Origin of the sequence: Janthinobacterium pasteuri (genome assembly GCF_051380775.1) — a bacterium.
Taxonomy (GTDB): domain Bacteria; phylum Pseudomonadota; class Gammaproteobacteria; order Burkholderiales; family Burkholderiaceae_D; genus Janthinobacterium.
Genome location: NZ_JBNYXS010000002.1, coordinates 112153 through 167099, shown reverse-complemented (window position 1 = coordinate 167099; position 54947 = coordinate 112153). Strand labels below are relative to the sequence as shown.

Sequence of the window (54947 nt, the reverse complement as noted above, 5' to 3'; positions counted from 1 at the left end):
AACCGCTTCAAAACCAGCCGGCGCGGCGATTTCTTTCGCTTTAGCAACAGCGACGACCACTTCCGACAAGGCCGCCAGCCAATCGCCTGGTGCAACGATCATCTTGTTGGCGATGGTGATCAGTTGATCATCGTCCGAGGCGTGCAGGATCGACAGCTTGGCGCCGCCCTTGACGGACGCGCGCAAACGCGTGGCCAGCAATGGATGATCCTTGCGCAGGAACGAGCCGATGACGAAGGCGCGCTTGATCTGGCCAAATTCGTTGATCGGCATGCCCAGCCATGGCTTGACGCCGGCATCGAGCGCGAAGTCGGTCTGGCGCAGGCGGAAGTCGACGTTCTCTGAACCGAGGCCGTGGGCGACTTTTTGCAGCAGGACCAGCTCTTCGACAGTCGAATGCGGCGTTGCCAGCGCGGCGATGGCGTCAGCGCCATGCTCGTGCTTGATATTTTTCAAACCGTGCGCCACGTATTCCAGCGCGGTCTGCCAATCGACTTCTTTCCACTCGTTGCCTTGTTTCAGCATCGGGGAAGTCAGGCGTTCAGCGCTGTCCAGCGCTTCGTACGAGAAACGGTCCTTGTCCGAGATCCAGCACTCGTTGACAGCTTCGTTTTCCAGTGGCAACACGCGCTTGACCTTGCCAGCTTTCACTTGCACGATCAGGTTCGTGCCCAGGCCGTCATGCGGGCTGACCGATTTGCGGCGCGACAGTTCCCACGTACGGGCGCTGTAGCGGAATGGCTTCGAGGTCAGTGCGCCAACGGGGCACAGGTCGATCATGTTGCCCGACAGTTCGGAGTCGACCGTCTGGCCGACAAACGACACGATTTCCGAGTGTTCGCCGCGACCGATCATGCCCAGCTCCATCACGCCGGCCACTTCCTGGCCAAAGCGTACGCAGCGGGTGCACTGGATGCAGCGCGACATTTCCTGCATGGAAACCAGCGGACCGGCTTCCTTCGGCTGCACCACGCGCTTGTCTTCCTTGTAGCGCGATTCGCTCTTGCCGTAGCCCACGGCCAAGTCTTGCAACTGGCATTCGCCGCCCTGATCGCAGATAGGGCAATCAAGCGGGTGGTTAATGAGCAAGAATTCCATGACCGACTTTTGCGCCTGCACAGCTTTATCGCTGGCGGAGCGCACGATCATGCCGGCACTGACCGGGGTCGCACAAGCGGGCAAAGGCTTGGGCGCCTTTTCCACTTCGACCAGGCACATGCGGCAGTTCGCTGCGATCGACAATTTCTTGTGATAGCAGAAGTGCGGAATGTAGGTTCCCAATTTGTTGGCGGCGTCCATCACCATGCTACCAGCAGGGACTTCGACTTTTTTGCCGTCTATTTCGATTTCAACCATGGTGATCGTTACCTGACGCAGCTTAGATATATGCGGGCACTAAGCAATGCTTGTGCTCGATATGATATTCAAATTCTTCACGGAAATTCTTAATGAAGGCCCGTACCGGCATGGCAGCCGCATCGCCCAGCGCGCAAATGGTGCGGCCCTGGATGTTGTCGGCGATCGAGTTGAGCATGTCCAGGTCGTCTGGACGACCCTGCCCTTGCTCGATGCGGTGCACCATGCGGTACATCCAGCCTGTGCCTTCACGGCAAGGCGTACACTGGCCGCACGATTCTTCAAAGTAGAAGTAGGACAGGCGTTCCAGCGCCTTTACCATGCAGCGTGTTTCGTCCATCACGATGACGGCGCCCGAACCCAGCATCGAACCGGCTTTCGCGATCGAGTCATAGTCCAGGTCGGTCTGCATCATGATGTCGCCGCGAATCACCGGCGCGGACGAGCCGCCAGGGATCACGGCCTTGATCTTTTTGCCACCACGCATGCCGCCTGCCAGTTCCAGCAGGGTCGCAAACGGGGTGCCGAGCGGCACTTCGTAGTTGCCCGGTTTTTCCACGTCGCCCGAGATCGAGAAGATCTTCGAACCGCCATTGTTCGGCTTGCCCATCGCCAGGTATTTCTCTGGACCGATGTTCAGCACGAAGGGCACGGCCGCGAAGGTTTCCGTGTTGTTGATCGTCGTCGGCTTGCCGTACAGGCCAAACGAGGCTGGGAAAGGCGGCTTGAAGCGCGGCTGGCCTTTCTTGCCTTCCAGCGACTCCAGCAGGGCCGTTTCTTCGCCGCAGATGTAAGCGCCATAACCATGGTGCGCATGCAACTGGAATGAGAACTCGCTGCCCATGATCTTGTCGCCCAGGAAACCGGCGGCGCGCGCCTCTTCCAGCGCTTCTTCGAAACGGGCGTACTCGGCCCAGATTTCGCCGTGGATATAGTTATAGCCAACGGTGATGCCCATCGCATAAGCGCCAATGGCCATGCCTTCGATCAGCGCATGGGGATTGTAACGAATGATGTCGCGGTCCTTGAAAGTGCCCGGCTCGCCTTCATCTGTATTGCAGACGAGGTATTTTTGACCCGGGAACTGGCGCGGCATGAAGCTCCACTTCAAGCCGGTAGGGAAACCCGCGCCGCCACGGCCGCGCAAGGACGAAGCCTTGAGGTCGGCGATGATCTGTTCCGGCGTGATTTTCTCTTCCAGGATACGCCGCAGTGCCGAATAGCCGCCGCGGTTCACATAGTCTTGCAAATGCCAGTTCTTGCCATCCAGATCCTTCAGGATCAATGGATCGATATGGCGGTTGTGGAGTGACGTCATTTCTTGAGTTCCTCCAGCATGGCGTCGATTTTCTCGTTCGACATCCAGCTGCACATGGTTTTATTACTGACCAGCAAGACCGGCGCATCGCCGCAAGCACCCATGCACTCGCCTTCAACCAGAGTGAACTGGCCGTCGGCGGTGGTTTCGCGGAAATCGATACCCAGTTTCTGCTTCAGGTACTCTGCAGCGCGTACGCCGCCCGACAGGGCGCATGGCAGGTTGGTGCACACGGTGATCTTGTGCTTGCCCACGGGTTTCACGTTGTACATATTGTAGAACGTGGCCACTTCCTGCACGGCAATCGCCGGCATGCCGATGTAATCGGCCAGTTCCTTCATGGTTTCCGGCGCCAGCCAGCCCAGTTCATCCTGGGCATGGGCCAGCGCGGCCATGACGGCCGACTGACGCTGGTCGGCCGGGTACTTGGCCAGCTCGCGGTCAATTTTCTTATAGCATTGCTCTGATAACAACATACTTTTTGCCTCTTAGCGGTCAATACTGCCGAACACGATATCTTGCGTCCCGATGATGGTCACGGCGTCGGCAAGCATGTGCCCACGCGCCATCTCGTCGAGCGACTGCAAGTGAGCGTAGTCTGGCGCGCGCAGTTTCATGCGGTACGGCTTGTTGGCGCCATCGGACACCAGGTACACGCCGAACTCGCCCTTCGGATGTTCCACGGCGCTGTAGGCCTCGCCTGGCGGCACGTGGAAACCTTCGGTAAACAGCTTGAAGTGGTGAATCAACGATTCCATGTTGGTCTTCATGTCGACGCGGCCCGGAGGCGCTACCTTGCGGTTGCTGGTCATGACAGGACCTTCATTGTTGCGCAGCCACTCCACGCATTGCTTGATGATGCGGTTCGACTGGCGCAACTCTTCCACGCGGACCAGGTAGCGGTCGTAGCAATCGCCGTTGGTGCCGATAGGAATGTCGAAATCCATCAGGTCGTACACTTCGTACGGCTGTTTCTTGCGCAAGTCCCACTGCACGCCCGAGCCGCGCAGCATGGCGCCCGTAAAGCCCATGGCCAGCGCATCTTCCGGCGAGACCACGCCGATGCCGACGGTACGCTGTTTCCAGATACGGTTGTCGGTCAGCAAGGTTTCGTACTCGTCCACGGAATTCGGGAAACGGCGCGCAAAGTCTTCGATGAAGTCCAGCAGGGAGCCCTGGCGGTTTTCATTGAGTTTGCCGATCGCCTTGGCGTTACGGATGATCGACGCCTTGTGCTGCGGCATGGCGTCCGGCAAGTCGCGGTACACGCCGCCCGGACGGTAGTAAGCCGCGTGCATGCGCGCGCCCGAGACTGCCTCGTAGGCGTCGAACAAGTCTTCGCGGTCGCGGAAGCAATACAGGAACGGGCCCATGGCGCCAACGTCCAGCGCATGGGTGCCCAGCCACATCAGGTGATTCAGGATGCGCGTCATCTCGTCGAACATGACGCGGATGTATTGCGCGCGCAGCGGCACTTCCAGGCCCAGCATCTTTTCGATGGCCATCACGTACGCATGTTCATTGCACATCATCGACACATAGTCGAGACGGTCCATGTACGGCACGGATTGCAGATAGGTCTTTTGCTCGGCCAGCTTTTCGGTGGCGCGGTGCAGCAGGCCGATATGCGGGTCGGCACGCTGGATGACTTCGCCATCCATCTCCAGCACCAGGCGCAGCACACCGTGCGCGGCCGGATGCTGTGGCCCAAAGTTCAGGGTGTAGTTCTTAATCTCAGCCATTATTTCATCCCGTAATGTTCTTCGCGGATCACGCGCGGCACGTTTTCCCGCGGCTCGATCGTCACGGGCTGGTAAATCACGCGCTTCTGTTCCGGATCGTAACGCATCTCGACATAGCCGGAGACGGGGAAATCCTTGCGGAACGGATGACCGATGAAACCGTAGTCGGTCAGCAGGCGGCGCAAGTCGTTGTGGCCTTCGAAGAGGATGCCCAGCAAGTCGAACGCTTCGCGCTCATACCAGTTGACGGCACGCCAGATGCTCACCACGGAGGGCAGCAGCGGCATGTCGTCGTCGGGTGCGAACACGCGTACGCGCACGCGCCAGTTGTGCTTGACCGACAGCAAGTGCGAGACGGCCGCAAAACGCAGGCCATCCCAGCTACCGTCGCCATAGGTCGAGTAGTCGACGCCGCACAGGTCGAGCAATTGCTCGAAATGCAGGCTCGGATCATCGCGCAAGGTCTGCATCACGGCCAGATAGTCCTCGGCCTTGACGACCAGGGTGACTTCGCCCAGCGCAACGGTCGTGCTAACGCGATCGCCCAGGGCAGTGCCGAGGGCGTTTTGCAATACTTCTAAATGTGTTGTCATAATCTGAAGCGGCCCGGTTAGCGTGCGATCGTGCTGGTACGCTTGATCTTGTTCTGCAACTGCATGATGCCGTACAGCAAGGCTTCAGCGGTCGGAGGACAGCCAGGCACATACACGTCGACGGGCACGATGCGGTCGCAACCGCGCACCACAGAATAGGAGTAATGGTAGTACCCGCCCCCATTGGCGCAGGAACCCATCGAGATGACCCAGCGTGGCTCTGCCATCTGGTCGTAGACCTTGCGCAGGGCCGGCGCCATCTTGTTGCACAGGGTACCGGCAACGATCATGACGTCGGACTGACGCGGCGACGGACGAAACACGACGCCGAAACGGTCCATATCGTAGCGGGCTGCGCCCACATGCATCATTTCGACCGCACAGCAGGCCAGACCGAACGTCATCGGGAACATAGACCCGGTGCGCGCCCAGTTGATCAGCTTGTCGGCCGAGGTGGTGATGAAACCTTCGCTTAATACGCCTTCAATAGCCATGGCTTATTCCCAGTCAAGGGCACCTTTCTTCCAAATGTACCAAAATCCGACCACGAATTCAGCGATGAACACCATCATCGTGACGAAACCGGCCCAGCCCAGGTCGCGCATTGCAACGCCCCATGGGAAAAAGAATGCCGTTTCCAGATCGAACAAAATAAACAGGATTGCGACCAGATAGTAGCGCACATCAAATTTCATGCGCGCGTCTTCGAATGCTTCAAAGCCACATTCGTACGGGGAGAGTTTTGCTGCGTCAGGCTTATTAGGACCTAACAGGCGCCCCAGGAGCTGGGGAGCGATACCGACACCAAGGCCGATAATAATAAACAGCAGGACGGGGAAGTAATTTTCGAGGTTCACGATTGATAAGCTTATATTGAACGATCGGTTAAATGAGGACGCTGCGATCATTTGCAGCGTATCTAACGCACGACCCCAATCAAAGCTAAGACCAGGATCGAACGACACATCCTCGTAAAAAAAGCCAGCAACTTTGTACGAGCCATGGCCCGTGCGCCGTTGCTGGCTTCTGATTTCTGGTGCCGACGACGAGACTCGAACTCGTACAGCTTTCGCCACTACCCCCTCAAGATAGCGTGTCTACCAATTTCACCACGTCGGCGGTAAGGCCCGTATTCTACTCTGCTTTGCCGCTAAAGTTAATGCACAAATGCATCAAAACACAGATAAAAACGATAAATTTTTACATCTTCCAGCGCGTCACGATTTTTTCCTGCCGCGCTGCTAAAACATTGAGCAACAATCTGCCCGTAATGAGAACTACTCTCGATGAGGTATCGAGGTGCCGCTCAGTGACGACACAATTACTTCGGAATCGCGCCTGCCGGGGTGCTGGCAACCGGTGCCGCCGCTGCAGGAGCGCTGGCGACCGGTGCTGCTGCAGGTACCGTCGTCGGAATCGCGCCCGCGCCGGTGACTGGCACTGGCTTGACGACTTTATCCATCACGCCGCCGCCGACGGTGGTGGCGCGCTGATTAGCCATCAGCGACAGAGCCAGGGTGGCACCGAAGAAAATCGCGGCGGCAACGCCCGTCGATTTCGACATGAAGTTCGACGAACCCGTCGCACCGAACAGGCTGCCCGAGGCGCCCGAACCGAAGGCGGCGCCCATGTCGGCGCCCTTGCCGTGCTGCAGCAACACCAGCGCGATAATCGACAATGCCGAAATAACCTGTACTACCACTACCAGATTGAACATCATGTTCATTGCAATTCCATTCTTAGTTTAAATTAATTCAATCAGCGGCGTGAATAATTGCCAGGAAATCCGCCGCCTTCAATGCTGCCCCACCGATCAGACCGCCATCGATATCCGGCATCGCCATCAATTCTTTTGCGTTCTCCGGCTTCATGCTGCCGCCGTACAGGATCTGCACGCCGGCCGCCGCTACCGCATTCTTTGCCGCCACCTGGCCGCGCAATACCTGATGCACGTCCTGCGCCATGTGCGGCGTGGCCGTCTTGCCCGTGCCGATAGCCCAGACTGGCTCGTAAGCCAGCACCAGTTTCGCCACGTCGTCGGTGGAAATCGCCGCCAGCACGGCACCCAGCTGCTGCGCTACCACGACGTCGGTCTGACCCGCTTCGCGCTGCGCCAGCGTTTCGCCGATGCAAACGATAGGCGTGATGCCTGCCGCCAGCGCGGCAACCGTCTTGGCCGCCACCTGCGCATCGCTCTCGCCGTGATAGGCGCGGCGCTCGGAATGCCCGATCACCACATAGCTGCAGCCAAAATCCTGCAGCATCGCGACCGAGATTTCTCCCGTGTAGGCGCCACCGGCGTGCGCGGACACATCCTGCGCGCCCCAACCAAGAGCCGAGCCTGCCAATTGCGCCTGGCACTGCGCCAGATACGGCGCGGGCACACAGACAGCGCTGGCGGCGCCAGAGGCAGTCAGGCCAGCCACTATTTCAGACAATAACACCGCGTTCGAGGTGCGACTGCCGTTCATTTTCCAATTTCCGACGACGAGTTTGCGACGCATAGTAGCCTAAATTCTAATAACCCGTCATTCTAACTCCGGCACCGATGCCGGTCAAACAGGCAGTGCCCCGTTTCAGGCAACTTGCAACATGATCTTGCCCACGTGCATGCTCGCTTCCATCAAGGCATGCGCCTCGTTAGCTTTTTCCAATGGGAAAGTTTGATAGATCACAGGTTTGATCTTGCCCGCCTCGATCAGGGGCCAGACGGTCGCGCGCAAATGGTTCGCGATGGCAGCCTTGAAGGCGACGGGACGGGGACGCAGGGTGGAGCCGCTGACGCTCAGGCGGCGGCGCAGCACCTGCCCCAGGTCCAGGGTGGCCTTGCTACCACCCTGCACGGCGATCAGGCCGATGCGGCCATCGTCGGCCAGGCAGTCGATCTCGCGCGGCAGGTAGTCGCCGCCCACCATGTCGAGGATGACGTCGACACCCTTGCCAGCGGTCAATTCCTTGACGACAGCCACGAAATCTTCCGTGCGGTAATTGATGCCCCGCTCGGCGCCCAACGCTTCGCAGGCGCGCGCCTTCTCGTCGCTGCCCGCCGTGGCGAACACGCGGTGGCCGAGCGCTGCCGCCAATTGAATGGCCGCCACGCCGATGCCGGACGTGCCGCCCTGCACCAGCAAGGTTTCACCATCGGCCAGCGCGCAGCGGTCGAAGACATTGCTCCAGACGGTAAAGAAGTTTTCCGGCAGGGACGCGCCTTCCAGCGCCGTCAAGCCTTTGGGCAAGGGCAGGCACTGGCCGCTTGGGGCTGCACAGTACTCGGCATAGCCGCCGCCCTGCACCAGGGCGCAGACCAGGTCGCCTTTTTTGAATGCAGTGTTGCCAAAGTCGCCATCGACGACTTCGCCCGCCACTTCCAGGCCTGGCAAGTCGGACGCGCCGGCGGGCGGCGCATACTTGCCCAGGCGCTGCAGCACGTCGGGACGGTTAATGCCGGCCGCGTGCACCTTGATCAGCAGTTCGCCCGCTTTATAGTGCGGCATCGGACGTTCGGCGATCTGCAAAACGTCGGCGGGACCTGGCTGGCTGATGACAACTGCACGCATGGCGGGACTCTCTCAGGGGAAAACGGCGATTGTACGCCAAGCCGCCGTGCCTTGCTGAGCACCTCCCGCTAAACGCCGCCCGTGTTCGACTGGCGCGGCAATGGCATGCCCGGCTTCCATTTCGCGGACAGGGCCTGCCCTTCCTCGACCTGCTCATGCGTCATCTTGCGCACCACGGCGGCGCGCTGGTCGGCCGCATTCGCGTTGCCGTTGGCTGCCGCCAGGTTCCACAGCATGTAGGCGATGACATTGTCCTGCGGCACGCCGCCCATATGGTAGCGATACATCAGGCCCAGCACCTGCTGCGCCTCCGCATGGTTCTGCTCGGCCGCCTTGCGGAACCAGCCCACGGCCTGCTTGTGGTCTTGCAGCACGGCGTTGCCCGTGTAATACATAGCGCCCACTACATACTGGGCATCGGCCTTGCCCTGCTCGGCCGCCTTGCGGTGCCAGAACATGGCTTGCTTGTAATCTTGCGGCAAGCCGCGCCCCATGTAATACATCAAGCCCAGCAAATGCTGGGCATCGGCGTTGCCGGTCTTAGCAAGTGGCAATATTTCCTTGTAAGCCAGCGCGTAATTCTTGTTGTTGTAGGCGCTGGCGCCTTCGACGAAGCCAGCCCGCGCGGGTAGCTGTATCGTCAACAGCATGAGTAATGTAATGATCAGTTTTTTCATCGGAATGGGATGTGGTCTGACTACTTATTCTTATTCTGCCAATAACACCTGCGACAGGATGCTTTTACTTCCAGCTTACTTTGCCCAGGCCCTCGACGCTGACATCGCGGTTGGCCGGCTTGCCGTACACCACCACCGAACCGAGTCCGCTCAGGTTCAGCTTGGCATTCGTTTGGGCATTCACCGTGGCGTTGCCGAGCCCACTCAATTCCAGGTTGACGGCGTCCGCTTCGAATTGCTGCGCATTCAGGCTGCCCAGGCCGCCCAGGCTGGCTTTCAGGATGCGCCCGCGTCCGCCCAGCACTACCGAGCCGGCACCCTGCAAGTCCAGCTCCGCTTTTTCGTTATTGCCGATCCAGAGCTGCATGCTGCCCACGCCACCCAGGCTGGCATTGAGCTTGCGGTAGTCGCCCACCAGCTTGATGCTGCCCGCACCTTCCAGCGACAGGGTCAGCTCCTCACCCTTGAAACCCGTGATATCGGTGCTGCCAAAGCCTTCCGAACTCAGTTCGCGCAAGTTCGGCAAGACCAGGTCGGCGCGTATCGACGAGGGGCCGATCTTGAAGCCGCGCACTTCTGTTTCGATATGCAGGGTGTCGCCGCTTTGCGCCGTGCTGACATCGGCGATGTAGCGCTTGTCGGCCGTGATGCTCAGCGAAGCAACGTTGCCCTGGCGAATGCGCACTTCCATCACACCATCGAGCTTGACGCGCACTACGCGGGCATCGATGTTGCGCATCTCCAGCAAGCGGGTCTCGGCGGCCGCGCCGCGCACCAGGCCCAGTGTCGCCAGGAACAGCAGCGCCAGTTGCAGTGTCTTTTTCATGTAATGCATCCTCGGAATCTTGTTTTTATCTGTCTGGCCGCCCGCCGGGGAGGGCGCCTGCATTGCTCGCGCAGCACCACTGTAGCAGCGCGGAAAATTGCTGACAATCAATTATGCAAAACGGGATTTTTCTGCTGCGCTGAGGCGCTTGGCCTTGATCACCACCACTTGCATGGCAGCCTTGTTCGCTGGCGCGGCCAGGGTGGCCGTGGAACTGGCCACTTGCAGGGCCGGGGCGGCCGGGGCAATGGCGTAGCAGCTGGCGCTGACCAGGATGGCGGCGGCAACGGCAATGATTTCCATGTTTTTAGCGACGTTCATGTTGTTCTCCTCGGGTGTCTGGCAGTGGGCTTGCGGTATGGTGTCACTATAGCCATACCGCCCCCGGCCGACACGCCGATTGCGACGAACTGCGCTTTTGACAGGCTGACCTGACAAAAACGCGGATAAACGTCGATTTACTGCTGCGCGCTTAAAACTCTTCCCACTCGTCGGCGCCGGACTTCGCCGCCTTGACGGGCTTGCTCGGCGACAGCGCGCGGGCCGGCGCGCGCGGCGCTGGCGCCGCTGGCCTGGCCTTGAGGCGCGTCACGGGCGCGGGCGCTGCAGCAGGGCCCGCATCACCGAGGCGGAACATGCCGACGGCCTGCGCCAGGTCCACCGCCTGCTCCTGCAGGCTTTCCGCGGCAGCGGCAGCCTGCTCGACGAGGGCCGCGTTTTGTTGTGTCATGGTATCCATGTGCGTGACAGCCGTATTGATTTCGCCGATGCCGGCACTCTGTTCGCGGCTGGCCACCGTGATCTCGCTCATGATGGTCGTCAATTGCTGCACCGAGGCCACTACCTGGTCCATGGTCTGGCCCGCTTCATTGACGAGGCGCCCGCCCGCATCGACTTTTTCCACCGAGTCGCCGATCAGCTCCTTGATTTCCTTGGCCGCGCCAGCCGACCTTTGCGCCAGGTTGCGCACTTCGGACGCCACCACGGCAAAGCCCCTGCCCTGCTCGCCCGCGCGCGCCGCCTCGACGGCGGCGTTCAGGGCCAGGATATTCGTCTGGAAAGCGATGCCATCGATCACGCCGATGATGTCGACGATCTTGCGCGAGCTTTCCTGGATGCCGGCCATGGTGCCCACCACCTGCTGCACCACGCGTCCACCCTTGGCCGCCACTTCCGAGGCGGACACGGCCAGCTCGTTGGCCGCATGCGCATTTTCCGCATTCTGCTTGACGGTCGAGGTCAGCTCATCCATCGAACTGGCCGTCTCTTCCAGCGCGCCCGCCTGCGCTTCCGTGCGCGAGGACAGGTCGGCGTTGCCGGCGGCAATATCGGCCGACTCGCTGCGCACCAGGGTGCTGATGCTGCGGATCTGCACCAGCACGGTGGCGATCTTTTCGACGAACAAGTTAAACGCCTTGGCGATCTGCGCCAGTTCGTCACTACCTTCCGCGTCGAGGCGGCTGGTCAGGTCGCCGTCGCCCGTGGCGATCGCTTCCATCGCATCGCGCACCAGACCCAGGCGACGCAGGGCGCGCGCCACCAGCACGCTCAATACCGTGGCGGCCAGGGCCAGCACCAGCAAGGCCGTCAGGGCCGAGGCGCGCAGCATGGAGCTCAGGGCTTGCGTCGCTTCCGCACGGTCGAGCACGGTAGCCAGCAGCCAGTCGCTGCCCGGCACCTTACTCACATGCAAGATACCATCGCGCTCGCCGAGGCGAATGGCGGCACCGTCGCCGCTCTTTTCAATATTGCCCAGCGCCTGCGCGCTCAAGCCCGGATCGAGCTCGGCCAGCGGCTTCAGGGTCAGCTTGCCGTCCGGGTGGGCGATGATCTTGCCATCGCCATCGACGAGGAAGGCGTAGCTGGACGCGGTTGGCTTGATCGAGGCGACATTTTGCACCACCGCATCCATCATCACGTCGGCCGCCATCACGCCCGTCACGCTACCTTTACCGCCCAGCGGCTCGGCAAACGTCACCACCAGCTTGCCCGTGCTGGCGCCGATATACGGCGCCGTGATGACGGGGCCGCCCGCTTCGGACGCCCGCTTGTACCAGGGCCGCGCCGTAGGATCGTAGTCGGCGGCGCGCTTGCGCTCCTGCGAAAAGACGGCATGCTTGTCGGCAAAGCCGATATACGCCATGTCAAACGTGCCAGCCTGTTCGGCCGCCTTCAGGGCCGGCAGCGGATCGGCCGCCGTGGCGCCCTGCTTGAGCGAGCCCACGACGGCTTGCTTGGAGCGCAACCATTCGGCAATCGCCTGCGCGTGGCTGTGCGACAACTGCAGCATCTGCGTATCGAGCGCGGCCAGGGTGCTTGAGCGCGTGGTATAGAAATTGGCGATGGCGACGGCCAGCATGGCCAGCACGACGATGGAAACGGCGATGGCGATCAGCCGCGCCTTGAGGGAGGACAACATGGTGCATCCAATAAAAAAAGGGGAAATCGGGAGGGATGCACCATGGTCCGGGAATAAGATTTTGTCGTCAAGCAATACCGACTCTCAATTACCCAGAAACAACAATTGATACCTTATATTAAATTCGCATTGTCGATAAATTAACTATATCTCGCCCCGCAGCTTGCGCAAGGCGGGCGATTTGCCGCCCGTCGCTTCAATGCGGAAGCGGGCAAGTGCCTGCTCCAGCTCGGGGTACTGGCGCAAGCCGCCTTCCGTAAAATAAGGCTCTGACCCCGATAAGTAGGGGAATTCCGAGAATTTTCCTGGGGCCCTGCTGTCTGACGGTACACATCATACGGCAGCGCCTCGCTCTTCAAGGTCAAATCGAAACAGTCGGCCATGGACGTGGACGCGGCGGCGATGGGAATCGGCAGCGGCGTGGGCGCCTTGTCCAGCTGTGACCGGACGCCGGGCGCGACGGCAAGCAGAAAGGCGGCGGCCAGCCCGCATAGTGTGCGCATGCTGCATCTCCTTGGAAGACTCGTTCAGGGGAAGGTCCCATCCCGAATCTACAACGCGTAAACCAGCCAATGCGAGCTGGATCAAGGCCGATGCGCAAAGCGGCATCTACCTTGATCCAGCACAAACGCGGCGCAAAAAAAACCGCCAGGGCTTGCGCGCTGGCGGTTGTTGAGCATGCGGCCGAGGCCGCAGTCAGTCGAACTTAGACAACGTTAAGCGGCTGGCGCTTCGTTGCCTTCAGCAGCTTTCATCGACAGTTTCAGACGACCACGGTCGTCCGTTTCCAGCACTTTGACGCGGACCAGCTGGCCTTCTTTCAGGTAGTCGGCCACGGCGTTGACGCGCTCGTTGGCGATCTGGCTGATGTGCAGCAAGCCGTCTTTGCCTGGCATGACTTGCACGATGGCGCCGAAGTCCAGCAGTTTCAGCACGGTGCCTTCGTAGGTCTTGCCCACTTCAACGGAAGCGGTCAATTCTTCGATGCGGCGCTTGGCTTCCTGGCCGGCTTGCGCGTCAACGGAAGCGATGGTGACCACGCCTTCGTCGCTGATGTCGATCTGGGTGCCCGTCTCTTCGGTCAGCGCGCGAATCACGGCGCCGCCCTTGCCGATCACGTCACGGATTTTTTCCGGGTTGATCTTGATGGTGATCAGACGCGGTGCGAAATCGGACAGTTCGGTTTTGACGTGCGGCATGGCTTTTTGCATTTCGCCCAGGATGTGCTCGCGGCCTTCCTTGGCTTGCGCCAGTGCCACTTGCATGATTTCCTTGGTGATGCCCATGATCTTGATGTCCATCTGCAGCGCCGTGATACCGTTGCGGGTACCGGCAACCTTGAAGTCCATGTCGCCCAGGTGATCTTCGTCGCCCAGGATGTCGGACAGCACGGCAAACTTGCCGCCTTCCTTGATCAGGCCCATGGCGATACCGGCCACGTGTTCTTTCATTGGCACGCCGGCGTCCATCAGTGCCAGGCAGCCGCCGCAGACGGAAGCCATCGACGAGGAACCGTTCGATTCCGTGATTTCCGATACCAGGCGCACCGAGTAGCTGAACTCTTCAGCTGCTGGCAGGGCGGCGATCAGCGCGCGCTTGGCCAGGCGGCCGTGGCCGATTTCGCGGCGTTTAGGCGTACCGACGCGGCCCGTTTCGCCGGTGGCGAACGGAGGCATGTTGTAATGCAGCATGAACGAATCGGTGAACTCGCCCATCAGCGCGTCGATCTTCTGGCTGTCGCGGGCGGTGCCCAAAGTTGCCACGACCAGCGCTTGCGTTTCGCCGCGCGTGAACAGGGCCGAACCGTGGGTGCGTGGCAGCACGCTGGTGCGGATCGAGATCGGACGCACGGTGCGCGTGTCGCGGCCGTCGATGCGTGGCTCGCCGTCCAGGATTTGCGTACGCACGATTTTCGCTTCGATGTCGAACAGGATGTTGTTCACTTCCGCGCTGTCGATCGCTGCGCCGCCGTTGGCAGCCGCTTCAGCCGACAGGTCTGCGATCACTTCCGACGTCGCCGCTTTCAGCTTGGCCGTACGCTCTTGCTTGTCCTTGGTTTGATACGCATCATTGATCTTGGCGTTGGCGAAATGCGCGACGCGGGCGATCAGTGCTTCGTTTTTCGGCGCAGGCGCCCATTCCACTTCCGGCTTGCCGCCGTCACGCACCAGGTCGTGAATCGCGTCGATGACGACTTTCATCTGGTCGTGGCCGAAGACCACAGCGCCCAGCATGATTTCTTCGGACAGCTGTTTCGCTTCCGATTCGACCATCAGCACGGCCGTTTCGGTACCAGCGACAACCAGGTCCATTTCCGACGTTTTCAGCTGCTGGACGGTCGGGTTCAGGATGTACTGGCCATTCGCGTAACCGACGCGCGCAGCGCCGATCGGGCCGCTGAAAGGCACGCCCGATACGCACAGGGCAGCCGATGCGCCGATCATGGCGGCGATGTCCGGATCGATTTCAGGGTTGACCGACAACACGTGAATGATGACTTGCACTTCATTCAGGTAGCCTTCCGGGAACAGCGGACGGATAGGACGGTCGATCAAACGCGATGTCAGTGTTTCTTTTTCGGAAGGACGGCCTTCGCGCTTGAAAAAACCGCCCGGGATTTTACCGGCAGCATAGGTTTTTTCTACATAATCAACCGTCAAAGGGAAGAAATCCTGGCCTGGCTTGGCATCTTTGCGTGCCACCACCGTTGCCAGAACGACGGTATCTTCGATCGACACCAGCACTGCGCCGGATGCCTGACGCGCGATTTCGCCGGTTTCCAGGGTCACTTGGTGTTGACCGTACTGGAAGGTTTTCGTAACTTTGTTAAACATGGGGTATCCCTTTTCTAATTGCCGACAGATTTTCAGGGGCTGTCGTTCACCTCACCACAGGCGGTGGAAAAACCGTTGCCGCCTTTACTACTTTACTTTTAAAACATGATATCGGTAAGAGAATACTTTACTTACAGACATAAATCCGGAATTCAAATGACAAAATGCCCGCGTCAGCGAACTGGCGCAGGCATTTCTGTATAAACCTTGTACGGCAAAAATTACTTGCGCAGACCAAGTTTAGCGATCAGGTCGCGATAACGGGTAGCGTCTTTAGCCTTCAGGTAGGACAACAGGCTCTTACGACGGTTGACCATCATGATCAGGCCGCGGCGGGAGTGGTGATCTTTCGAGTGGGCTTTGAAGTGGCCGTTCAGTTCGTTGATGCGAGCTGTCAGCAGTGCAACTTGCACTTCAGGGGAGCCGGTGTCGTTTTGACCACGTGCGTTGTCCGCGATGATAGCGGCTTTGTTGATGTTTTCTACTGTCATGATAAACCTTTCACATGCGGTGCACAGAGTCTGAACCCTATCCACCGTGAACTACGATTATTAAAATACTGGCCTATGCTTCCAACCAGACGCGCAAGTATATCGGAAAAAAGCCCGCCTGTATCCTGCCGTGCGGGCTTTTCTCGGCGCATGATAGGATTTTCCTGCATTTCAGGAGGACAAACATGAAAAAACTGCTCAAATTAGCAACAGCTATGCTGCTTGCCGTGCTGGCCGGCTGCGCCAGCTGGAACACCCCGCCGCCGCAAGCGGGCGAACCGCGCGCCGCCGTGGAAGCGCGCCTGGGCCGGCCGAGCAACATTTACCAACTGGCCACGGGTCCGGAACTGGAATACGCCACGGGGCCGTACGGCCAGTACACCTACATGGCACGCTTCGGCCCCGACGGCAAGTTGATTTCCTACGAACAAGTGCTCGACACGCCAGGCTTTGCCCGGGTCAAGGTGGGCTTGTCGACCCAGCAGGATGTACTGCACCTGCTGGGTCGCCCGACGGAAACATCGTATCTGTCGCTGCCGAAACTACACGTCTGGTCTTACCGCTACAAGGAATCGGGCGTGTGGGATTCCATGATGCACGTGCACTTCGACCACGACGGCATCGTGCGCATGATGATGAACGGCCCCGATCCGGCCAAGGAAGAGCGGCGCTCCTTCCACTGATTCATTACCTGCGCAACAACGCCTGATAAAACCGTAGCGAGCGGAAGAGAGAGGTGGCTAAGAAGCGCAACCGTACTCTAGTACGGTGAGCATCGCAGGCCACCTATATCGACGCGCAGTAGGTTTAATCAGGCGTCCTTCCTAAGGTTGCGGGTCGATACGCTCATCCTTGGCGTGCAGTTTATTTAATGCCGACAAATACGCCTTGGCCGAGGCGACGATGATGTCCGAATCAAAGCCCACGCCGTTGACGATGCGTCCGTCGCGCGACAAACGCATCGTCACTTCGCCCTGCGACTGCGTGCCCGTGCTGATGGCGTTGACGGAGAACAAGACCAGCTCCGCGCCGCTGGCGGCCGCGCTTTCGATGGCGTTGACGGTCGCGTCGACGGGGCCGTCGCCCTGCCCTTCGCAGCTGCGCTGCACGCCGCCGACGAGAAACTCCACGCGCGCATGGGGCACGGCACCCGTCGTCGACTGCTGCGCCAGGGAAATGAAACGGTAGTGCTCACTCTCCTGCGCCTGCTGCTCTTCGCTGACGAGGGCCATGATGTCTTCGTCGAAAATCTCGGACTTCCGGTCGGCCAACTCCTTGAAGCGCAGGAAGGCGGCGTTGACTTCCGCCTCCGATTCCAGCGCGATGCCCAGCTCGTGCAGCCGCTGCTTGAAGGCATTGCGGCCCGACAGCTTGCCGAGAACAATCTTGTTGGCCGCCCAGCCCACGTCTTCGGCGCGCATGATTTCATACGTCTCGCGCGCTTTTAATATGCCGTCCTGGTGGATACCGGACGCGTGCGCAAAGGCGTTCGCGCCCACGACGGCCTTGTTCGGCTGCACGGCAAAGCCCGTGATTTGCGACACCATTTTTGATGCCGCCACGATTTGCGTCGTGTCGATGCCCACCGTCAAGTTGTAATAGGCAGCACGCGTGCGCAGCGCCATCACCACTTCTTCCAGCGCCGTGTTGCCGGCCCGCTCGCCGAGGCCGTTGACCGTGCATTCGATCTGCCGCGCGCCGCCTATCATGACGCCGGCCAGCGAATTGGCAACCGCCAGGCCCAGGTCGTTATGACAATGCACGGACCAGATGGCTTTATCCGCATTCGGTATGCGTTCGCGCAAACGCTTGATGGTAGCGCCGAAGATTTCAGGCACGGCGTAGCCCACCGTATCGGGGAAATTGATGGTGGTGGCACCCTCGGCGATCACCGCTTCCAGCACGCGGCACAAAAAATCCTCGTCGGAGCGGCTGCCGTCTTCGGGGCTGAATTCGATGTCATCGGTGAACTGGCGCGCGTAGCGCACGGCGTTCTGCGCCTGCAGCAAGACTTCCTCGGGCGTCATGCGCAGCTTCATCTGCATGTGCAGGGGCGAAGTGGCAATGAAAGTGTGGATGCGCTTGCGCTCGGCTGGCGCCAGGGCTTCGGCGGCGCGCGCGATATCGCGGTCGTTGGCGCGCGACAGCGAGCAGATGGTGGACTCGCGCACGGCGCCCGCAATCGCCCGTATCGACTCGAAGTCGCCCTGCGAGGCGGCAGCGAAACCCGCCTCGATCACGTCGACCTTCATGCGTTCGAGCTGCTTGGCGATGCGCAGCTTTTCCTCGCGCGTCATGGAAGCGCCCGGCGATTGCTCGCCGTCGCGCAAGGTGGTGTCAAAAATGATGAGTCGGTTGCTGGTGTTCATGGCTGCTCCTGGCTGGCTGAAGACTGGCGACGCTACCGACTCAGCGCATCAATGCTCGGGGTCGGTCTGGATGATGCTGACGGGCTTGCCCTTCGCCATGCGCCAGAAAAACACGGCGTAGCCGGACAGGCCATAAGCGACGAAAATCGGGAACAGCACTTTCGGCGGGTCGATGGAAATAAGCGCAAAGAACAATGCCAGCAGGAATACCACGATGAAGGGCACGGACTTGCGGAAATTCACATCCTTGAAACTGTAGAACGGCACGTTCGTGACCATGGTCAGGCCGGAGAAAAGGGCGATCGTCCACGATACCCAGGCCAGCTGGTTACCGGCAAATTCCAGGTCATTCATCAGCAGGATGAAGCCGGCCACCATGGCCGCCGCCGCCGGGCTGGGCAAGCCCTGGAAGAAGCGCTTGTCGACTACGGCAATGTTTGTGTTGAAGCGGGCCAGTCGCAAGGCGGCGCCGGCGCAATACACGAAGGCGGCCAGCCAGCCCAGTTTGCCCATGCCGCGCAGCGACCATTCATAGATCACCAGCGCCGGCGCGGCGCCAAACGACACCATGTCGGACAGGCTGTCGTACTGGGCGCCGAATTCGCTTTGCGTATTCGTCAGGCGCGCAATGCGACCATCCAGGCCATCGAGGATCATGGCGATGAAGATGGCCCAGGCCGCGTGTTCGAATTTCTGGTTCATGGCCATGACGATGGCGTAGAAACCGCAGAACAGGGCTGCCGTCGTGAAGGCATTCGGCAATAGATAGATGCCGCGGCGGCGCAAGGTTTTCTTGCCAGTGCCATCGGTCACCGGCTGGCGCACGAATTTGCTGAAGCGGGACGCTTTGGATGCTGCGGGGGTGCCGTTCTTGCCTCTACGACGGGGGAAGTTTGCCATGTTGTTCCATATCTTGTGTACTACGGGGGATTCGGTGCCAGATGGCAGGCGCATTCGTCTCGCGGCATGCGCCTGCCGGTCTTGCCATTATAGAGGAGCTACCGCCAAAGAAAAGCGCGGCGGCATCAAGCTGACAATATTGACGCCGATTCCATCTTTATTTGAAGCGGATCTTCGCCACCAGGCCCATGTTCAGGGTCGTTTCGCCCGCCTCGAAGCTCGGTTCGGCCACCTGGTTGCCGCCATAGCCCATGGCGTCGGCGTTCATGGCGCGTGCCCCTGCCATGATGGGGCGCTGCGCGTAGTTGCCCGAACCTTCGAAATCGATGGTATCGATCACGGCATCATTGACATTGCGGCCCATGGCGCCGGCGATGGCGGTCACGCGCTCATTCAGGTTCTTGTAGGCGGCGGCGATGCGCTGATCGTCGAGCTTGCGGATGGTGGCGGGGGCCAGGCCAAAATTGAGGCGGTTCAGCGTCAGCAAGCCTTGTGCTGCGGAAACTGTTTTCGGCAAGGCGGCAAGGTTGGTCGTCGTCACCTGCAAGTACTGACCCACCCTCCAGCCCGTCGGTACGCGTGGCTTGGCGACGACGCCTGGCGGCAAGGGCGCCGTTTCCGGGTACACGGCATACGTGTAGTAGCCCTGGGTTTTCAACACGGCTTGCGGATCGGCTTTCTTGACGATGGCCGCACCCTGGTTCATCTTCTGGTTCACGCGCGAGGCGGCGGCGGCCTTGTCCTTGTCCTGCTCTTCGATGGCCAGGGTGACGGTCACCTGGTCGTTCGCATGCACCACTTCGCCATTCGCGGGCACCACCACGAGGGTGCCGGAGGTGGGCAAGGTTTGCGCCTGGGCGGACAGGGTAACGGTAGCGATGGCAGCTGCCAGCAGCGATTTCATGACGGTCATGGTGTTCTCCTGGAAATAATGGGGCAAAAACGAGCATGGGGCCAGCAGCCCCATGATCGTTTTAAAACATGCTAGTGCGAAAACATTTCCGCACTGGCGCGCTTATTTGAACTTGACCTTGCCGACGACACGCATGTCGAGGGTGGTTTCGCCTGGCTCGAAGCTCGGCTCGGCAACGGTGCTATCTTCGGCCATCTTGGCGCTGCGCATCATCATCGGTGCGGCGGCAGGACGGCTTTCGTTGGCATAGTTGCCCGAACCTTCAAAGTCCACCGTATCAAGCACGGCGTCGGAGACGTTGCGGCCCATGGCCTTGGCGATGGCGGCCACGCGCTCATTGAGGTTCTTGTACGTGGCGGCGATGCGCTGGTCGTCCAGCAAGCGGATGGTTTCCGGCTTCAGGCCGAAATTCAAGCCATTCAGGGTCAGCACGCCTTGCGCAGCCGACACGGTTTTTGGCAAGGACGCCAGATTGGCCGTCGTCACTTCCAGGTACTGGCCCACTCTCCAGGCCGTTGGCAAACGCGGCTTGGCGACGGCGCCGGCTGGCAGCGGACGCTCTTCCGGATACACGGGATAGGTGTAATAGCCATACGATTTGAGTGCCGCAGACGGGTCAGCCTGCTTGACGATGGCGATGCCCTTATTCATCTTCTGGTTGACTCGCGACGCGGCGGCGGCCTTGTCCTTGTCCTGTTCTTCGATGGCCAGGGTAGCGACCACCTGGTCATTGACATGCTTGACTTCGCCAAACGCGGGGACGACCACCAGGGTGCCGGAAGTCGGCAAAGATTGGGCTTGTGCGCTCAGGGCAACGGTGGCTGCGGCGGCAACAAGGACGGATTTCATCACGGTCATGGGGTACTCCTCGATAGTTAATGTGGCTGACAGCCCGCGAAAGGGAGGCTTTTGCCTCCCTTTCACCTGAGAAACTTGTCAAACTGTGTAGATTCTAACGCCTCGTTCATTCCCGTGGCGCAAATTAACAAATCGTCACAAAATGTGCTGGCCAGTCACATCTGCTCACATTTCAACACACTGTCATTCAAAATAACAATGTTATTAGTGACCCACCACCGCGCCACCGCTGCGCCGGCCCGGCTTGAAACTGTAACGGTGCGCGCGCCAGGCGATAGCCAGCGCCACCAGCAGCAAGGCCAGCATGGCCCACGGGAAGGACGCCGCGCCATAGCCGTCGAGCAGCATGCCGCCAACCAGGCCGCCGCCCGCGATGGCCACGTTCCAGATGGTCGCCACCATCGCTTGCGCCACATCCATGCCGTCACCGGCCGCGTCCGCTGACGCCGTCTGCAGCAAGGTGCCGGCGCCGCCGAAGGTGATGCCCCAGATGGCCATGCTGATATAGATCACGGCCGGTGAGTCCATCGCCAGTCCCAGCGCGACCACCACCAGGGCAAAGGCGGCGATGCAGCCCAGCACGAGCGGGCGCAGCCAGCGGTCGATCAGCTGGCTGACCAGCCAGATGCCGGCCAGCGAACCCACGCCATACACGAGCAGCACCAGGTCGACGCGGGGGCGCAAGCCGGACGGCGCCAGGAACGGCGCGATATAGGTATACAGAATGTTATGGGCCAGCATCCAGGCGACGATAACAAACAGAATCGGCCGCACGCCCGGCGTCACGAACACCTGGCGTATCGACAGGCGTTCGCCATTCTTTTGCCCCGGATAATCGGGCACGACCAGCAACACCCAGGCGACCAGCACCACGGCCAGGCCGGACATGATGCCGAAGATGCTGCGCCAGCCCAGCACGCCGCCCATCAGGGTGCCCAACGGCACACCCAGCGACAGGGCCAGTGGCGTGCCGATCATGGCGATGGCCATCGCCCTGCCCTGCTGCTCGGGACGCACCATGCGGCGCGCGTAGCCTGCCATCAAGCCCCAGGCAAGCCCGGCGGCCATGCCTGTCACGAAGCGCGAGACCAGGGCGACGGCATAGTTGGGCGCCAGGGCCGTCGCCGTATTGAAAATCAAGAAGCCGATGATGGCCAGCAGCAATACATTGCGCCGGCGCCAGGTGCTGGTGAGCGCCGTCAGGGGAATCGCCGTCAGGATCGAGCCGATGGCGTACACGGTCACCAACTGGCCCGTCATGACTTCGGAAATGCCGAGGTCGCGGGCAATCTGCGGCAGCAAGCCGGCCGGCAAGGTTTCCGACAGGAGGGCAAGAAACGCCGTCATGGCCAGGGCCAGCAAGGCCAGGACGGGAATGGAAGAGTTAACAGCAGCCTGCGAGGGCGCCGTGGCGGTGATACGGTCAGTCATGGGGGTCCTTCTATTTGCGCAAGCGGCTATGAAACTAGCGCCTGGCGTGCTACGAAAGCGGTGATGCGCGTTGCGGTCGGCAGATACCGAAACAGATGCAGTCCATAGGAAACTGCAAAGGAAGGGCGGGATTATATAGGAGGCGGGCGAAAAACGTGCGCGCAAGAAAAAAGCCAGGTTCCTCGTGGAGACCTGGCTTGCAGTCTAGCCCATTGATGGGTGAAGGCGACGCTCAGGCATCGTTCGCCGCATTCAAGCTGCGGAAATAGGTATTGATGCTGGGACGGAAAAGAAAGAATAAAAAAATGGCAAACACCGCCAAGCCAGGCAGCAGCGCCGCTTTGTCCGGCGCGAAGGCCAAACCGATGGCGCCAGCGGCCACACTCCAGCCCACATACAGCAGCCGGCCCCAGTTGAGTCTCTTGAGCATGGCGACCGCTGCCACCACGTTGATGATGCCGCCGCAAAACATGGTGTAACGCAGCGATGTCGGCAACGCATCCTGCGCCAGCAAATCAAGCGCGAGAACCACGGAACTCCACAACATGAGGAAGGTAATAATGCCGAGGGAGATGGGACGGCGACGCAAGACATTGACGGCATTCACGATACTGATCCTAAAAAATTCCAGGAGGCAATAATAGCAAAAAGAAATATTTTAAACTACGCATATTCCCGCCGTGATCGGCTCAGACGAAGAAAAGCCGGCTTGCGCCGGCTTTTCTTGAGAATTACTCAATACTGCTTAGTTTTTCGACTGGTCAACCATCTTGTTCTTGGCGATCCAAGGCATCATGGCGCGAAGTTTGGCGCCCACTTCTTCGATCTGGTGCTCGGACGTCAAACGGCGGCGCGAGATCAGGGTCGGTGCGCCTGCCTTGTTTTCCAGGATGAAGCTCTTCGCGTATTCGCCCGTTTGAATGTCTTTCAGGCATTGACGCATCGCATCCTTGGTGGCCGAGGTCACAACCTTAGGACCGGTCACGTATTCGCCGTATTCGGCGTTGTTCGAGATCGAGTAGTTCATGTTGGCGATGCCGCCTTCATAGATCAGGTCGACGATCAGTTTCAGTTCGTGCAAGCACTCGAAGTACGCCATTTCAGGCGCATAACCCGCTTCCGTCAGGGTTTCGAAGCCAGCCTTGATCAGTTCCACGGCGCCGCCGCACAGCACGGCTTGCTCACCGAACAGATCGGTTTCGGTTTCTTCACGGAAGTTCGTTTCGATGATGCCGGCACGGCCGCCGCCATTGGCCGACGCGTACGACAGGGCGATATCGCGGGCGATGCCCGATTTGTCCTGGTACACGGCGATCAGGTGGGGCACGCCGCCGCCCTGGGTGTAGGTGGCACGCACGGTGTGGCCCGGGGCTTTCGGCGCGACCATGATCACGTCCAGGTCGGCGCGTGGCACGACTTGGCCGTAATGCACGTTAAAGCCGTGGGCGAAGGCCAGCACGGCGCCCTGCTTGGCGAACGGGGCGATGTTTTCGTTGTAGACCTGGGCGATGTTTTCATCTGGCAACAGGATCATGATGACGTCGGCTGCTTTCACGGCGTCGTTGACTTCCGCCACTTTCAGGCCCGCTTGCTCGACCTTGGTCCACGAAGCGCCGCCCTTGCGCAGGCCGACGGTAACGTTGACGCCCGAATCGTTCAGGTTTTGTGCGTGTGCATGGCCTTGCGAACCGTAGCCGATGATGGCAACGTTTTTACCCTTGATCAAGGAGAGGTCAGCGTCTTTGTCGTAAAAAACTTTCATGGTATTTCCTATCATTTGATGATGCGTTGTTGTTTTAAATGCGGCGCCAGGGCCGCGTAGTGCTACTTATATTTTTATACTTTGAGGATGCGTTCGCCGCGGCCAATGCCAGAACCACCGGTGCGGACGGTTTCCAGGATGGCGGCGCGGTCGATCGAATCGATGAACGCGTCGAGCTTCACCTTGTTGCCGGTCAGTTCAATCGTGTACGTCTTTTCGGTGACATCGATGATGCGGCCACGGAAGATATCGGCGGTGCGCTTCATTTCCTCGCGCTCCTTGCCCACGGCACGGACCTTGATCAGCATCAACTCGCGTTCGATATGCTGGCCTTCGGTCAGGTCCACCACCTTGACCACTTCGATGAGGCGGTTCAAGTGCTTGGTGATCTGCTCGATGATGTCGTCCGAGCCGCTGGTGACGATGGTCATGCGCGACAGGGTCGAGTCTTCCGTCGGCGCCACGGTCAAGGTTTCGATGTTGTAGCCGCGTGCCGAGAACAGGCCCACCACGCGCGACAGAGCGCCCGCTTCGTTTTCCAGCAAGACAGAAATAATATGGCGCATGATTAGAGATCCTCCGAACCGAGCATCATTTCGGACAGGCCTTTGCCGGCTTTCACCATGGGCCACACGTTTTCGGACTGGTCGGTAATGAAGTTCATGAATACCAGCCTGTCTTTCATGCCAAACGCCTCTTTCAGGGCGCCGTCAACGTCGCCCGGTTTTTCAATTTTCATGCCCACGTGGCCGTATGCTTCGGCCAGCTTTTCGAAGTCGGGCAGCGAATCCATGTACGACTCGGAATAGCGCGAACCGTAATCGATTTCCTGCCACTGGCGCACCATGCCGAGGAAACGGTTGTTGAGCATGATGATCTTCGGCGTCAGGTGGTACTGCTTGCACGTGGCGAGCTCCTGGATGCACATCTGGATCGAGCCTTCGCCGGTAATACAAGCGACGGTGGCGTCCGGGTTGGCCATCTGCACGCCCATGGCGTACGGCAAGCCGACACCCATGGTGCCCAGGCCGCCGGAGTTGATCCAGCGGCGCGGCTTGTCGAAACCATAGTACTGCGCCGCCCACATCTGGTGCTGGCCGACGTCGGACGTGATGAAAGCGTCGCCCTTGGTGAGCTGGAAGACTTTCTCGACCACCGCTTGCGGCTTGATGACCAGGTCGGAGGTCGGGTATTTCAGGCATTCGCGGCCACGCCATTCGGCGATCTGCTTCCACCAGTTACTCAATGCATTGACGTTCGGCTTGGCTTCGGCCGCATCGAGCTGCGCGAGGAATTCGATCAGCACATCCTTGACGTTGCCGACGATGGGGATGTCGACCTTCACGCGCTTGGAAATCGACGATGGATCGATGTCCACGTGGATGATCTTGCGCGGATGCGAGGCGAAATGTTTCGGGTTGCCGATCACGCGGTCATCGAAACGGGCGCCGATGGCAATCAGGACGTCGCAATTCTGCATCGCCATGTTCGCTTCATAGGTGCCGTGCATGCCGGGCATGCCGACATACTGCTCGCTCGAGGCGCGGTAGCCGCCCAGACCCATCAAGGTATTGGTACACGGGAAACCCAGGCGGTCGACCAGCTTGTTCAGCTCGGGAGCCGCATTCGCCAGGATCACGCCGCCGCCCGTATAGATCATCGGGCGCTCGGCTTGCAGCAGCAGCTGCACGGCCTTGCGGATCTGGCCCGAATGGCCCTTGTCGACGGGACGGTAGGAACGCATCTCGACTTCCTTCGGATAGTCGAAATGGCATTTGTGCATACTGATATCCTTGGGGATATCGACCAGCACGGGTCCCGGACGGCCGGTACGGGCGATGAAGAAGGCTTTCTTGATCGTTGCCGCCAGGTCCTTGACATCCTTGACGAGGAAGTTGTGCTTGACCACGGGGCGGGTGATGCCGACCGTGTCGCATTCCTGGAACGCATCCTGGCCGATGGCGTGGCTCGGCACCTGGCCGGAGATCACCACCATGGGAATCGAGTCCATGTACGCGGTCGACAGGCCTGTGACGGCATTCGTGACGCCCGGACCGGACGTCACGATGGCGACACCGACTTTGTTCGAGCTGCGCGAATAGGCATCGGCGGCGTGGATCGCGGCCTGCTCATGGCGTACCAGGATATGCTGGAATTTGTTTTGCTGGAAGATGGCGTCGTAGATGTAGAGTACGGCTCCGCCCGGGTATCCAAAGACGTGCTCGACGCCCTCTTCAGCCAGACAGCGCACGACAATTTCTGCGCCGGTAATTGGTCCTGCTGCTGCTTCGGTATTCATGAAACATTCCTTTCAAGGTCCATTGGAGATTGATCGGATGTTCTTTCCTGACGAAGTTCGCTGTGCGCGACAGTGCTCCTGCTTCCCTTTTCATGCGGTCACGACATTTCTTTGGGCACCCATAGATACCTTACAAAACAACGCTTAACGCAACTCGTTTGGCCGGAGTTTCTGTGGCGCCTGTACGAACCGCTCGCGCTTGTGGCGCGGGTTAGAACAAACTGCCTACAAATGAAAGCGCGTCTTGCCGCGGATGGCCTTGTGTGCCGGTCGCGACCTGACCATAGGGCTTTGGGGTGTTCAAAGCGTTCCATACGTTATCGCGTTGCACCATTATGGTCAAGGAAAATGTCAGCCTCGCTGCATTTTTGCTCGCACGACGTGCAAAAAGCCTGCGGAAACGCACATTTTTTGCTAGCATGCACGGGGTTGCAAAAAGCATACCCGCCCCAATTCGCCCACCGCACCCGCAGCCGCTAAGATCCCCATACCGCATGGCAACAGACAAAGAATTATCCGACTTTCTCGAAAATGTCGAGCGGCGTGCTTTCAAGCAAGCCGTCTACGCGGTCCGCAAGGAAGAATCGGCACTCGACATCGTGCAGGATGCCATGATCAAGCTGGCCGAGAAATACGGCGACAAGCCAGCAGCCGAACTGCCGATGTTGTTCCAGCGCATCTTGCAGAACACCATCCTTGATTATTTCCGCCGTGAAAAAGTTCGCAATACCTGGGTCAGCCTGTTTTCCGGTATGAAACCCTCGGGCGACGAGCATGAGGATTTTGACATACTGGACACTTATGAATCGGAACTGGGTTCGAGTGCCGCCGAATCGTCGGCCGACCAGGTCGAACGCGCGCAAATGCTTGATTTGATTGATGCAGAGGTACAAAAACTGCCGTCACGTCAACGCGAAGCCTTCCTCATGCGTTACTGGCAGGACATGGATGTGGCTGAAACAGCGGAAGCGATGGGTTGCTCCGAAGGTAGCGTGAAAACACATTGCTCTAGAGCTACCCACACGCTCGCCGAATCGCTGAAAGCCAAGGGAATAAAATTATGAACACCGACGATCTCAATTTCGCTTACAAAGTGCGCCATGCACTGAACGAAAAACTCGACGACCTGCCCGCATCGGCCACCGATCGCCTGGCAGCGGCACGCAAGCTGGCCCTGTCGCGCAAGAAGGCGGACGCGCCCGCCGCCGTCGCCATGCGCAAAGACGTCTTCGCCGGCATCGCCAGCAGCCTGTTTGTCGAGCCGCTGTCGTGGCTGGGCCGCATGAGCGTCATCATCCCGCTGTTGCTGCTGGTCGGCGGCATGGTGGGCATCTATCAGTTTGAGCAGGAACAACATATTGCCGAGCTGGCAGAAATCGACGCTGCCGTGCTGTCCGACGAATTGCCGCTCTCCGCCTATATGGACCATGGCTTCAACGCCTACCTGACGAAACGCGAGCAATAAGCATGGCACGCTTGAGCGTACGCAAAGGCTGGCTGGCTGGCGGCATCGGCCTGGGTGCCTGCGCCCTGGCTGGCGCCGCATGGATGGGCCAGCACCAGACGCCTCCCGCCGCCAGCACCGTGGCGGCAACGACCGCGGCTGCCGTAGCACCTGCCCCAGCCGTCAAGCCCGGCTCGCCCCGCACGGCCGGCAAAGGCGGCACGCCGCCCAAGGCCAGCGACAACCCGTCCTGGAACAAGCTGTCGCGCGCGCAGCAGGAAGCCCTGCAGCCACTGGCGGGCGAATGGAACAAGCTGGAAGCCTTGCGCAAGCAGAAATGGCTCGATATCGCCAACCGCTTTGCCTCCATGACACCCGACGAGCAAACCCGCGTGCATGAACGCATGCGTGTATGGATCAAGCTGACGCCGGCACAGCGCAGCCTGGTGCGCGAAAATTATGCGCGCACGAAGAAGATCGATCCTGGTCAAAAATCCGCCCAATGGGAGCAGTACCAGCAATTGCCGGAAGAGCAAAAGAAAAAACTGGCGACGGAACTGGTGCCGAAAAAGCCGCTGGAGAAAGTGCCAGCGATTAATTCCAACACGAGCAAGCCGGCCGCAATCCTGGCGCCCGCCACGCCAGCGCCTGTCGCCGCCGCGCCCGTCCTGGCGCCCGCTCCCGCAGCGGCAAGCGTTCCGCCAGCCGATCCGGCCGCAGCCCCCGCCACCGCGCCAGTCACGCCACCTGCCACGCCTGCCCCACTGCCGAACTATGCCAAATAGCATGCCAGCCGCCAGCATCACTTCCCATCCCACGATCAAGCGCCGCCTGATTTCCATGGTGTACGAGTCACTGCTGGCCCTGGCCGTGCTGTTCCTGCCCTTCCTGCTGTTTGAACTGGCCGTGCAGGGCGCGCATACGCCACTGACGGAACACATGCGCCAGTGCCTGGCCTTCCTCGTCATGGGCGCGTATTTCATCCATCAATGGAGCCGCGAAGGGCAAACCCTGGCCATGAAGACGTGGCGCTTGCAACTGATAATGGCGGGCCACGCCCACGTGCCGCTGCGCGTGGCCGCGTACCGCTACATCCTGTCATGGATGTGGCTGCTGCCGGCCCTGCTGGTGTCGTATATATTCGATTTGCAGCACTGGACAGCCCTGGGCGCCATCGGCGTGGGCATTCTGGCCTGGTCTAGCACGGCCCTGCTCACGGGCAATGGGCAATTCCTGCACGACAAGCTGGCCGGCACGCAGATCGTGCAATTGCCCGCCCCCGCGAAGAAGTCGAAGAAAGTCGCCGCCTGAGTTTTTCTGCGGCTTGACCTGGGTCATTGAAGCGCTACGGGGCCTCTGCGATCATGGCGTGCCATGAATAATACCGCCCCCCTCCCCCACACAAGCTTCGCTCCCTACCGCGAGGAAGTCTGCAGCGAAGACGACGTCAAGCATCTCGTCCACACCTTTTATGCGGCCGCACGCAACGATGCCATGCTCGGTCCCATCTTTGCCGCCGAGGTCAAGGATTGGGATGCCCACCTGGCAACACTGGTCGATTTCTGGTCAGGCTTGCTGCGCGGCACCATGCGCTATCACGGCAAGCCTCTGGCCCAGCACGCGCAAATGGAACACCTCACGCCCTGCATGTTCCGCCGCTGGCTGACCCTGTTCTTCGCCACGACCGAGAGCATGGGCAACCCGGCCCTGCAGGAGAAGGCCGATACCATCGCCTTGAATATTGCCGAAAGGCTATGGAAAAGCTTTGCGGAAAGCCACGCCATCGTGGCGCCGCAGGGTTAGAATCGCTCGTAGCCTTGCAGGTAGCGCCACTGGCCTGACGGCATGGCGCCCATCGAAATGCGCCCGATGCGCAAGCGCTTCATGGCGACCACTTCCAGCCCCACCATCTTGCACATATGGGCGATCTGGCCCGGCTGCACGTTTTTCAGGGCAAAGCGCAAACGCGTTTCATTTTGCCAGCTGACCTTGATCGGCGGCAAAGGCTTGCCATTGAAAGGCAAGCCGTGATTGAGCAGCGCCAGGCCGTTTTCCGCGATGGCGCCCGATACTTCCACGATGAATTCCTGCTCCACCGTTTTCGCTTCGTCGACCAGCTTGCGGGCGACGCGGAAATCCTGCGTAAACACCAGCAAGCCGGACGCCATGGTCTCGAGCGGATTGGTGATGGTCAAGCCGATCAGATGACGCTTGAGGAAGCGCGTGACAGAGCTGGGCGCCACATTTTCCGGCGTGAAAATTTCTTCGGGACGCAGGCAGCTTAATGCGGGTTTTCCCTCGCTACCCACGCCGCCGTTGATCCCGGCCGGTTTGTGCAGCAGGATCGTCACGGGCGGCATTTCTTCCAGGGTGGCGTTCGGCAACAGCACCACCACTTGATTGTCGGCCACGCGCGCGCCCGACTCTTCCACCAGCACGCCGTCGACCGTGACCCAGCCGCCCTCGATATACAGCTCGGCCTCGCGGCGCGAACAGGGCACGTCTTCAGACAGACGCTTGGCCAGGCGGACGGTGGGCATTTCGTGTGGTGTGGTCATGGGGAGGCGCAAAAAGCAAGAGGAGGAGAAAGCCGGTATTGTAACCGACCCGCTCCTCCCCTCGTGTGCGACAGCGTATGCTTACGCGCTGGCCTTGGCCAGCTCTTCGGCAAAGAAACGGTGGCCCATCTCTTCCAGGCCCAGCGTCTGCAGCACTTCCTGCAGGCGCTCGGTCGGGCGCTGGCGCGGCAAGTTCTTGTAGCTGGCGATGATCAGTTCATTCTTCATCGAATGCTCCCAGCCCACCAGTTCCGTCACGCTGACCTGGTAGCCATGCGCTTCCAGCTGCAGGCAGCGCAGCACGTTGGTGATCTGGCTGCCGAACTCTCGCGTGTGCAGCGGGTGGCGCCACAGTTCCGTCAAGACATTCATACCCAGGCTCTTGCCCTTGTTCTTCTTCAATACAGAAGCGACTTCGGCCTGGCAACAGGGCACCAGCACCATGAATTTCGCCTTTTTCTTCAGGGCGAAATGGATGGCATCATCGGTGGCCGTATTGCAGGCATGCAAGGCGGTGACGATGTCGATCTGCTGCGGCAGCAAGCTCGACTCCGTCGATTCGGCCACGGACAGCGGCAAAAACGACATGCCGGGGAACTTGAATTTTTTGGCCAGCTCTTGCGAACGCTGCACCAGCTCTTCGCGCGTCTCGATGCCGTAGATGTGCGAACCGTCGTTGCCATTCTTGAAGAACAGGTCGTACAGGATGAAACCCAGATACGACTTGCCGGCACCGTGGTCGACCAGCGAGACGCCGGGGTGATCGAGCTGCACTTCACGCAGCAGCGGCTCGATGAACTGCGTCAGGTGGTACACCTGCTTGAGCTTGCGGCGGCTATCCTGGTTCATCTTGCCGTCGCGCGTCAGGATGTGCAATTCCTGCAGCAAGGCGACCGACTGGCCATCCTTGATCTCGGGCATGTTGCTGGCGGCCGTGATGACGTCTTTCGGCACGGCGACTGCGGTGGCGGCGACTGCCGCGCCCTTAGCGCGCTTCATCGATCCACGCCATCTGTATCGCTTCGAGCACTTTTTCGCCGCCGCGCGTGTGGTCATCGTCGAAGCCGTCCAGTTCCACCACCCAGTTATGCAGGTCGGTGAAACGCACGGTCAGGGGATCGATGTCCGGATGCGCGTCGTACAGCGCTTCGGCGATCGCGTGGATGTCGGACCATTTCATGTTAGTGGCTGCCTTCGCTGACCTGGTTGATCGTGTATTTCGGGATTTCGACGACGAGGTCGGCCTCGGCCACGATGGACTGGCACGACAGGCGCGACACGGCTTCCAGGCCCCAGGCCTTGTCCAGCATGTCTTCTTCCAGTTCCGTCGCTTCGTTCAGCGATTCGATGCCTTCACGCACCAGCACGTGGCAGGTGGTGCAGGCGCACGATTTTTCGCAGGCGTGCTCGATATCGATGTCGTTTTCCAGCAGGATGTCGCAGATGGACTTGCCGGCAGGGGCTTCGATGACGGCGCCGTCCGGGCAAAGCTTGGCGTGCGGCAGGATAACGATTTGTGGCATGGTTTCTTCTTTCAGTCTGTCATTCGGAGCGCGGCCGCAGTCAATGCTCGCGGCGGCGCGCTGTTCAATTAGTTTTATACGACTTGATCCAAGGACTTGCCCTTCAGGGCAGTGCGCACGCTGCGGTCCATGCGGCGCGAGGCGAAATCCTCCGTGCCGTCGGCCAGCGCCTCGATCGCCAGCTTCAAGGCCTGGTGGTCGATGGCGCCACTTTGCGATTGCACGATGGCGTCGCGCACCTTGTTCATCAAGCCATCCACCAGCACGCGTTCCGCCTCGTCGAGCAAGCCGCCGTCTTCATCGAGGGCCGACTGCGTGGCCAGCAGGATGCGTTCCGCTTCCACCTGCTCTTCGCGCAGCGCGCGCGCCACCATGTCGACGTCGGCCGAGGTGTAGGAATCCTGCAGCATGCGCGCGATGTCGTCGTCGCCCAGGCCGTAGGCCGGCTTGACGCTGATCGACGCTTCCACGCCCGAGCGCAGTTCGCGCGCCGAGACGGACAGCAAGCCATCCGCATCGACCTGATACGTGATGCGGATGCGCGCAGCGCCCGCCACCATCGGCGGAATGCCGCGCAATTCAAAGCGCGCCAGCGAACGGCAATCACTCACCAGTTCGCGCTCGCCCTGCAGCACGTGCACGGCCAGGGCCGTCTGGCCATCCTTGAAGGTCGTGAATTCCTGCGCACGTGCGCAGGGAATCGTCGAATTGCGCGGGATGATCTTTTCCACCAGGCCGCCCATGGTTTCGATGCCCAGGGAGAGCGGGATCACGTCCAGCAGCAGCCAGTCGTCGCCGGCGGCGCGGTTGCCGGCCAGCAAGTTCGCCTGGATGGCCGCGCCCAGCGCCACCACTTTATCGGGGTCGATATTCGCGTGCGGCGTCGTGTGGAAAAATTCGCTGACGGCGCGTTGCACGTGCGGCATGCGCGTGGCGCCGCCCACCATCACCACGCCATCGACGTCGTCCGCATCCACGTTCGCGTCGCGCAAGGCTTTCTTGATGGCGTTCATGGTCTTGCCCACCAGGTGCTGCGTCATGGCCGCAAATTCCGTCGCCGTGATGCGCAGGTGGATCTCTTCGCCCGAGTTCAGGGCCGCATCGATCATCGTTTCCGACTTGGTCGACAGCGTTTCCTTGATTTCGCGCGCTTTCACCATCAGGATCGCCGTGTCTTCGTCCGACAGGGGCGCCAGCTTGGCGTGCTCGCTGATCCAGCAGAACAGGCGGCGGTCGAAATCGTCGCCGCCCAGGGCCGAATCGCCGCCCGTGGACAGCACTTCAAACACGCCCTTGCTCAGTTTCAGGATCGAGATGTCGAAAGTGCCGCCGCCCAGGTCATACACGGCGTACACGCCTTCCGAGGCGTTGTCGAGGCCATACGCAATGGCGGCCGCCGTCGGCTCGCTCAGCAGGCGCAAGACATTGATGCCGGCCAACTGGGCCGCATCTTTCGTGGCCTGGCGCTGCGCGTCGTCAAAGTAGGCGGGCACGGTGATCACGGCGCCCACCAGGTCATCACCCAGCGAGTCTTCCGCGCGCTGACGCAGGGTGGCGAGGATTTGCGCCGACACTTCGACGGGGCTCTTCACGCCGGCCACGGTTTTCAGCTGCACCATGCCAGGCGTATCCTGGAAGTCGTAGGGCAGATTTTCCGCGTAGGCGATGTCGGCCAGGCCGCGGCCCATGAAGCGCTTCACGGACACGATGGTGTTCTTCGGGTCGGTGGTTTGCGCGGACAGGGCCTTGTAGCCGATGTTCGCGTGGCCATTCGGCAGGTAGCGCACGACGGAGGGCAGCAGGGAGCGCCCGTCTTCGTCGTTGAGGACCTCGGGAATGCTGTTGCGGACAGTGGCGACCAGGGAATTGGTGGTGCCCAGATCGATGCCGACGGCCAGGCGGTGCTGGTGCGGCGCGGTCGACATGCCTGGTTCGGAAATTTGCAGAAGTGCCATTGTATTCGTGCCTCGATTAATTTTTTGCGTGGTGCTGCTGATGCCTGCCGCGCATTATAAGACGCGCGCCAGACTGGCGCTTGGCCAGTCAGGCTTCCATCGATTCATATGCAAAACGGACTTCCTCGCCGAATTTATCGAGGAACATCAGGGCGCGCACGCTTTGCGCGGCATTCACATAGTCGCCCCCGTCGAGCTGGGCCGCCACCTGGGCCAGCAGTGCCTTGCGTTCGCCGCGCAGCTGGCGATCCAGGGCGTCGAGCGCGTCGGCATCCTTGCCAGCACGGGCGTCGCCCAGTTCCTCGCGCCACTCCATCTGCTGCATCAGGAAGCTGACGGGCATGGCCGTATTCGATTCCGTCTGCAAATCGACGCCATTGAGCTCGCACAGGTATTGCGCGCGCTTTTGCGGGCTTTTCAGGGTTTGATAGGCTTCATTGGCGCGCGTGGCCCATTGCATAGCCACGCGCTTTTCAGCGCTGCTGGCGTTGATGAAACGGTCCGGATGGACCTTGCCCTGCACGTCGCGGTAGGCCGCGTCGAGCGCGCTCATGTCGAGCCCGAACTGCGCCGGCAACTGGAATAATTCGAAGTGGTTTTGCATAATGGTCGGTGGTCGCTGTACCGCAATCGATGGGTACAGCGCACCGACCGGGGTCTTGCCAGCTGTTTAAATCCTGAAGGACTCGCCGCAGCCGCAGGCGTCTTTTTCGTTCGGATTGTGGAACTTGAAGCCTTCGTTCAAGCCTTCGCGCGCGAAATCGAGTTCCGTGCCGTCGATGTAAGGCAGGCTTTTCGGGTCGACGAAGACTTTCACGCCGTGCGATTCGAAGACGCTGTCTTCGGCCGCCACTTCATCGACATATTCGAGCTTGTAGGCCAGGCCCGAGCAGCCCGTGGTGCGCACGCCAAAGCGCAGGCCCATGCCCTTGCCGCGCCGTTCGATATAACGGTTGATGTGTTTCGCCGCTTTTTCGGTCAGTGTGATCATGTATTTCTCCGCAACTGCCCCGGCCTTGCGGCTGGGGCGGGCTGCCAACGTTTAAGCTGCTACTGGATGGCGGGTCTGGTAATCCAGCACTGCCGCCTTGATGGCGTCTTCCGCCAGGATGGAGCAGTGGATTTTCACCGGCGGCAGGGCCAGTTCTTCGGCGATCTGCGTGTTCTTGATGGCCAGCGCCTGGTCCAGGGTCTTGCCCTTGACCCATTCGGTCACCAGCGAGCTCGACGCGATGGCCGAACCGCAGCCGTAGGTCTTGAATTTTGCGTCTTCGATCAGGCCATCGGCGCCGACCTTGATCTGCAGTTTCATCACGTCGCCGCAGGCAGGGGCGCCCACCATGCCGGTGCCGATGGTTTCATCACCCTTGTCGAAAGCGCCCACGTTGCGTGGGTTTTCGTAGTGATCGAGTACTTTGTCCGAGTAAGCCATTTTGATGCTCCTTTAATATGCTTGCCGGCCCCGTGAGCGGGACCTGCGTGATGGTTAGTGTGCCGCCCATTGGATCGAATTGATGTCGATCCCTTCCTTGAACATGTCCCACAGGGGCGACAGCTCACGCAATTTATGTACTTTCGATTTCAGCAGGTTCACGGCGAAGTCGATGTCTTCCTCGGTCGAGAAGCGGCCGATGGTGAAGCGTATCGAGCTGTGCGCCAGTTCGTCGCTGCGGCCCAGGGCGCGCAGCACGTACGATGGCTCCAGGCTGGCCGAGGTGCAGGCCGAACCGGACGACACGGCGATATCCTTGATGGCCATGATCAGCGACTCGCCTTCGACGTAGTTGAAGCTGACGTTCAGGTTGTGCGGCACGCGGTGGTCCATGTCGCCGTTGATGTAGACTTCTTCGATCTCTTGCAAGCCCTTGGCCAGGCGGTCGCGCAAGGCCTTGATGCGGCCGATTTCGCTGTCCATCTCTTCCTTGGCAATGCGGAACGCTTCGCCCATGCCGACGATCTGGTGCGTAGGCAGGGTGCCCGAACGCAGGCCGCGCTCATGGCCGCCACCGTGCATCTGCGCTTCCAGGCGCACGCGCGGCTTGCGGCAAACGTACAGGGCGCCCACGCCTTTCGGGCCGTAAGTTTTGTGCGCCGTGAAGGTCATCAGGTCGACCTTGGTCTTTTGCAGATCGATGACGAGCTTGCCCGTCGCTTGCGCGGCGTCGCAATGGAAGATGATGCCTTTCGAGCGGCAGAACACGCCGATTTCGTCGATCGGCTGGATCACGCCGATTTCGTTGTTCACCAGCATCACCGACACGAGGATGGTGTCCGGGCGCACGGCCGCAGCCAGCTGCTCGACGGTGACCAGGCCATTGTCCTGCGGTTCCAGATACGTCGCTTCGAAGCCGATGCGTTCCAGTTCGCGCACCGTGTCGAGCACCGATTTGTGCTCGGTCTTGACGGTGATGATGTGCTTGCCCTTGGTCTTGTAGAACTGCGCCGCGCCCTTGATGGCGAGGTTATTGCTTTCCGTCGCGCCGGACGTCCAGATGATTTCGCGCGGATCGGCGTTCACCAGGGCCGCCACGTAGCCGCGTGCCTCTTCCACGGCTTTTTCCGCCGTCCAGCCATACATATGGCTGCGCGATGCCGGATTGCCGAACTGCTCGCGCAGGTAAGGAATCATCTTGTCGGCGACGCGTGGATCGATCGGCGTGGTGGCCGAGTAATCCATGTAGATCGGAAAATGCGGTGCGGTTTCAAAATGCACTTGGCCTACGTTTTTTTCAGGGGCGTTCATCAATAACTCCAATGCAATCAGCAACTTAGTATTTTGTAATATTCAACCGAGGGCGGCGTGGTTACGGTGCATCACCATCACGCTTTGCTCGGCAATCTTTTGTCTCTGCTGGTCGACCAGGTCCTGCAAGGACACAGAATCCAGATAATCGACCATTTTTTCGTTCAGCGTAGACCACAATTCATGCGTCATGCAGCGTGCACCCGTGGCCGCGTCCGCGCCGTGGCAATGTTCCTTGCCGCCACACTGCGTGGCGTCCAGCGGTTCGTCGACGGCGATGATGATGTCGGCCACCGTCACCTTGTCGGCACGGCGCGCCAGGCTGTAGCCGCCGCCGGGGCCGCGGATCGATTCGACGATTTCATGCCGACGCAGCTTGCCGAACAGCTGCTCCAGGTAGGACAGGGAAATCGACTGGCGCTGGCTGATGCCGGACAAGGTAACCGGGCCCTTGCCCTGGCGCAGGGCAAGATCGATCATCGCTGTCACGGCAAAACGGCCTTTTGTAGTCAGACGCATACATCCTCGGTCAACTGTTCAATAACTGGTTTAAAATATTGCGGCTTTTCAACTTCTCAAACCCTGAGTAGTTGAATGATTTAGTCAAGTATAACAAATTCGGCAGGGTTTGTCAGAGCGCCCCTCGATGACCACAGGGCTGGCAGGGGCATGGCCGGCCGCGCCAGGCGCGGCTGCTTCAGGAAAACAACAATCGGAAAATCGCGGGCGTTCTCAGCCGCGTAAAGCTGTCCGTACTTTCATCAGTTCAAAACCCAGCAGGTTCAAGCCGTCCCAGGTGGCGGGGTCCAGGATGCGCGGGTTGTCCGACGCCAGGCCCACGCCCCAGATGCGGTCGACGGGACTGGCTTCGACGATGACGCGTTCGCCCGTGCCCAGCAAAAACTTGCGCAGCGCGGCCTTCTGCGAGAACTTGGCAAAGTTGCCATCGAAGACGATGCCGGCGCGCGCCGCTTCCCACACCCTGGCGTCAAAGTTCGCCACTTCACGTCCCAGTTTCTTCACTTCCGACGGCCGCCCCGCCGCCACGATGCGCGCCTGCACGGCCGTGTCGCCAAACAGGGCCGCCTTTTGCGCCATCATGTAGTGCTCGGCCGTCGCATACGTCACGCCAGCGAGACTGAATGGCGATGGAAACCACTGGCTGAAGCAGCTTTTGTCGGGCACCTGCGGCTGTGCCGGCGTGTGCCCCCAGAAATACAGATAATCGGGCACGCCGCCCGCCGCTATCCATGCCTTCAATTCTTCCACATTACTGATTTGCATATTCCCCGCACTTCCGCCAGACAGGCGCCAATTCAAGCACGCAATAGTTGCATCGGGCCAAACAAGGCCTGCATGTCAAGATTGCCGATAAAGGACAGATTATACGGATGTTCCGCCGTCACCTGCGGCAGCATTGCCGCCACTGGCAAGCGCTTGATGAGCTCGGCGATCTTGCCCCACAACACCAATTGCGGCAAGGCCGCACCTCCCTGCTGCGCCAGCGCTTCCAGCACCACCTGCAGGAAGGGCAGCCAGCCGCGCGCATCTTGCACGGGCGGCACATGAGAACGGAACACCAGCGCCGCGTTGAGCAGCAAAAAGCCCTGCTCCGTCATCTTGCGCTGCAAGTCGGGCAGGGTCTGGATCACGCCGCTACCGGCTTGCTGCGCGGCGGCCGCCACGGGCGCCATGGCCGCGCCTGACGTGTCGCCGCCCTGCAACTGGCCATCGGCCACCAGCAGCATCTTCATGAAGTTGCGCAAGGACGTGGCGCGGTTGACGGGCTTCGACAGCCCCGTCGCCGACCACAGACTGCCGACGGCGCCATCCATGAAGCACACGCCCGTGGCGCTGTCGGCGCGCGGATACGGCCCCTCGCCCACCAGCACATGGCGCACTTGCGCCAGCGGCAGGGCGAAGGCGGCAAACAGCCGGCCCTGCGTGGGCAGGTAATCGTCGACGGCCAGCGCCGGCAGGTAAGCGGGATCGGCCGCCATCATGGCCTGCAAGCCGCGCAGCAGGATGGGACGCCAGGAAGCATGCGCCAGGGACAGGGCGTCGGTGATGCCGGCGGGAACGGTGGTAGCGGTCATGGCGCGAGAAGTATTTGGACAAACGCAAATTGTAGCCTACCGGCAAGCTGGCATTGCCTGGCCAACATCAAGCACGCGTAAAAAAGCCCCACCTGTTGCCAGACGGGGCTTTCTGCCTCGCGCCGCATCAAGGCTATTCGGCGTCGGGTTGCTGCGACGGATGGGCGGCGGCAAACGCCGGCAAGCCGGCGCAATGCGCATGGATGCGCGCCACGCGCGGATACGGCGCCAGGTCGATGGCGAAGCGCTGCGCATTGAACACTTGCGGCACCAGGCAGCAATCGGCCATCGTCGGGCTGTCGCCATGGCAGAACAGGGCCGTGCCGGCAGGATCGCCCTGCGCCAGCAGCGCTTCCACGGCCGCCAGACCCTCGGCCATCCAGTGGCGGTACCACTCCTGCTTGGCTTCGTCCGACACGCCAAGCGTGTTTTTCAGGTACTTCAAGACGCGCAGATTCGTCAGCGGGTGCGCATCGCAGGCAATCGCCAGCGCCAGCGCGCGCACGCGGGCGCGTCCCAGCGCATCGGCCGGCAGCAGCGGCACGCCAGGACGCGTCTCGTCCAGATATTCGAGCATCGCCAGCGACTGCGTCAGGATGGCGCCATCGTCATCGAGCGTCGGCACCAGCGCCGACGGGTTGACGGCCCGGTAGGCTGGCAGCAACTGCTGTCCGCCATCCTGCAGCAAATGCACGGGGATGCTGTCGTAATCGATGCCCTTTAAATTGAGGGCAATGCGCACGCGGTAGGCGGCCGAACTGCGGAAATAGGTGTACAACTTCATGCTCATGACGGGGCGTCCTTTCAGGCGCGGCCGGCGTACAGCGCGACCGTCTGCTCGATGCTGCCGAAGATGCTGGCACCGGCCGCGTCGCGCATCTCGATGCGCACCGTGTCACCGAACTGCAGGTACGCCGTTTTTGGCGCGCCGTGTTCGATGGTTTCATACATGCGCACTTCGGCCAGGCAGCAGTAGCCCACGCCACCATTGTCGATGCTGGAACCGAACAGGTTGCCCTGTTTGTTCGACACGGTGCCCGAGCCGACGATGCTGCCGGCGCCCAGTTCGCGCGTCTTCGCCGCATGCGCCACCAGCTGCGCAAAATTGAACGTCATGTCTTCGCCCGCGTTTGGTTTGCCGAACGGCTTGTCGTTCAGGTCGACCAGCAGCGGCAAATGCAGCTTGCTGTCCGCCCAGTCGGCACCCAGTTCATCGGGCGTGACGGCGACGGGCGAAAACGCGCTGGCCGCCTTTGACTGGAAGAAGCCGAAGCCCTTGGCCAGTTCGCCCGGGATCAGGTTGCGCAGCGAGACATCGTTGACCAGCATGACCAGGCGAATCGATGCTGCCGCATCGGCCACGCTGGCGCCCATGACCACGTCGCCCGTAATGACGGCCACCTCAGCTTCCAGGTCGATGCCCCACTCTTCGGACAGGGCGAAGATCGGGTCGCGCGGGCCGATGAAACTGTCCGAGCCGCCCTGGTACATCAGCGGGTCCGTGTAGAACGAGGCCGGCACTTCCGCGTTGCGCGCCTTGCGTACCAGTTCCACGTGGTTGATGTAAGCGGAACCGTCGGCCCACTGGTAGGCGCGCGGCAGCGGAGAGTGGCACAACGCTGCATCAAACGGCTGCGCGTCCGGCGCCTGGCCCGCATTCAGGTCGGCGTACGCCTGTTCCAACTTTGGCGCGACGGCGTCCCATTTGTCGAGTGCAGCCTGCAGGGTGGGAGCGATGGCGGCCACGCGCTGGTACTGACGCAGGTCGCGGCTGACGAGGATCAGGGCGCCGTCGCGGCTGCCGTTTTTCAGGGTTGCGAGTTTCATTGGATGTGTTCCTTGTTATACGTATTGATCAGATGGTCTCAGTCTGCGGCGCTCAGGCTTCAGCTGGCGCGTGCATCCAGGCGGCGTGCTTGGGTGCGCGGCGCGTCTGCGACCATTCTTCCAGCATTTCCCATTTGACGGCGTCCAGTTTGGCCATCATCTCGGGCGTGCCCACGTTGGCCGCCAGTTCCAGGCGATGACCGTTCGGGTCGAAGAAGTAAATCGACTGGAAGATGGCGTGGTTCACGGGGCCCAGCACCTCGATGCCGGCGGCCACCAGACGCTCCTTGGCGGCCAGCAATTCCTCGATGCTGCCCACTTCCAGCGCCAGATGCTGCACCCAGGCGGGGGTATTGCGGTCGCGATCCATCGGTGGCTGCGTCGGCAATTCGAAGAAGGCCAGCACATTGCCCTGGCCCGCGTCGAGGAAGACGTGCATGTACGGGTCCGGCGCCTTGGTCGACGGCACCAGGTCTTCCGCGATGGCGAGGACGAAATGCATGTTCAAATGCTTGACGTACCACTCGACGGTTTTCTTCGCGTCGATGCAGCGGTAGGCGACGTGGTGGATTTGCTTGATCTTCATGGTCTGTCTCCAATGGATGGCGCCTTGGGCGCGATGGCTGGCGTGTTTTTCAGCTTTTCACCATTAGAATCGAGTTACAGCTATCATACAAACAATTTTTAACCATTGATTTATCGGATTATCTTATGAGTCCCAGCCTGCGACAGATGCGCGCCTTCGTGGCGCTGGCCAAGACCGGCAGCTTTACCCTGGCCGCCGAATACCTGCACGTGACGCAGTCCGCCTTGAGCGGCTTGATCAAGGAGCTGGAAAGCGTGCTGGGCGTGCGCGTGGTCGAGCGCAGCACGCGCAAGACGCAACTGTCGGAAATCGGCCGCGAACTGTATCCGCTGTTTGAAAAGATGATCGAGGACCTCGATGGCGCCATGGCCGGCATCGCCCAGCGCAAGGCCCTGAAAACGGGCATGGTGCGCATCGCCGCGCCGCAGATGATGGCCTGCACCCTGCTGCCGGAAGTGATCGCCGCCTACCGCCAGGCACACCCGGACGTGCAGCTGCGCCTGGTCGATTGCCCCGTGGAAAATGTGTCGGCGCGCGTCTTCAGCGGCGAAGTCGATTTCGGCATCGGCCCCGAGCGCGACCCGACGGCGGAAATCGCCGCGCAAGTGCTGTTCGAAATGCCCTTCGTGCTGGTCTTCCCCGAGCAGCACCCGCTGCAGCAGAAAGAGCGCGTCACCTGGGCCGATGTGGGCGACTACCCGTTCATCTCGCTGCAGGGCCAGTTTACGGAGCGCCTGCTGCGCGACATGCACGGCGCGTTTCGCGAACTGTCGCTTAATCCCTACAATGAAGTGACCTTCATGACGACGGCGCTGGCCATGGTCAGCGCCAATCTGGGCATCACGGTCTGCCTGCCGTATGCAGAACCGATGGTCAAACTATACAAATTGCACATGCGTGCCCTGCACGAGCCGGAACTGACGCGGCGCTTTTTCGTCTACACGAAGACGGGCCGTTCGCTGTCGCCGGCGGCCGAAAGCTTCATGGCCTTCCTGTTCCAGTTCGTCGAGACGCACGAGTGGAACGTCGGCGGAAACAACGGCGCACGCGACGCCCTGCCGGCCAGCGGCCCGGCTGGCAGCGCTTTATAATGGCATATCGCCCCTTGCCGCTTACGCCATGACCCAGCCTGACCAGAACGACCTGTCTTGCATCGACGCCGCCACCATCGCCATCAACCAGCGCATGAACAAATTCGACGGCCACGCCCAGGTCTGGCTGTTCGGCTACGGCTCGCTGATCTACAAGGCGGACTTTCCCTATATTGAACGCCGCCCCGCCAGCATCGCCGGCTGGACACGGCGCTTCTGGCAGGGATCGCACGATCATCGGGGCACGCCGATGGCGCCGGGCAGGGTTGCCACCATCGTCCCGCAGGCGGGCGCCGTGTGCGACGGCATGGCTTATTTAATTACCCCTGAAGTCTTCGCCCACCTCGACCACCGCGAAAAAAATGGCTACCTGCGCCTGGCCACCGACATTAGCTTCGAGGATGGCGGCAAGGTCGAAGGCCTGGTGTACATCGCCAACGAAGAAAACGCCGCCTTCCTCGGCGCCGCCCCGGAACTGGACATCGCGCGCCAGATTGCCCGATCAAACGGCCCCAGCGGCCCGAACAGCGAATACCTGCTGCACCTGGCCAGCGCCCTGCGTGAGCTGGGCAAGAGCGACCCGCACGTCTTTGCCATCGAGCAGCATCTGGCGCAGTTCCAGACCCATACCCAGGATGACGCCACACGATAGCGCCGCACGATAGAGCGCGCGGCGCCCTCCGGCACCTGTGGCAAGACACCTGTGGCAAGATCCTGCCTCCGGGTTCCTGGAAGACGGCGCACTCATCCCGGCGAGCAGCTGCACTCCCCCAGCCGCAGGTCACCACTGCCCGCATTTCAGCGCGTGAGCACCACCCTGCCGCATGCCGCATGCCGCATCAGCGCTGAGGACGGTTTAACTTAAAACAAATCCAGCTGCCCCGCATTGCCCCCTTTCTCCCTTGCCCCCAACGGCGGCACCACCAGTGGCCGCCGGAACTGCGTGCAATCGAGCTGCTTGAAGCGGCCGCCCTTGCCGTGCAGCCCCAGCCTGTGCACGGCTTTCTCGAAACGCTGGCGGATGAGGTCGGCCCACACGCCTTCGCCCCGCATACGCGTGCCGGACGCGCTGTCGTAATCCTTGCCGCCGCGCATTTCGCGCACCCGGTTCATCACGCGCTGGGCCCGTTCCGGGAAGTGCGCTTCCAGCCATTGCTGGAACAATGGGCTCACTTCCCACGGCAGGCGCAGCACCACATAATGGGCGTGGATGGCGCCAGCGTCGCGCACGGCTTCGAGCAGCTGCTCGATTTCCGGTTCCGTGACAAACGGAATGATGGGCGCGATGCTCACGCCCACGGGAATGCCCGCCTCCGTCAGGGTGCGGATGGTGCGCAGCCGCCGCGCCGGGGCGGCCGCGCGTGGCTCCAGCGTGCGCGCGATGCCGGGATCGAGCGTGGTGACAGTGACGGCCACGGCCGCCAGGTGCCTGGCCGCCATTGGCGCCAGAATGTCGATATCGCGCTCGATCAGCGACGATTTCGTGATCAGCGCCACGGGATGCTCACACTCGTGCAACACTTCCAGCACGCGCCGCGTCAGTTGCCGTTCGCGTTCGCACGGCTGATACGCATCGGTATTGACGCCCAGGGCGATCGGTTCGGGCACATACGACGGCTTGGCCAATTCGCGCCGCAACAGTTCGGGGGCGTTCACCTTGGCGTAGATGCGGCTTTCGAAGTCCAGGCCCGGCGACAGGCCCAGATAGCTGTGCGTGGGACGGGCAAAGCAATAAATGCAGCCATGTTCACAGCCCCGGTACGGGTTCAGCGACACATTGAAGGGCAAATCGGGCGAGGCATTGCGCGTGAGGATGGTGCGTGCCTGCTCGTCGCTGACCTGCGTCTTCCAGCCCGGATCCTCCTCCCCGGCGGCCTCGTCCAGGCCGCCCACGCTCCAGCCATCATCGAAACCGGCGCGCGCATGCGCCTCGTAGCGCCCTTGCAAGTTCGACACGGCACCGCGCCCCTTGCGGCTTTTCAGCGATTGCGGCGGCAACATGGCTTGCCCGGCGAAGCTGTCATCGTGCTCTGGAATGATTGCTTTCATGAACGGCTCCATTAACTGTATATACGTACAGTATACTATGCCGCTGTGCAGCCAAGATCAAGGGCTGGCGTGATGCCGTTTCACGCTTTTTCAGCATGCGGCATGACATAACTCAACTGCTGCGCGACAAAACCGTCAAATGCCGTGATCAAGGGAACGAAGCGCGGTGCGTCCTGCTCCAACTGCATCAAGGCATAGCACGTCGCCTCCAGGCTCGACAACTGGTCTGGCGCGTGCGCCTTGCGGATCAGGTAATGGGAAGCGGGCGTATCGCGCAGGGGCAGGCGCGGCAACTGCTGCAAGCGGGGATTCAGATACAGCATCTTGCGGCTCTTGCGCCAGGTGGCGTCCAGCACCACCAGCCGCAAGCGTGCCGGATCAAGCAAAGTGGCGGGGTCGAGCGCAGGCGGCGGCGCGATGCCCAGCGAACGATCGCCTGGCGTCTCCGGATACAGCAGCACATTGTGCTTGTCGGCCAGCAGTGCGGCAAGCGTGTCCGGGGCAAACTGCTCGCCCGTCAGCAGTTGGCTGTTGGGCAGACTCAGGTGCAACAAGCGGGCACTGCCCTTGGCGTTGTGGACTTCCAGCGGATGTTGCAGGATCAATACCTCCACCGCATGGGAAACGGGGGCGATCCAGCGGCAGATGCAGCTGGTGGCGGCGCGCAGGCAGAGCGGGCAGCGCTCGCGTTTGGCCGCTTCGGCGTGGGAGGGCGATGCAGAGGTCTGGCTGGAGATGCTGGAGGTGCTGGAGGTGCGGCTGGTGGTCATGGCGGAGCGCGTGCGCGGTATTCTTCAAGCCGCGATTGTAGCGCCCGCGCCATGCCAGCGGGAATGGCCGAGCATGGGGCCGCTTAAAACAAAGCTTAAAACTCTTCCCACTCGTCGGCGCCAGAAGCGACCGGTGTGCGCGGCTTGCTGGTGTGTGCCGTGTCCGGTTTCGCTGCCTTGACGGGGCCGCTGGCGGAGCGGGCGACGACAGTGGACGCGGAGGTGCGCGCAACAGCGCTCAGGGCACGCCGTGCCGCAGGCTGGCCTGCGGCGGGCCGGGCGGACACGCTGGCCGAGACATATTGCGAGGTGACATCGAGCTTGAATACCCCCACCACCTCGGCCAGCTTGGCTGCCTGTTCCTGCATGGATTCGGCTGCCGCGGCGGCCTGCTCTACCAGGGCAGCGTTTTGCTGCGTCACCTGATCCATCTGGCCGATGGCCTGGTTGACTTGCTCGATGCCGGCGCGCTGCTCATCGCTGGCATCGGTGATCTGGTTCATGATCTGCGTCACGTGGCTGATGCTTTGCACGATCTCGTCCATGGTGCGGCCCGCCTTGTCCACCAGTTGCGAACCGGCTTCGACCTTTTGCACGGAATCGTCGATCAAGCCTTTGATCTCCTTGGCCGCCGCGCTCGACCGCTGCGCCAGGTTGCGCACCTCGGATGCGACTACGGCAAAACCGCGGCCCTGCTCGCCGGCCCTGGCCGCTTCCACGGCCGCGTTCAGTGCCAGGATATTCGTCTGGAAGGCGATGGCGTCGATGACGCTGATGATGTCGACAATCTTGCGCGAGGAATCGTTGATCGAGCCCATGGTGCTGACCACTTCCGACACCACCACGCCGCCCTTGCTGGCGATCTGCGAGGCGTCGATGGCCAGCTGATTGGCGCTGCGCGCATTGTCGGCATTGAGTTTCACGGTCGAGGTCAGTTCTTCCATCGAAGAAGCGGTCTCTTCCAGCGAGCTGGCCTGCTCTTCCGTACGCGACGACAAGTCCAGGTTGCCGGCAGCAATTTCGCTCGATGCCGTGCTGATCGATTCGGTGCCGGCGCGCACCTGGCCGACGATACTGACCAGTTTATCGTTCATGTTTTTCAGCGCATGCATCAGCTGCCCCGTTTCATCGCGACTTTCCACCACGATATCGCTGGTCAGGTCACCAGCGGAAACGGCTTCCGCCACTTCGACAGCGCGCGTGATGGGACGGGTGATCGAACGCGTAATCCAGTAAGCGCAGGCGATGCCCAGCAAAATGGCGAACGCGCCCAGCGAGATCAGCAGAAAACGGCCGTTTTCGTAGCGCGAACGGATTTGCGCAGCCGCTTCATCGAGCAATCTGGCCTCCAGCACTTCCAGCTTCTTCAGCGCCGCCAGGTAAATATCGCGCTTGGCGGCCATGTCGCCCTCGTACAGGCGCTTGCCCAGTTCCAGGTCACCCGCATTCTTGGCCTTGAACACATTTTTGCGCACTTCCGTGTAGGCCTTGCGCGTGCTCAGCACCTCCTGGTACAGCGCCTGCTCTTCAGAGTTCAGCTCGCTCTTGCCGATATCGTTCTGGATTTCCGTGGCACGGGCGGACGAGACCGCCATTTCCTTTTCAAACTGCTTCTGGTGTTCGGGGTCACTGACTTTCCAGGCGGCCGCCGTGCGCGCCGCGTTCACCTCGATGACCTTGGTCCACTCGGCGATCAGGCGCTCATTGCGCACCTTGACGTTGACCAGTGTATAGGTTTCCTTGCTGGCGCTTTGCATTTGCACGATGCCCACCACGGTCAGGCTCGTCAACAGGAGCAAGACGGCGGCAAAAGCGCCACCGAGACGCACGCCGATTTTGAGGTTTTTCATTGCGTAATTCCTATCTAAAAAAACAATGCACAAACGCCAAGAAACCGACCTGCTGCTACGTACCAATTTAGCACGCATCTACCGTGCGGCAATCGCGAGCGGCGACACAGCACTGCTCGCGCCACCAGAATGGCAGCACCCCGCAGCGCACCGCTTTGAAACAGATTGTGAGTGAATCAGGATGGTATTGCAAGAAATAATGCAGTAAAGCAACAACTGGAAGGCGCTATGCCGCCACGAACGGGCGGCAGGCAAGCAAGGTCAGTTTTGCTTCACATAGATCAATTTTGACGTATCGAAACCCAGCCCGCGCGCTTTCTCGACCAGGCGCTGCTGCAAGGCAGGGTCCATGGTGGGCGTGCGCGACAGCAACCACAAGTATGACTTGTCGGGGCCGCTGATCATGGAGTAGCTGTAATCTTGCGAGTCCAAATCAAAAACGATGTAAGAACCATAAAAGGGGCCGAAGAACGACACTTTCAGATAGCCCACCTCTTTCTTGTCCACGAAATACGCCTTGCCTTCGGCTTCCTTCCACTTCGCGTCCGCGTCCTTGTAACCGCGATTAAGTACTTTCAGGCCGCCATCCTGGCGCAGGCTATAGTCAGCCGTCACATGGCTCAGGCCCCGTTCGAAGGAATGATCGAGGCGCGCGATCTCATACCACTTCCCAAGATAGCGGGTCGTGTCGAAGTCATTGACGGGATGAATATTCTCGGGCCGGCCCACACAGCCTGCAAGCACGAGCACACACAGTAACAACAGTTTTTTCATGCTCTTCTCCATAGCTAAAATCAGGGTAGCAATGCGTGGTCGACGATGCGGCGGATCGCGCCACTATTCTGCATGCGCACGATGGCGGCATCGAATTGCTCGATAAAGTCATCGCGATAGGGGTAGGCGGCCGGCTGGCGTGTCGTAAAGCCCAGGTGGCCCTGCTGGCTGGCCAGCTGCGCCGTTTCCTGGAGCGCCTGCATCGGCGTGCCCGGCTGCCCTTCGCGCCGGATGCGCTGCAATTCCCACTGCGCCGACAGGCGGTCGCTGACATAGCAATCGATGCGCCCGCGCATCAGCTTGAGCAGATTCGTGCGCGTGCCCTTGGCCGGGTCGAGCACGATTTTTTCGGCGCGCAAGGACGCCGTCAGCGCCGCATCGCCAAGCAGGAAACCCGCGTTCACGCCGATGTGCAGGCCGCCGTAATCGGCGGGCCACTGCCGCAGCGCGCGCCTGGCCAGCACGTCCTGATTGCACAGCACCACCAACTGCTCCATCAGCAGCGGCACAGAATAGCGCACATACGGCCGTTCGCTGCGCCACGAATACGGCGGATACAGGGCGAACGCCTCGCCCGTCTGCAGCATCAGCAGCCCCCGCTTCCAGGGCACGGGACGCAGTTGCACCGCATACTGCGGCATCGATTGCACGGCTTCACGCACGATCTGCGCGTAGATGCCTTTCAGCTGGCCATTCTCGACGTAGGAGTATGGCGGATAATCGTCGTCGCCATAGATCACCAGCGGTGTAGCAGCCCCGGCCTGCGCGCTGGCAGCGATGAACAGGCATAGCGCGGCAGGCAACATGAATATTCTGGACATGCCCAAAGATTAGCATGGAAGCGCCAACAGCGATCACCCGTTCGCGCTGTTCGTCCCCAGCATCTCGTCGAGCTGCGCCAAGGTGCCCGAGTCCTTGACGACGGCGCGCAGCCACAGGTGCAGCGGCAGTTCGCCCCAGCTGGCGGCCTTGTCGGCCAGATACGCGACGGGGCTGTGGGGCTCCGTGCGGCGGAAAAAATCGGCCACCTGGCGCAACTGGGCCAGTGCCTGCTGGCGTTGCACGATGGCGCCCCCGCCGTTGCTGGCGCCCTGGCCAGCGGCGGGCGGCGCACCGGCGAAGTCCACGCCAGATGGCAACGGCGCAATGAAATGAATGACGTTTTCCAGCGCTTCGCGCGCGGCGCGGAAACTCGGCCCATCGGTGCCAAAACGCGCATCGACGCTGCGTTCGAACGCCAGCAGCGACTGCATGCAGTACTGTGCATCGGCCAGCAATGCGTCGGAAAAGGCGCGTGTATTCCTTTGCCGCGCCGCCTCCATCTGCGCCAGAGTCGCACCTTCGTCGTGGCGCGTATCACCCCAGCCCTGTTCCGCTGCTCCCTGCGCCAGGGTGGCCGCCGCGCGCTGGCGCGCCGCATCGAAATCCTGCAGTGAATACAGGCCATCGGCGCCATCGGTCAGCGGGATCTCGCGCAGCAGTTGCGGCGTGCGCGACAGCAGCCAGAAGACATTGCCGATGCGTTGTTCCTGGTCGCCCTCTTCCGCCGGCGGGTACAGGCCATCCCAATACCGTTCGCACAGGCCGGCCAGCAGCGCGTAGCCATCGCCCAGGCCACGGAAGTGGCGCGTTTTCGCGTGCGCCTCGGCCAGCCACACGGCCACGCGCAAATCCTTGCTGCACGCTGCGATCAGCTGTTCGCAGCGCGTCGCCACGAAAGGCCAGTCGGCCTCCTTCAGCGCCGTTACCCACTCGCCCTGGTCCAGGCTAGGATCATCATGCTGGCGCGCGCGCGCGATGGCGTCGAGCTCCTGGCTGAAAGTGATGTCTTCGCCGCAGGGACTGACGGCGCTGACGGGGTGCAGCAACTGCTCCAGATTGAACATGGCGCTCTCCGGGCGGTGGATTATCGGATTGTGTACTTGAACTGCCCCTGCTTGCTGGCGCTGACGCGTATGGAGGCGATCGGCTCGCCCTCTGCCATGCGCGCCAGCACCGCTTCGGCGATCAACGGCAGCAGGCTGCCGTTGAGAATCTGGTCGACATTGCGCGCGCCCGAGTCGACCTCGGTGCAGCGCGCCAGCACCGCCTCGACCAGGCCCGCGTCATGGTTGAACTGCGCCTGGTGGTTGCGCGCGATGCGTTGCCCGATACGCGCCAGCTTCAGCGCGATGATCTCGGCCAGCACCGCGTCGCTCAAGGGATAGAACGGCAGCACCTTCAGGCGTCCCAGCAAGGCCGGCTTGAAATGCGCCACCAGTTGCGGGCGCACCAATTCTTCCAGCGCAGCCGGCGTGGGCAAGTCCTGCGCTGCGCGGTTCAGACAGGCGGCCATCATGGCGCCGGAGCCCAGGTTCGAGGTGGCGATGATGACGGTGTTGCGAAAATCGACCTCGCGCCCTTCCGCGTCATCGAGCACGCCCTTGTCGAAGACCTGGAAGAACAGCTCCAGCACATCGGGATGGGCCTTTTCCGCCTCATCGAGCAGCACCACGCTGTAGGGCTGGCGCCGCACAGCTTCCGTCAGCACGCCGCCCTCGCCATAGCCGACATAGCCGGGCGGCGAGCCTTTCAAGCCGGCCACGCTGTGCGCCTCGTGGTATTCGCTCATGTTGATGGTAATGAGCTTGCGCTCGCCGCCATACAGCAGGTCGGCCAGCGCCAGCGCCGTTTCCGTCTTGCCCGTGCCGGACGGTCCCGTGAACAAAAACACGGCTTGCGGCTTGTTCGGGTCGTCCAGGCTGGCGCGCGCCGTGCGCACGCGCTGCGCCACCGCCGCGATGACGTGGTCCTGTCCCAGCACCCGTTCGCGCAGCGCCCCATCCAGGGTCAGCACCGTGCGAATCTCGTCCTTCAGCATTTTCCCCAACGGGATGCCGGTCCAGCCGGCGACGATGCCGGCCACCACCTGCGCATCGACTTCCAACGGCGCCAGCGGCGCTTCTCCCTGCAGGGCCGCCAGTTCTTCCTTCAGCGCCAGCAGGCGGGCCGCGCCGACTTCGCCCGGCCGCTCGCCGCGCAGTTGCCCACGCAAGTCGCCGATCTGCGCCACCAGCGCCTTTTCGCGCTCCCAGCGCTGCGCCAGCGCCGCGATCACCGCCTGTCCTTCCTCATGCTCGCGCCGCAGCTGCGCCAGGCGCGCGGCGCCGGCTTTATCGGGCGCTTCGCCATCGCTTGCCTCGCGGCTCAGGGCGGCGATTTCCGCGCCGATACGCTCCTGCCGCCGGTTCGCGTTTTCCAGCTGCGCCGGCGTGGCACGCTGGCCCAGCGCCACCTTGGCGCACGCCGTATCGAGCACGTTGATGGCCTTGTCGGGCAACTGGCGCCCGCTGATGTAGCGGTGCGACAGGCGCACTGCCTCGACGATGGCGACATCGCGCACGCGGATGCCGAAATGGCGCTCCATCAGCGGCGCCATGGCGCGCAGCATGGCGCAGGCAATGTCTTCGCCGGGTTCTTCCACCTTCACCACCTGGAAGCGCCGCGCCAGCGCCGCATCCTTTTCAAAGTATTTTTTGTACTCGCTCCAGGTGGTGGCGGCAATGGTGCGCAGGGCGCCGCGCGCCAGCGCCGGTTTCAGCAAATTGGCCGCGTCATTCTGCCCCGCCTGGCCACCGGCGCCGATCATGGTATGTGCCTCGTCGATGAAGAGGATGATGGGGTGCGGGCTTTTCGCCACCTCGTCGATGACATTCTTCAGCCGGCTTTCGAATTCTCCCTTGACGCTGGCGCCGGCCTGCAGCAAGCCCATGTCGAGCGCGTGGATATGCGCGCCCTGCAGCACCTCGGGCACGTCGCCGGCAGCGATGCGCAAGGCCAGTCCTTCCACCACAGCCGTCTTGCCCACGCCCGCCTCGCCGGTGAGGATAGGATTGTTCTGGCGCCGGCGCAGCAGGATGTCGACGGCCTGGCGTATCTCCGCCTCGCGGCCGATCACGGGATCGAGCTTGCCGTCGCGCGCCAGTTGCGTCAGGTCGGTGGTGAACTGGTCCAGCGCCGGGGTCTTGCTGGCAAGCGTCGCAACAGGATCATCGGGTGTGTTGGAAAGCTGCGGCACGGCCGCGCTTTCCTCTTCGGAGCCGGCGGTCAGCCTGTCCGGATGGTGCTTCAATTGCTCCACGCTGAAGCGGGCAAACAGCTTCGAGCCCCGATACGCGAGCTGCGACAGTTCCGGCTCCGTCAACAGCGCCAGCAACAGATGGCGGCTGCGGATGGTGGCCGGCCGGGTGGGATCCGCCACCGTGCCCAGCGAGGCGATCAGCCAGGCATGTTCGAACAGCAGCGGCAAGTGGGGCGAAAACACTGGCGTGCGCGCACTGCCGGTGCGGAAGCTGCCGATCTCGCGGCGCAGGTCGGCCTCCAGCGCCGTCAGGCTGATTTCGCTGCGGCGCGCAATGGTGACGAAATCGCTGCGCTCCTGCTCCAAGAGGGCCAGGAACAGGTGTTCGATATCGACTTCGTACTGCCCCAGTCCCACGCAGATGCCGGCGGCGCGGGTGGCTGCCGTGCGCGCCGTCTCATTCAGTTTGGCGATCAGTGTTTTCAAATTATTGCTCATGCGGCGGCTCCCTTGCGGTTGATCGAATAGCGCAGCGACGACGGCTGCAGCACGGCATCGAAATTGACCATCTCGCCGCCGGATATCACGGCCAGGGTGCCGCTGATGACGAAGCCCACGCGGTTGATGCTGCCTGCCTCGCGTTCCAGGCGGGCGCGCACATTGCGCAGGCGCGGTTCGTGGCGTTCGATGGCTGCCTTCAACGCGGCGCAGATGCGGGCGCGGTCATCGCTGCTGGAGAGGCACATGCCGGCGAAATCGATCAAGCCATAGTTGACGATGGAGGCCGCGCATTCCGGATACGCGTCCAGCGCGCCGGGCGGCAGGGCCACGCGCGTGTTGAGCAGCTCTTCCAGGTCGCGTGCCACCGCATCCTTCAACTGCTCGATCGACAGCCGCACCGCCACGCCGCCCGCTACCGCACCGCCGTCGCCCATCAGGCGGTCGAACAGGCCAGGTACATAACTGTCCATGCGCTCTCCTGAAAAGTCGGCGCGGCGCGCGGGCGAAGGTGGCCGCCGCGCGCCACGCACCTTGGATCAAACCACGCGGTTCGCGGCCAGGTCCCAGCCGCCCGAGGTATTGCCGCCGGCGCCGCCCGTCACTTTTTGCTGCGTGTACTTCCACTTCACTTTCGAGAACTTGAAGCCGACATGCTCGCCCAGGATGTCGCCTTCTTCCACGTTCGGCGTGACGGCGCCGATCAGCACATTCTCGATTTCGATTTCAAAATACTTGACGCGCTCACCCTGGCCGTCGGCGCGCATGAATTCGAAGCGCGCCTTGGGAATGGTCTTGCCGGCCGAGCAGGTCTGCAGCAGCACCGGCGAGGCCAGGTCGGCCAGCTTGGAGATGACGATGTCCTTGTGCTCGCAGCGTTCAGCCGTGTGGCCGCCGCCCGTCGAGGCGGTGGCGGACTTCGGCTGCTCGACGCTCCAGCTGACCGATTTGCACTCGATCCAGTCCTTGTGCTTGTCATCGGTGGACTCGCCCTTGATGCCGTCTATCTGCAGATATACATCGATTGCCATGGTGTGCTCCTTTGGTTGAAAGATGGGTGGATCAGGAATTGGTCGACTTCGGCAACTCCGCGACCAGTCGGAGCGATACGGATAATTCATCAAGCTGGAAGTGCGGCCGCAGGAACGACACGGCGCGGTACACGCCGGGCCGGCCCGGAACTTCGTGCACCTGCACGGAAGCCTCGCGCAGCGGGAACTGCGCCTTCTGTTCCTGGCTGGCGTTATCGTCGAGCAGCACGTACTGCATCAGCCAGCGGTTCAGGAAGTCTTCCACGTTGGAGGCGGCGGCAAAGCTGCCGATCTTGTCGCGCATCATGGCTTTCATGTAGTGGGCGATGCGCGAGACGGCGAAGATGTACTGCAACTGCGACGACAGCACCGCGTTCGCGTTGGCCGCGTCGCTGTTGTACTTGCGGCTTTTCTGCGCCGACTGCGCGCCGAAGAAGGCGGCATACGCTGTGTTCTTGCAGTGCACCAGCGAGATGAAACCGAGGTCCGACAATTCCTTTTCGCGGCGGTCGGTGATCGCCACTTCGGCCGGGCATTTCAGGGCCACGTCGCCCTCATCGGTCTTGAAGGTATGGGTGGGCAGGTCGTCCACCAGGCCGCCGCCCTCCACGCCGCGGATGGCGGCGCACCAGCCGTAATCGGCAAAGGCGCGCGTCAGCTTGCAGCCGAACGCATACGCGGCGTTACACCACAGGTATTTGTGATGGTCGCTGCCATCGACTTCCTCAACGAAGTTAAAACCTTCGACGGTGGTGCCATCGACGGGATTGAAGGGCAGCCGGCCCAGGAAGCGGGGCAAGGTCAGGCCGACGTAGCGCGCATCCTCGGATTCGCGGAAGGCTTTCCATTTCGCGTACTCGATGGTGTCAAACACCTTGGCCAGGTCGCGCGGCTTGCCCAGGTCGCCGTAGCTTTCCAGGCCAAACAGCTCGGGCGCGGCCGAAGCGATGAACGGCGCATGGGCGGCGGCGGCGATGTGCGACATCTGCTCGACGAAATACATGTCTTCCGGCTGGCGGGAAATGGCAAAGTCGCCCAGCAGTGCAGCGAATGGCGCGCCGCCGAAGGTGCCGAATTCCTCTTCGTAGACTTTCTTGAACATGCTGCTCTGGTCGAACTCCAGCGCCGCCTGGAAATCCTTCACCAGTTCGCGCTTGGTGGCGTTGAACATGCGGATCTGCAGGCGCGTTCCCGTGTCGGAATTGCCGACCAGGTAGCGCAGCCCAGTCCAGCTTTGCTCGATCTGCTGGAACGGCGCCGCATGCATGATTTCGCTGAGCTGCGCGGAAATCAGGCGGTCGATTTCTGCCACCCGCGCGTCCAGCGTGGCCGACAGGCTGCTGGACATCAGCACCGTGCCGTCGAGCACCTGCGCCACCAGTTCCGAGATCAGGTCGCGCGCGCGCGCATGTTCGGCGCCGGACTTGGCGACGCGGCTTTGCTCGACGATCTGGTCCAGCAAGTCGGTCGCGGCCGGGGCATCGGATGCGGCTACTGCAAGGGCTTCTGCCTGGGCGCTCATCTCAATTCTCCTGCGCTGGGAACTGCGGTTTCAGGGTGGCCAGGCTGTCCGTGTTATTCAGCACTTCCGTCAGCAAGTCTTCCAGCTTGTCGTTGCCGGCCAGCTTGTTGCGCAAGTCCGCCAGCTTGGTGCGCGCCTCGAGCAGCTTGCGCAAGGGGTCGACCTGGCGCACCACCGATTCCGGGCGGAAGTCGTCCATAGAGCGAAAGTGCAGGTCGACGGCGA

At 61.3% G+C, this 54947-nt stretch carries 59 protein-coding genes and 1 tRNA gene (2 of these 60 only partly in view); 8 read left to right on the top strand and 52 right to left on the bottom strand.

The window, feature by feature from the left end; translation table 11 throughout:
* The 17 genes from nuoG to rpsO all read right to left on the bottom strand — a co-directional run.
* Positions 1–1356: the 5' portion of an NADH-quinone oxidoreductase subunit NuoG gene (gene nuoG, locus ACQ4WN_RS03165; RefSeq protein ID WP_436550222.1), read on the bottom strand. 978 nt of this gene lie to the left of the window's left edge; only the first 1356 of its 2334 coding nucleotides appear in the window; it begins with the start codon at positions 1354–1356; the stop codon falls past the left edge of the window.
* Positions 1357–1378: 22 nt separating this feature from the next.
* On the bottom strand, positions 1379–2674 hold the full coding sequence (gene nuoF, locus ACQ4WN_RS03160) for an NADH-quinone oxidoreductase subunit NuoF (protein ID WP_071076361.1): 1296 nt from the start codon (positions 2672–2674) through the stop codon (positions 1379–1381).
* Positions 2671–3150 (bottom strand): NADH-quinone oxidoreductase subunit NuoE, encoded by a 480-nt coding sequence (nuoE, locus tag ACQ4WN_RS03155; RefSeq protein ID WP_035820520.1) that lies wholly within the window; start codon positions 3148–3150, stop codon positions 2671–2673. Before nuoE ends, nuoF begins: the two co-directional genes overlap by 4 nt.
* Before the next feature lie 12 nt (positions 3151–3162).
* Positions 3163–4416 (bottom strand): NADH-quinone oxidoreductase subunit D, encoded by a 1254-nt coding sequence (locus ACQ4WN_RS03150; RefSeq protein WP_034749992.1) that lies wholly within the window; start codon positions 4414–4416, stop codon positions 3163–3165.
* Complete coding sequence (locus tag ACQ4WN_RS03145) at positions 4416–5009, bottom strand: NADH-quinone oxidoreductase subunit C (protein ID WP_436507523.1); 594 nt, start codon at positions 5007–5009, stop codon at positions 4416–4418. The genes ACQ4WN_RS03150 and ACQ4WN_RS03145 overlap by 1 nt, the downstream gene beginning before the upstream one ends.
* A 17-nt stretch (positions 5010–5026) precedes the next feature.
* Positions 5027–5503: a NuoB/complex I 20 kDa subunit family protein gene (locus ACQ4WN_RS03140; RefSeq protein WP_010399733.1), complete on the bottom strand. Its 477-nt coding sequence runs from the start codon at positions 5501–5503 to the stop codon at positions 5027–5029.
* Between the two features lie 3 nt (positions 5504–5506).
* Entirely contained in the window at positions 5507–5866 is a 360-nt protein-coding gene (locus ACQ4WN_RS03135; protein ID WP_010399734.1) for an NADH-quinone oxidoreductase subunit A, read from the bottom strand.
* Between the two features lie 177 nt (positions 5867–6043).
* Positions 6044–6128, bottom strand: a tRNA-Leu gene (locus tag ACQ4WN_RS03130).
* Positions 6129–6330: 202 nt separating this feature from the next.
* Positions 6331–6735, bottom strand: a complete 405-nt coding sequence (gene secG / locus ACQ4WN_RS03125) for a preprotein translocase subunit SecG (RefSeq protein WP_101482093.1) — start codon at positions 6733–6735, stop codon at positions 6331–6333.
* Between the two features lie 28 nt (positions 6736–6763).
* Positions 6764–7513 (bottom strand): triose-phosphate isomerase, encoded by a 750-nt coding sequence (tpiA, locus tag ACQ4WN_RS03120; RefSeq protein WP_436550221.1) that lies wholly within the window; start codon positions 7511–7513, stop codon positions 6764–6766.
* A 72-nt stretch (positions 7514–7585) separates the two neighbouring features.
* Positions 7586–8566, bottom strand: coding sequence for an NAD(P)H-quinone oxidoreductase (locus ACQ4WN_RS03115; protein ID WP_436550220.1), 981 nt, complete (start codon positions 8564–8566; stop codon positions 7586–7588).
* A gap of 68 nt (positions 8567–8634) precedes the next feature.
* On the bottom strand, positions 8635–9243 hold the full coding sequence (locus tag ACQ4WN_RS03110; RefSeq protein WP_436550219.1) for a tetratricopeptide repeat protein: 609 nt from the start codon (positions 9241–9243) through the stop codon (positions 8635–8637).
* A 64-nt stretch (positions 9244–9307) separates the two neighbouring features.
* A complete protein-coding gene (locus ACQ4WN_RS03105; RefSeq protein WP_436550218.1) occupies positions 9308–10069 on the bottom strand; it encodes a GIN domain-containing protein in 762 nt (253 codons plus the stop codon).
* A gap of 111 nt (positions 10070–10180) precedes the next feature.
* A complete protein-coding gene (locus tag ACQ4WN_RS03100) occupies positions 10181–10390 on the bottom strand; it encodes a hypothetical protein (protein WP_436550217.1) in 210 nt (69 codons plus the stop codon).
* A 151-nt stretch (positions 10391–10541) separates the two neighbouring features.
* On the bottom strand, positions 10542–12488 hold the full coding sequence (locus ACQ4WN_RS03095) for a methyl-accepting chemotaxis protein (RefSeq protein ID WP_436550216.1): 1947 nt from the start codon (positions 12486–12488) through the stop codon (positions 10542–10544).
* A 716-nt stretch (positions 12489–13204) separates the two neighbouring features.
* On the bottom strand, positions 13205–15322 hold the full coding sequence (gene pnp / locus ACQ4WN_RS03090) for a polyribonucleotide nucleotidyltransferase (protein ID WP_436550215.1): 2118 nt from the start codon (positions 15320–15322) through the stop codon (positions 13205–13207).
* Positions 15323–15543: 221 nt separating this feature from the next.
* Complete coding sequence (gene rpsO / locus ACQ4WN_RS03085) at positions 15544–15813, bottom strand: 30S ribosomal protein S15 (protein WP_010399743.1); 270 nt, start codon at positions 15811–15813, stop codon at positions 15544–15546.
* Positions 15814–15998: 185 nt separating this feature from the next.
* Here rpsO and bamE point away from each other — a divergent pair, with 185 nt between their 5' ends.
* Positions 15999–16496 (top strand): outer membrane protein assembly factor BamE domain-containing protein, encoded by a 498-nt coding sequence (gene bamE, locus ACQ4WN_RS03080; RefSeq protein WP_436550214.1) that lies wholly within the window; start codon positions 15999–16001, stop codon positions 16494–16496.
* A gap of 141 nt (positions 16497–16637) precedes the next feature.
* Here the strand turns inward: bamE and ACQ4WN_RS03075 are convergent, their stop codons facing one another.
* From ACQ4WN_RS03075 to ACQ4WN_RS03035, 9 genes are all read right to left on the bottom strand, one after another.
* Complete coding sequence (locus ACQ4WN_RS03075) at positions 16638–18182, bottom strand: 2-isopropylmalate synthase (protein WP_436550213.1); 1545 nt, start codon at positions 18180–18182, stop codon at positions 16638–16640.
* A 48-nt stretch (positions 18183–18230) separates the two neighbouring features.
* Entirely contained in the window at positions 18231–19082 is an 852-nt protein-coding gene (gene pssA, locus ACQ4WN_RS03070; protein ID WP_086136413.1) for a CDP-diacylglycerol--serine O-phosphatidyltransferase, read from the bottom strand.
* Positions 19083–19239: 157 nt separating this feature from the next.
* Complete coding sequence (locus tag ACQ4WN_RS03065) at positions 19240–19995, bottom strand: SIMPL domain-containing protein (RefSeq protein ID WP_436550212.1); 756 nt, start codon at positions 19993–19995, stop codon at positions 19240–19242.
* Positions 19996–20097: 102 nt separating this feature from the next.
* Complete coding sequence (locus ACQ4WN_RS03060) at positions 20098–20853, bottom strand: SIMPL domain-containing protein (RefSeq protein ID WP_436550211.1); 756 nt, start codon at positions 20851–20853, stop codon at positions 20098–20100.
* Between the two features lie 204 nt (positions 20854–21057).
* A complete protein-coding gene (locus tag ACQ4WN_RS03055) occupies positions 21058–22284 on the bottom strand; it encodes an MFS transporter (RefSeq protein ID WP_436550210.1) in 1227 nt (408 codons plus the stop codon).
* Between the two features lie 232 nt (positions 22285–22516).
* Complete coding sequence (locus ACQ4WN_RS03050; protein ID WP_436550209.1) at positions 22517–22891, bottom strand: hypothetical protein; 375 nt, start codon at positions 22889–22891, stop codon at positions 22517–22519.
* Between the two features lie 138 nt (positions 22892–23029).
* On the bottom strand, positions 23030–24046 hold the full coding sequence (ilvC, locus tag ACQ4WN_RS03045; RefSeq protein WP_034750044.1) for a ketol-acid reductoisomerase: 1017 nt from the start codon (positions 24044–24046) through the stop codon (positions 23030–23032).
* Positions 24047–24120: 74 nt separating this feature from the next.
* Positions 24121–24612 carry an acetolactate synthase small subunit gene (gene ilvN / locus ACQ4WN_RS03040; RefSeq protein ID WP_010399754.1) on the bottom strand — a complete coding sequence of 164 codons (492 nt, stop codon included), beginning with the start codon at positions 24610–24612 and terminating at the stop codon, positions 24121–24123.
* Between the two features lie 2 nt (positions 24613–24614).
* On the bottom strand, positions 24615–26345 hold the full coding sequence (locus ACQ4WN_RS03035) for an acetolactate synthase 3 catalytic subunit (RefSeq protein ID WP_436550208.1): 1731 nt from the start codon (positions 26343–26345) through the stop codon (positions 24615–24617).
* A gap of 494 nt (positions 26346–26839) precedes the next feature.
* Between ACQ4WN_RS03035 and ACQ4WN_RS03030 the strand changes: the two genes are divergently transcribed.
* The 5 genes from ACQ4WN_RS03030 (at position 26840) to ACQ4WN_RS03010 (ending at position 29592) form a co-directional block, all read left to right on the top strand.
* Positions 26840–27409 carry an RNA polymerase sigma factor gene (locus tag ACQ4WN_RS03030; RefSeq protein WP_436550207.1) on the top strand — a complete coding sequence of 190 codons (570 nt, stop codon included), beginning with the start codon at positions 26840–26842 and terminating at the stop codon, positions 27407–27409.
* Positions 27406–27810 (top strand): DUF3619 family protein, encoded by a 405-nt coding sequence (locus ACQ4WN_RS03025; protein WP_436550206.1) that lies wholly within the window; start codon positions 27406–27408, stop codon positions 27808–27810. The genes ACQ4WN_RS03030 and ACQ4WN_RS03025 overlap by 4 nt, the downstream gene beginning before the upstream one ends.
* A 2-nt stretch (positions 27811–27812) precedes the next feature.
* Positions 27813–28574, top strand: a complete 762-nt coding sequence (locus ACQ4WN_RS03020; RefSeq protein WP_436550205.1) for a DUF3106 domain-containing protein — start codon at positions 27813–27815, stop codon at positions 28572–28574.
* A 1-nt stretch (position 28575) separates the two neighbouring features.
* A complete protein-coding gene (locus ACQ4WN_RS03015) occupies positions 28576–29100 on the top strand; it encodes an RDD family protein (protein ID WP_436550204.1) in 525 nt (174 codons plus the stop codon).
* A 63-nt stretch (positions 29101–29163) separates the two neighbouring features.
* Entirely contained in the window at positions 29164–29592 is a 429-nt protein-coding gene (locus tag ACQ4WN_RS03010) for a group III truncated hemoglobin (protein ID WP_436550203.1), read from the top strand.
* Here the strand turns inward: ACQ4WN_RS03010 and ACQ4WN_RS03005 are convergent.
* The 15 genes from ACQ4WN_RS03005 to ACQ4WN_RS02935 form a co-directional block, all read right to left on the bottom strand.
* A complete protein-coding gene (locus ACQ4WN_RS03005) occupies positions 29589–30347 on the bottom strand; it encodes an rRNA pseudouridine synthase (RefSeq protein WP_436550202.1) in 759 nt (252 codons plus the stop codon). The genes ACQ4WN_RS03010 and ACQ4WN_RS03005 overlap by 4 nt on opposite strands.
* Before the next feature lie 81 nt (positions 30348–30428).
* Positions 30429–31346 carry a class I SAM-dependent methyltransferase gene (locus ACQ4WN_RS03000; protein ID WP_436550201.1) on the bottom strand — a complete coding sequence of 306 codons (918 nt, stop codon included), beginning with the start codon at positions 31344–31346 and terminating at the stop codon, positions 30429–30431.
* A complete protein-coding gene (gene iscX, locus ACQ4WN_RS02995; RefSeq protein ID WP_071076333.1) occupies positions 31333–31527 on the bottom strand; it encodes a Fe-S cluster assembly protein IscX in 195 nt (64 codons plus the stop codon). The genes ACQ4WN_RS03000 and iscX overlap by 14 nt, the downstream gene beginning before the upstream one ends.
* A 1-nt stretch (position 31528) precedes the next feature.
* Positions 31529–31870 carry an ISC system 2Fe-2S type ferredoxin gene (gene fdx, locus ACQ4WN_RS02990; RefSeq protein WP_034750070.1) on the bottom strand — a complete coding sequence of 114 codons (342 nt, stop codon included), beginning with the start codon at positions 31868–31870 and terminating at the stop codon, positions 31529–31531.
* A 74-nt stretch (positions 31871–31944) separates the two neighbouring features.
* The gene (hscA, locus tag ACQ4WN_RS02985) at positions 31945–33825 is read right to left on the bottom strand and encodes a Fe-S protein assembly chaperone HscA (protein WP_436550200.1); all 1881 of its coding nucleotides are present in this window, start codon (positions 33823–33825) and stop codon (positions 31945–31947) included.
* Between the two features lie 88 nt (positions 33826–33913).
* Positions 33914–34429 (bottom strand): Fe-S protein assembly co-chaperone HscB, encoded by a 516-nt coding sequence (gene hscB, locus ACQ4WN_RS02980; protein WP_436550199.1) that lies wholly within the window; start codon positions 34427–34429, stop codon positions 33914–33916.
* A 66-nt stretch (positions 34430–34495) separates the two neighbouring features.
* Positions 34496–34816 carry an iron-sulfur cluster assembly protein IscA gene (gene iscA, locus ACQ4WN_RS02975; RefSeq protein WP_010399774.1) on the bottom strand — a complete coding sequence of 107 codons (321 nt, stop codon included), beginning with the start codon at positions 34814–34816 and terminating at the stop codon, positions 34496–34498.
* Between the two features lie 51 nt (positions 34817–34867).
* A complete protein-coding gene (gene iscU, locus ACQ4WN_RS02970; RefSeq protein ID WP_076567031.1) occupies positions 34868–35257 on the bottom strand; it encodes a Fe-S cluster assembly scaffold IscU in 390 nt (129 codons plus the stop codon).
* A gap of 54 nt (positions 35258–35311) precedes the next feature.
* Positions 35312–36568, bottom strand: a complete 1257-nt coding sequence (locus tag ACQ4WN_RS02965; RefSeq protein ID WP_436550198.1) for an IscS subfamily cysteine desulfurase — start codon at positions 36566–36568, stop codon at positions 35312–35314.
* 42 nt (positions 36569–36610) lie between these two features.
* Entirely contained in the window at positions 36611–37087 is a 477-nt protein-coding gene (gene iscR / locus ACQ4WN_RS02960) for a Fe-S cluster assembly transcriptional regulator IscR (protein WP_034779566.1), read from the bottom strand.
* Positions 37088–37300: 213 nt separating this feature from the next.
* Positions 37301–37852 carry a riboflavin biosynthesis intermediates N-glycosidase gene (gene ybiA / locus ACQ4WN_RS02955; RefSeq protein ID WP_436550197.1) on the bottom strand — a complete coding sequence of 184 codons (552 nt, stop codon included), beginning with the start codon at positions 37850–37852 and terminating at the stop codon, positions 37301–37303.
* 32 nt (positions 37853–37884) lie between these two features.
* Positions 37885–38664, bottom strand: coding sequence for a uracil-DNA glycosylase family protein (locus ACQ4WN_RS02950; protein WP_436550196.1), 780 nt, complete (start codon positions 38662–38664; stop codon positions 37885–37887).
* A 133-nt stretch (positions 38665–38797) separates the two neighbouring features.
* Positions 38798–39448, bottom strand: coding sequence for a maleylacetoacetate isomerase (gene maiA / locus ACQ4WN_RS02945; RefSeq protein WP_436550398.1), 651 nt, complete (start codon positions 39446–39448; stop codon positions 38798–38800).
* Positions 39449–39468: 20 nt separating this feature from the next.
* Complete coding sequence (locus ACQ4WN_RS02940; RefSeq protein WP_436550195.1) at positions 39469–40491, bottom strand: fumarylacetoacetate hydrolase family protein; 1023 nt, start codon at positions 40489–40491, stop codon at positions 39469–39471.
* 52 nt (positions 40492–40543) lie between these two features.
* Positions 40544–41077 (bottom strand): VOC family protein, encoded by a 534-nt coding sequence (locus ACQ4WN_RS02935; protein ID WP_436550194.1) that lies wholly within the window; start codon positions 41075–41077, stop codon positions 40544–40546.
* Positions 41078–41202: 125 nt separating this feature from the next.
* On the opposite strand from ACQ4WN_RS02935, the gene ACQ4WN_RS02930 reads away from it, so the two are divergent.
* Positions 41203–42168, top strand: a complete 966-nt coding sequence (locus ACQ4WN_RS02930) for a LysR family transcriptional regulator (protein WP_436550193.1) — start codon at positions 41203–41205, stop codon at positions 42166–42168.
* Between the two features lie 61 nt (positions 42169–42229).
* Positions 42230–42820 carry a gamma-glutamylcyclotransferase gene (locus ACQ4WN_RS02925; RefSeq protein WP_436550397.1) on the top strand — a complete coding sequence of 197 codons (591 nt, stop codon included), beginning with the start codon at positions 42230–42232 and terminating at the stop codon, positions 42818–42820.
* 209 nt (positions 42821–43029) lie between these two features.
* On the opposite strand, the gene ACQ4WN_RS02920 is transcribed toward ACQ4WN_RS02925, so the two are convergent.
* The 11 genes from ACQ4WN_RS02920 to tssB form a co-directional block, all read right to left on the bottom strand.
* A complete protein-coding gene (locus ACQ4WN_RS02920) occupies positions 43030–44217 on the bottom strand; it encodes a PA0069 family radical SAM protein (RefSeq protein ID WP_436550192.1) in 1188 nt (395 codons plus the stop codon).
* An 80-nt stretch (positions 44218–44297) separates the two neighbouring features.
* Positions 44298–44987 carry a tRNA-uridine aminocarboxypropyltransferase gene (locus ACQ4WN_RS02915; RefSeq protein WP_436550191.1) on the bottom strand — a complete coding sequence of 230 codons (690 nt, stop codon included), beginning with the start codon at positions 44985–44987 and terminating at the stop codon, positions 44298–44300.
* A 95-nt stretch (positions 44988–45082) separates the two neighbouring features.
* The gene (locus ACQ4WN_RS02910; protein ID WP_436550190.1) at positions 45083–46837 is read right to left on the bottom strand and encodes a methyl-accepting chemotaxis protein; all 1755 of its coding nucleotides are present in this window, start codon (positions 46835–46837) and stop codon (positions 45083–45085) included.
* 261 nt (positions 46838–47098) lie between these two features.
* Positions 47099–47611 (bottom strand): lipocalin family protein, encoded by a 513-nt coding sequence (locus ACQ4WN_RS02905; protein WP_436550189.1) that lies wholly within the window; start codon positions 47609–47611, stop codon positions 47099–47101.
* 20 nt (positions 47612–47631) lie between these two features.
* Positions 47632–48432 (bottom strand): substrate-binding periplasmic protein, encoded by an 801-nt coding sequence (locus ACQ4WN_RS02900; protein WP_436550188.1) that lies wholly within the window; start codon positions 48430–48432, stop codon positions 47632–47634.
* A gap of 33 nt (positions 48433–48465) precedes the next feature.
* Positions 48466–49497: a type VI secretion system protein TssA gene (tssA, locus tag ACQ4WN_RS02895; protein WP_436550187.1), complete on the bottom strand. Its 1032-nt coding sequence runs from the start codon at positions 49495–49497 to the stop codon at positions 48466–48468.
* A gap of 20 nt (positions 49498–49517) precedes the next feature.
* On the bottom strand, positions 49518–52169 hold the full coding sequence (tssH, locus tag ACQ4WN_RS02890) for a type VI secretion system ATPase TssH (protein WP_436550186.1): 2652 nt from the start codon (positions 52167–52169) through the stop codon (positions 49518–49520).
* Positions 52166–52642 carry a type VI secretion system baseplate subunit TssE gene (tssE, locus tag ACQ4WN_RS02885; RefSeq protein WP_436550185.1) on the bottom strand — a complete coding sequence of 159 codons (477 nt, stop codon included), beginning with the start codon at positions 52640–52642 and terminating at the stop codon, positions 52166–52168. The genes tssH and tssE overlap by 4 nt, the downstream gene beginning before the upstream one ends.
* Before the next feature lie 66 nt (positions 52643–52708).
* Complete coding sequence (locus ACQ4WN_RS02880) at positions 52709–53200, bottom strand: Hcp family type VI secretion system effector (protein ID WP_436550184.1); 492 nt, start codon at positions 53198–53200, stop codon at positions 52709–52711.
* Between the two features lie 31 nt (positions 53201–53231).
* Positions 53232–54722 (bottom strand): type VI secretion system contractile sheath large subunit, encoded by a 1491-nt coding sequence (gene tssC / locus ACQ4WN_RS02875; protein ID WP_436550183.1) that lies wholly within the window; start codon positions 54720–54722, stop codon positions 53232–53234.
* 1 nt (position 54723) lies between these two features.
* On the bottom strand, positions 54724–54947 hold the 3' portion of the coding sequence (tssB, locus tag ACQ4WN_RS02870; protein WP_436550182.1) for a type VI secretion system contractile sheath small subunit. 286 nt of this gene lie beyond the right edge of the window; 224 of the gene's 510 nt are visible here — the last part of the coding sequence; its start codon lies beyond the right edge, outside the window; its stop codon occupies positions 54724–54726.

What these genes read in the sequence shown, in the direction of transcription:
- ACQ4WN_RS03020 (WP_436550205.1), top strand. Translation starts at nt 27,813, where the DNA reads ATGGCACGCTTGAGCGTACGCAAAGGCTGGCTGGCTGGCGGCATCGGC.
- ACQ4WN_RS03015 (WP_436550204.1), top strand. Translation starts at nt 28,576, where the DNA reads ATGCCAGCCGCCAGCATCACTTCCCATCCCACGATCAAGCGCCGCCTG.
- bamE (WP_436550214.1), top strand. Translation starts at nt 15,999, where the DNA reads ATGAAAAAACTGCTCAAATTAGCAACAGCTATGCTGCTTGCCGTGCTG.
- ACQ4WN_RS02900 (WP_436550188.1), bottom strand. Translation starts at nt 48,432, where the DNA reads ATGTCCAGAATATTCATGTTGCCTGCCGCGCTATGCCTGTTCATCGCT.
- rpsO (WP_010399743.1), bottom strand. Translation starts at nt 15,813, where the DNA reads ATGACAGTAGAAAACATCAACAAAGCCGCTATCATCGCGGACAACGCA.
- tssA (WP_436550187.1), bottom strand. Translation starts at nt 49,497, where the DNA reads ATGTTCAATCTGGAGCAGTTGCTGCACCCCGTCAGCGCCGTCAGTCCC.
- ACQ4WN_RS03140 (WP_010399733.1), bottom strand. Translation starts at nt 5,503, where the DNA reads ATGGCTATTGAAGGCGTATTAAGCGAAGGTTTCATCACCACCTCGGCC.
- iscU (WP_076567031.1), bottom strand. Translation starts at nt 35,257, where the DNA reads ATGGCTTACTCGGACAAAGTACTCGATCACTACGAAAACCCACGCAAC.
- iscA (WP_010399774.1), bottom strand. Translation starts at nt 34,816, where the DNA reads ATGATCACACTGACCGAAAAAGCGGCGAAACACATCAACCGTTATATC.
- hscB (WP_436550199.1), bottom strand. Translation starts at nt 34,429, where the DNA reads ATGCAAAACCACTTCGAATTATTCCAGTTGCCGGCGCAGTTCGGGCTC.
- ybiA (WP_436550197.1), bottom strand. Translation starts at nt 37,852, where the DNA reads ATGCAAATCAGTAATGTGGAAGAATTGAAGGCATGGATAGCGGCGGGC.
- ilvN (WP_010399754.1), bottom strand. Translation starts at nt 24,612, where the DNA reads ATGCGCCATATTATTTCTGTCTTGCTGGAAAACGAAGCGGGCGCTCTG.
- ACQ4WN_RS03030 (WP_436550207.1), top strand. Translation starts at nt 26,840, where the DNA reads ATGGCAACAGACAAAGAATTATCCGACTTTCTCGAAAATGTCGAGCGG.
- ilvC (WP_034750044.1), bottom strand. Translation starts at nt 24,046, where the DNA reads ATGAAAGTTTTTTACGACAAAGACGCTGACCTCTCCTTGATCAAGGGT.
- ACQ4WN_RS02880 (WP_436550184.1), bottom strand. Translation starts at nt 53,200, where the DNA reads ATGGCAATCGATGTATATCTGCAGATAGACGGCATCAAGGGCGAGTCC.
- secG (WP_101482093.1), bottom strand. Translation starts at nt 6,735, where the DNA reads ATGAACATGATGTTCAATCTGGTAGTGGTAGTACAGGTTATTTCGGCA.
- pssA (WP_086136413.1), bottom strand. Translation starts at nt 19,082, where the DNA reads ATGGCAAACTTCCCCCGTCGTAGAGGCAAGAACGGCACCCCCGCAGCA.
- nuoE (WP_035820520.1), bottom strand. Translation starts at nt 3,150, where the DNA reads ATGTTGTTATCAGAGCAATGCTATAAGAAAATTGACCGCGAGCTGGCC.
- ACQ4WN_RS03065 (WP_436550212.1), bottom strand. Translation starts at nt 19,995, where the DNA reads ATGACCGTCATGAAATCGCTGCTGGCAGCTGCCATCGCTACCGTTACC.
- ACQ4WN_RS03035 (WP_436550208.1), bottom strand. Translation starts at nt 26,345, where the DNA reads ATGAATACCGAAGCAGCAGCAGGACCAATTACCGGCGCAGAAATTGTC.
- ACQ4WN_RS02940 (WP_436550195.1), bottom strand. Translation starts at nt 40,491, where the DNA reads ATGAAACTCGCAACCCTGAAAAACGGCAGCCGCGACGGCGCCCTGATC.
- maiA (WP_436550398.1), bottom strand. Translation starts at nt 39,448, where the DNA reads ATGAAGTTGTACACCTATTTCCGCAGTTCGGCCGCCTACCGCGTGCGC.
- tpiA (WP_436550221.1), bottom strand. Translation starts at nt 7,513, where the DNA reads ATGCGTCGCAAACTCGTCGTCGGAAATTGGAAAATGAACGGCAGTCGC.
- ACQ4WN_RS02935 (WP_436550194.1), bottom strand. Translation starts at nt 41,077, where the DNA reads ATGAAGATCAAGCAAATCCACCACGTCGCCTACCGCTGCATCGACGCG.
- tssE (WP_436550185.1), bottom strand. Translation starts at nt 52,642, where the DNA reads ATGGACAGTTATGTACCTGGCCTGTTCGACCGCCTGATGGGCGACGGC.
- ACQ4WN_RS02905 (WP_436550189.1), bottom strand. Translation starts at nt 47,611, where the DNA reads ATGAAAAAACTGTTGTTACTGTGTGTGCTCGTGCTTGCAGGCTGTGTG.
- ACQ4WN_RS03115 (WP_436550220.1), bottom strand. Translation starts at nt 8,566, where the DNA reads ATGCGTGCAGTTGTCATCAGCCAGCCAGGTCCCGCCGACGTTTTGCAG.
- ACQ4WN_RS03095 (WP_436550216.1), bottom strand. Translation starts at nt 12,488, where the DNA reads ATGTTGTCCTCCCTCAAGGCGCGGCTGATCGCCATCGCCGTTTCCATC.
- fdx (WP_034750070.1), bottom strand. Translation starts at nt 31,870, where the DNA reads ATGCCACAAATCGTTATCCTGCCGCACGCCAAGCTTTGCCCGGACGGC.
- ACQ4WN_RS03060 (WP_436550211.1), bottom strand. Translation starts at nt 20,853, where the DNA reads ATGACCGTGATGAAATCCGTCCTTGTTGCCGCCGCAGCCACCGTTGCC.
- ACQ4WN_RS02965 (WP_436550198.1), bottom strand. Translation starts at nt 36,568, where the DNA reads ATGAACGCCCCTGAAAAAAACGTAGGCCAAGTGCATTTTGAAACCGCA.
- ACQ4WN_RS03105 (WP_436550218.1), bottom strand. Translation starts at nt 10,069, where the DNA reads ATGAAAAAGACACTGCAACTGGCGCTGCTGTTCCTGGCGACACTGGGC.
- iscR (WP_034779566.1), bottom strand. Translation starts at nt 37,087, where the DNA reads ATGCGTCTGACTACAAAAGGCCGTTTTGCCGTGACAGCGATGATCGAT.
- ACQ4WN_RS03025 (WP_436550206.1), top strand. Translation starts at nt 27,406, where the DNA reads ATGAACACCGACGATCTCAATTTCGCTTACAAAGTGCGCCATGCACTG.
- ACQ4WN_RS02910 (WP_436550190.1), bottom strand. Translation starts at nt 46,837, where the DNA reads ATGAAAAACCTCAAAATCGGCGTGCGTCTCGGTGGCGCTTTTGCCGCC.
- nuoF (WP_071076361.1), bottom strand. Translation starts at nt 2,674, where the DNA reads ATGACGTCACTCCACAACCGCCATATCGATCCATTGATCCTGAAGGAT.
- tssC (WP_436550183.1), bottom strand. Translation starts at nt 54,722, where the DNA reads ATGAGCGCCCAGGCAGAAGCCCTTGCAGTAGCCGCATCCGATGCCCCG.
- pnp (WP_436550215.1), bottom strand. Translation starts at nt 15,322, where the DNA reads ATGTTTAACAAAGTTACGAAAACCTTCCAGTACGGTCAACACCAAGTG.
- ACQ4WN_RS03055 (WP_436550210.1), bottom strand. Translation starts at nt 22,284, where the DNA reads ATGACTGACCGTATCACCGCCACGGCGCCCTCGCAGGCTGCTGTTAAC.
- ACQ4WN_RS03000 (WP_436550201.1), bottom strand. Translation starts at nt 31,346, where the DNA reads ATGAAGCGCGCTAAGGGCGCGGCAGTCGCCGCCACCGCAGTCGCCGTG.
- ACQ4WN_RS02920 (WP_436550192.1), bottom strand. Translation starts at nt 44,217, where the DNA reads ATGAAAGCAATCATTCCAGAGCACGATGACAGCTTCGCCGGGCAAGCC.
- ACQ4WN_RS03145 (WP_436507523.1), bottom strand. Translation starts at nt 5,009, where the DNA reads ATGACAACACATTTAGAAGTATTGCAAAACGCCCTCGGCACTGCCCTG.
- ACQ4WN_RS03075 (WP_436550213.1), bottom strand. Translation starts at nt 18,182, where the DNA reads ATGAACACCAGCAACCGACTCATCATTTTTGACACCACCTTGCGCGAC.
- iscX (WP_071076333.1), bottom strand. Translation starts at nt 31,527, where the DNA reads ATGAAATGGTCCGACATCCACGCGATCGCCGAAGCGCTGTACGACGCG.
- tssH (WP_436550186.1), bottom strand. Translation starts at nt 52,169, where the DNA reads ATGAGCAATAATTTGAAAACACTGATCGCCAAACTGAATGAGACGGCG.
- ACQ4WN_RS03150 (WP_034749992.1), bottom strand. Translation starts at nt 4,416, where the DNA reads ATGGCTGAGATTAAGAACTACACCCTGAACTTTGGGCCACAGCATCCG.
- hscA (WP_436550200.1), bottom strand. Translation starts at nt 33,825, where the DNA reads ATGGCACTTCTGCAAATTTCCGAACCAGGCATGTCGACCGCGCCGCAC.
- ACQ4WN_RS02930 (WP_436550193.1), top strand. Translation starts at nt 41,203, where the DNA reads ATGAGTCCCAGCCTGCGACAGATGCGCGCCTTCGTGGCGCTGGCCAAG.
- ACQ4WN_RS02950 (WP_436550196.1), bottom strand. Translation starts at nt 38,664, where the DNA reads ATGACCGCTACCACCGTTCCCGCCGGCATCACCGACGCCCTGTCCCTG.
- ACQ4WN_RS02915 (WP_436550191.1), bottom strand. Translation starts at nt 44,987, where the DNA reads ATGACCACCAGCCGCACCTCCAGCACCTCCAGCATCTCCAGCCAGACC.
- ACQ4WN_RS03110 (WP_436550219.1), bottom strand. Translation starts at nt 9,243, where the DNA reads ATGAAAAAACTGATCATTACATTACTCATGCTGTTGACGATACAGCTA.
- ACQ4WN_RS03010 (WP_436550203.1), top strand. Translation starts at nt 29,164, where the DNA reads ATGAATAATACCGCCCCCCTCCCCCACACAAGCTTCGCTCCCTACCGC.
- ACQ4WN_RS03100 (WP_436550217.1), bottom strand. Translation starts at nt 10,390, where the DNA reads ATGAACGTCGCTAAAAACATGGAAATCATTGCCGTTGCCGCCGCCATC.
- ACQ4WN_RS03005 (WP_436550202.1), bottom strand. Translation starts at nt 30,347, where the DNA reads ATGACCACACCACACGAAATGCCCACCGTCCGCCTGGCCAAGCGTCTG.